Genomic DNA, 57251 nt, shown 5'->3' on the forward strand with positions numbered 1-57251 from the left:
TGGGCGAGTCCGGCTCCGGCAAGTCGGTGACCTCGCTCGGCATCCTCGGCCTGCACACCGCCGGCCAGTACGGCGCCCGCAAGGCGCGGATCTCCGGCGAGATCTGGCTGGACGGCAAGGAGCTGCTCGGCGCCCCCGCGGACGAGGTGCGCAAGCTGCGCGGGCGCGAGATGGCGATGATCTTCCAGGATCCGCTCTCCGCGCTGCACCCGTACTACTCCATCGGCAAGCAGATCACCGAGGCGTACCGGGTCCACAACGACGTCGACAAGAAGACCGCCCGCCGGCGCGCCATCGAGATGCTCGACCGCGTGGGCATCCCGCAGCCGGACAAGCGGGTGGACTCCTACCCGCACGAGTTCTCCGGCGGCATGCGCCAGCGCGCGATGATCGCCATGGCGCTGGTGAACAACCCCGAGCTGCTCATCGCGGACGAGCCGACCACCGCCCTGGACGTGACCGTCCAGGCGCAGATCCTCGACCTCATCCGGGATCTGCAGAAGGAGTTCGGCTCCGCCGTCATCATGATCACGCACGACCTGGGCGTCGTCGCCGAGATGGCCGACGAGCTCCTGGTCATGTACGGCGGCCGGTGCGTCGAGCGCGGCACCGCGGAGCGGGTCTTCTACGAGCCCCAGCACCCCTACACCTGGGGCCTGCTGGGCTCGATGCCGCGCATCGACCGCGAGGAGACCGAACGGCTCATCCCGGTCAAGGGCTCCCCGCCCAGCCTGATCAACCTGCCGAGCGGCTGCGCCTTCAACCCGCGCTGCCCCTACGCGGACATCCCCAAGGACCAGATCACCCGGCGCGAGCGTCCGGAGCTGCGGCTCGTGGCCGAGGGGCACTACTCGGCCTGCCACATGTCGCAGGACGAGCGCACCCGGATCTGGACCGAAGAGATTGCGCCGAAGCTGTGAACGATGACGTGAAGGGCCAGGAGATGACGATCCCGGCGCAGACGAAGAGCTCGCCCGAGCCGCTGCTCAAGGTCGACGGCCTGGTGAAGCACTTCCCCATCAAGAAGGGGCTGCTCCAGCGCCAGGTGGCGGCCGTGCAGGCGGTCGACGGGCTCTCCTTCGACGTACGCCCCGGTGAGACGCTCGGCGTGGTCGGCGAGTCCGGCTGCGGCAAGTCGACGATGGGCCGGCTGATCACCCGGCTGCTCGAACCGACCGGCGGCCGCGTGGAGTTCGAGGGCACGGACATCACGCATCTGAACACCGGGCGGATGCGTCCGCTGCGCCGCGACGTCCAGATGATCTTCCAGGACCCGTACTCGTCGCTGAACCCCCGGCACACCATCGGCACCATCGTCGGCGCGCCCTTCCAGCTCCAGGGCGTCAAGCCCGAGGGCGGCGTGAAGAAGACCGTGCAGGAGATGCTGGAGCGCGTCGGGCTCAACCCTGAGCACTACAACCGCTATCCGCACGAGTTCTCCGGCGGCCAGCGCCAGCGCATCGGCATCGCGCGGGCGCTCGCCCTGCGGCCCAAGCTGGTCGTGGCGGACGAGCCGGTCTCCGCGCTCGACGTGTCCATCCAGGCCCAGGTGGTCAACCTCCTGGACGACCTGCAGGACGAGCTCGGCCTCACGTACGTGATCATCGCGCACGACCTGTCGGTCATCCGGCACGTCTCGGACCGCATCGCGGTGATGTACCTCGGCAAGATCGTGGAGCTGGCGGACCGCAAGGACCTCTACTCCACGCCGATGCACCCGTACACCAAGGCGCTGCTCTCCGCGGTGCCGGTGCCCGACCCCAGGCGGCGCGGCGTCAAGAGCGACCGCATCCTGCTCCGCGGCGACGTCCCCTCGCCGATCGACCCGCCCACCGGCTGCCGTTTCCACACGCGGTGCTGGAAGGCGACGGAGATCTGCCGGACGAAGGAGCCGCCGCTGACCGCGCTCGCCACCGGGCACCAGGTGGCCTGCCACCACCCGGAGAACGCCGCGGACCAGGCGCCCGAGGACACCGAGTTGCTCTCGGCCGCCAAGGAGGCGATCGAGGTGGTGACGGTGGCGCCGAAGTCGGCGGAGGGGCCCGCGAAGGCGGAGTCCGCGAAGGCGGAGCCCGCGAAGGCGGAGCCCGCCGTCACGAAGACCGAGGCTCCCGGGGCCGACGCCGCGAAGGACGAGGGCCAGAAGTCGACTGAGTCATAGGGCAAGTTGACCCGGGCGAAGTACGCGCCCCAGGTCATGTACATGCCCCAGCGGGAGAGTGCAGAGTCTGCGTGTCCGTCGCCACGGCCACGGACACCCCATCGGAACGCGTTCGAAGGGAAGACTCATGGCACTCTCCCGTTCGGCACGTCTGGGCGCGCTCGCCACCGCGGCGCTCTCGTTCTGTCTGATCGCCGCCGCCCCCGCGCCCCACCCCGGCGCCGACGGCATCGGCGACCCGTACTTCCCGCAGCTCGGCAACGGCGGCTTCGACGTACGCCATTACGGTCTCGACGTCGCGTACGACCCCGGCACCGACCGCCTCGACGGCCGCACCACGATCACCGCGCGCGCCACCGAGGACCTGTCCTCCTTCGACCTGGACCTGCAGAAGCTGACGGTCACCCGGATCGAAGTGGACGGCAGACGCGCCCGGTTCAGCCGCGCGGGCGACGAGATCCGCATCACGCCGCGCGAGGCCCTGCGCAAGAACAGGACCTTCACGGTGACGGTCACCTACGGCGGCGTACCCGAACCGCTCACCGGCCCCATCGTCTTCGGCTCCGACTACGGCTGGATGAAGACGGCCGACGGCGTCTTCGTCGCCTGCGAGCCCAACGCCGCGTCCACCTGGTTCCCGTCCAGCGACCACCCCTCCGACAAGGCCGCCTTCGACATCCGCATCACGGCGCCCAAGGGCCTCACCTCGGTCTCCAACGGCCGCCTGGTGGGCACCTACGGCAAGGGCGGGCAGCGTGTCGCGCACTGGCGCTCGACCAAGCCGATGGCGACCTACCTCGCGACCGCCACCATCGGGAAGTTCGACGTGCGGACCGGGAAGACCCCGGGCGGCACGCCCATCTACGTGGCGACCGACCCGACACTGCCCGCCGGCGACGTCGACGTGTACGGCATCACGGCCGAGGTCACCGACCACTGGTCCGAGGTCTTCGGCCCGTACCCCTTCGAGGAGACCGGCGCGATCGTCGACGACATGCCGCAGGCGGGCTTCTCCCTGGAGACCCAGACCAAGCCGATCTACTCGGCGGTGCGCTCGGAGGGCACGATCGTGCACGAGCTCACCCACCAGTGGTTCGGCGACGCCGTCTCGCCCACCCGGTGGAAGGACATCTGGCTCAACGAGGGCTTCGCGACGTACGGGCCCTGGCTGTGGGGCGAGCACAAGGGGCGCGGCTCGGCGCACGACGCCTTCCGGGCCGCCTACGACTCCCGCCCCGCCGACTCCGCGTTCTGGCAGACCGTCGTGGGCGACCCGCAGCGCGACACGATGTTCGCCTCGGCCGTCTACCAGCGCGGCGCGATGACCCTGCAGGTCCTCAGGGAGCGCATCGGCGACAAGGACTTCTTCGGGCTCCTGCGCACCTGGGTCAAGGAGCACCGGTACGGCGACGCGAGCACCGCCGACTTCGTCCGCCTCGCCGAGAAGATCTCGGGCGAACAGCTCGACGGGCTCTTCCGCACCTGGCTGTTCACGAAGGGGAAGCCGGCGCTTCCCGCGCGGTGATCCGCCAGCCGCCGACCTCGCGGTAGCCCGAGTCGTACACGGCCTCGCCGGCGCCGGGCTCCAGCGCGTAGTGCCGCAGGTTGCCGCCCCAGTACCGCAGGATCCGGCCCAGCTCGTCGGCGGCCTTCCCCTCGAAGGCCGCCTCACCCAGGTCGACCTCCAGCACGAACTTCATCTCCCGCACTCCCTCCGCCGACGGTCCGGCCGCTCCGGAACCACCTCCTTCAACTTTCCCATTGAAGTCCTTGTTGGGACTTTTCCGCCCCCAGCTCCCGGCGTACGGGCCACTGGGACGGGAAAGTCTCAACTCCGGGTGACGGCGGCGCCGGTGCCGCGCCGCGGGCGGGTAAGAATGGCGCGTGCTCCAGGATCTGTTCACCCCCTCCGTCCAGCACTCGCTCGACATCGTGGGGATCTTCGTCTTCGCGATCTCCGGCGCGCTGCTCGCCGTGCGCAAGAACTTCGACGTCTTCGGCATCGCCGTGCTCGCCGAGGTCACCGCGCTGGGCGGGGGACTCTTCCGCGACCTGGTCATCGGGGCGGTGCCGCCGGCCGCCTTCACCGACCTCGGCTACTTCATCACCCCGCTGTTCGCGGCCGCGCTCGTCTTCTTCCTGCACCCGGAGGTGGAGCGCACCCAGCTCGCCGTGAACGTCTTCGACGCGGCCGGGCTCGGCCTGTTCTGCGTCTCGGGCACGACCAAGGCGTACGACTACGGCCTCGGCCTCACCGCGTCGGCCGCCCTCGGCCTGATGACCGCGGTGGGCGGCGGCGTGCTGCGCGACATCGTCGCCAACGAGGTGCCCTCGCTGGTCCGCTGGGATCGCGACCTGTACGCCGTGCCCGCCATCGTGGGCGCCACGATGGTCGCCCTGTGCATCGAGTTCGAGGCCCTCACGGCCTTCACCAGCGGCTTCGCCGCCGTGACCGCGTTCGTCCTGCGGCTGCTCGCGCTGCACTACCACTGGCGGGCCCCGCGCGCCTGGAACCGCCGGTCCACCGCGGTGGAGGCGGAGGCGGAGGAGACGCCATAGAAAAAGCTACCGCTCAGTAGTTTCCTGTTGTACGTTGCTGGCATGGCAACGGCAGCATCGGAGGCGGCGGTGTCCTCCCACCCGGCAACGGCGCACGCGACCATCGGCGACAGCGAGTTCGACCGTGACACCGCGCTCACCCGCCGGGAGCCGGGGGTCTACGACACCGAGCTCTCCGCGGGCTGGACCATCATCAACGCCGTCAACGGCGGCTATCTCCTCGCCGTGATCGGCCGCGCGCTCGCGGACGCCCTCCCGCACGCCGACCCCTTCACCGTCTCCGCGCACTACCTCACGGCGTCCGCCCCCGGCCCCGCCGTGGTCCGCACCGACGTGGTGCGCGCCGGCCGTTCCCTCTCCACCGGCCAGGCCTCGCTCCTCCAGTACGACGAGGAGGGCCGCGAGGTGGAGCGGATCCGCGTCCTCGCCTCGTACGGCGACCTCGACGCGCTGCCCGACGACGTCCGCACCACCGCGCAGCCGCCCGCCGTCCCGCCGCTCGACCAGTGCTTCGGCGCACAAGACGCTCCCGACCACCGCCCGGTGCCCGGCAGTTCGGCCATCGCCGACCGCCTCTTCCTCAAGCTCGACCCGGCCACGCTCGGCTGGGCGCTCGGGGCGCCGTCCGGCAAGGGCGAGATGCGGGGCTGGTTCGGCCTCGCGGACGGCCGCCCCGCGGACCCGCTGTCGCTGCTGCTCACCGTCGACGCGCTGCCGCCGACCGCCTTCGAGATGGGGCTCACCGGCTGGGTCCCGACCGTCGAGCTGACGGTCCACGTCCGCCACCGCCCGGCCCCCGGCCCGCTGCGCGTCGCCATCACCACCCGCAACCTCGCCGGCGGCTTCCTGGAGGAGGACGCCGAGGTCTGGGACAGTCAGGACCGTCTGGTGGCCCAGTCCCGCCAGCTGGCCCGGGTGCGGCTGGGCTAGGGACTCGTCCGGAGGAAGCGGGCCAGCTCGCCGGTGAGTTCGGCCGGGGCGTCCTCCTGTACGAGGTGTCCGGCGCCCTCGATCACCCGCAGCTCGGCGCCGGGGACCGCCGCGGCCAGCTCGTGGCCGCGCGCCACCGGGATCCAGGTGTCCTCGGCGCCCCAGCAGATCAGCACCGGCAGCTCCAACTCCCCGTACCGGCCCTGGATCTCGTCGGTGTACCGCTGGTCGTTCTGCTCGATCTGCCGGTAGAAGGCGGGCCTGCCCTCCTCGGTGCACCAGGGCGCCACCAGCCGGTCGAGCACCGCGGGAGCGAGCCCGCGGTGGCTCGCCGAGGACACGTACTCGCGCACCAGCGCCCGGTGCAGCGGCGGCGGCAGCTGCCCGAAGATCCCGGCGTGCGCGCCGAGCAGCCGGTACGTGGGCGAGCCCCAGGGGGCGAGCGCCACCGGGTCGACGAGCGCGAGGCGTGCGTAGCCCGCGCCGTGCAGCAGGTGCGCCCGCAGCGCGACGCAGCCGCCGAAGTCGTGGGCGACCACGGCCGGCCGGTCCAGGCCCCAGTGGCCGACGAGCTCGGCGAGCACCCGCGCCTGCGCCGCGAGCGTCACGTCCTGTCCGGCCCGCATCTCCGAGGCGCCGTATCCCGGCAGGTCCCAGACGTACACGCGGTGTTCGCGGGAGAGCGCGCGGGCCACCGCGCGCCACACGTACGACGAGAACGGTGTGCCGTGGACGAGGACGACGGGCGGGGCGTCGGCGGGGCCCAGGGCGGCCCAGCGGACGGTGCCGGAGGCGCTGGTGAAGGCGTGGTCGAGGGACCAGGGGTCGCACACTTGGGCAGCCGTCATGACCGTAAGGCTAATAGCTCCTTACGGGGGAGTCGAGGGGGGCGGCCGGTGTCAGGTCTCGTCGTGCCAGTGCAGGCGGCCGAGGCCCACCAGGCGGAGCTGTCGGCGGGCCACGTCGGCGACCCGGGCCTCCTCCGGGGTGCCGGGTCCCGCGTCCAGGAACGCCGACGCGGTCATCACCATGTGGTCCACGTACATTCCGGCCAGCATCAGCAGATCGTCCTCGGTCCACCGCGAGGTGGGCTGCTCGGCCGCGAACTGCTGCGCCACCTCCCGTGCGAACAGGTCGAGTTGGGCGCCGATCGCGTCCCGTACCGCCCGGACGCCGCCGTGCCGTTCACGGGCGATGAAGCGGACGTGGGCGGGGTGGGCGTGCACGTATCCGGCTATCAACTCGACCGTGCCCGCGATGCGTTGCTCGCTGTCGCCGGTCTCCGACGCCAGCATCGCGGTGAGGGTGCCGTGCAGGCTGCCGAGGGTGTCGTCGACCAGGGCCACGCCCAGGTCGGCGGTGTCGCGGAAGTGCCGGTAGAAGGCGGTGGGGGCGACGCCCACGGCGCGGGTGACCTCGCGCAGGCCCAGGCTGCTGAGGCTCTGCTCCTCCAGCAGCTGGAGCGCCGCTTCGAGGAGGGCCTGCCGGGTCTTCTGCTTCTGGGCCTGCCGGGTGCCGAGGGTGTGACTCATGCCATGCAGTTAACAACTGTTCTCCGAGTTTTGAAAGCCGGAGAGGGAGTACTCTCTAAGTCAGTGAACAACTGTAACCACAATCGTTCACCGAACCGAGAGAGGGATTTCCATGCTCTTCCTTGTCGCCGCCCTCCTGCTGCTGGGTGTCGCCATGGGTTCCGTGGCCCACGCCCCGCTCCCGGTCAGCCTCGTGGCCGCGGCCGTCATCGGCGTCTGGCTCATGGTCTTCGCCCTGCGCGAGCGGCACACGCGTCACCACCGCTGACCCCGCCCGCGCGCACCTCCCGCCCGCTCTCGTACGACACCTCCACCGCTCAGGAGTCGCACCATGGCACTCACCGCCGAACGCACGGACCGCACGGACCGCACGGACCGCACGGACCGCACGGACCACACGGACCACACGGAGGACGTAGACCGCCGGCGCGGCGCGCACGGCGCTACCGGCGCGGACGGCGCGGCCGGGCAGGCCCGGGTCCGCCCGACCGGCCGCCGGGACACCGACGGCATGGCCGTCGCCTCCTTCGTCCTCGGCCTGCTCGGACTGCTCGTCCTCAACGTCTTCCTCGGGCCCGTCGCGATCGTCCTCGCGGGCATCGCGCTGTGGCGCGGCACCGCCCGCCGGGGCCGCGCGCTGCTCGGTCTCGGGCTCGGTGTCGCCGACCTCGTCGTGCTCGCCGTCCTCGTCTCGATGGACAACACCGTGTCCTGGGGTCTCGCAGGCTGATACCGCCGGGGCACGGGGCACCGCACGGCTCGTAGAATCGTGCGCACCATGGCCTACCTCGACCACGCAGCGACCACTCCGATGCTCCCGGAGGCGATCGCGGCGTTGACCGCCCAGATCGCCGTCACCGGCAACGCCTCCTCGCTGCACGCGGCGGGGAGGCGGGCGCGACGCACCGTCGAGGAGGCCCGCGAGTCGCTCGCCGAGTCGCTCGGCGCGCGCCCCAGCGAGACCGTCTTCACCTCGGGGGGCACCGAGGCGGACAACCTCGCCGTGAAGGGCCTGTACTGGGCCCGGCGCGACGCCGACCCCGCCCGCACCCGCGTGCTCGCCAGCCCCGTCGAACACCACGCCGTCCTCGACGCCGTGCACTGGCTGGGCGAACACGAGGGCGCCACCGTCGAGTACCTGCCGGTCGACCGGCACGGCCGCGTGCACCCCGACGCGCTGCGCGAGGCCATCGAGCGCGCCCCCGACGACGTCGCCCTGGCCACCGTCATGTGGGCCAACAACGAGATCGGCACCATCATGCCGATCCGCGAACTCGCCGAGGTGGCACGGGAGTTCGGTGTCCCGCTGCACGCCGACGCCGTGCAGGCCTACGGCCAGATCCCCGTCGACTTCGGCGCCTCGGGGCTCGCCGCGATGACCGTTTCCGGCCACAAGATCGGCGGCCCGTACGGCATCGGCGCGCTGCTGCTCGGCCGTGAGTACAGCCCCGTACCGGTGCTGCACGGCGGCGGCCAGGAGCGGCAGGTGCGCTCCGGGACGCTGGACGTGCCCGCCATCGCCGCGTTCGCCGTCGCGGGCGAGCATGCCGTGGCGCACCGCGAGCGGTTCGCCGCCGAGGTCGGCGCGCTCCGTGACGACCTGGTGGCCGCGGTCCGCTCGGCGGTCCCCGAGGCGATCCTCGGCGGCGACCCGGCGCCCGGCGGCCGGCTCCCCGCCAACGCGCACTTCACCTTCCCCGGCTGCGAGGGCGACTCGCTCCTGCTGCTCCTGGACGCGCAGGGCATCGAGTGCTCCACCGGATCCGCGTGCACGGCGGGCATCGCCCAGCCCAGCCATGTCCTGCTCGCCACCGGCACCGACCCCGACCTGGCCCGCGGCACCCTGCGCTTCTCGCTCGGCCACACCTCGACCAAGACGGACGTCGACGCGGTGGCGGCGGCGATCGGCCCGGCGGTGGAGCGGGCGCGGTCGGCGGGGCTGAGCTAGGGCGTGGCGGGGCTCGGCTTCCTCGCGGGCCGGTCCAGCTTCTCCCGGGCCTCGCGCACCAGCCGCATGTACCGGTCCCAGTCCCAGTACGGCCCCGGGTCCGTGTGGTCCGTGCCCGGCACCTCCGCATGGCCGACGATGTGCTTCCGGTCCACCGGGAAGTCGTAGCGCTTGCATATCCCGGCGGTGAGCCGCGCCGACGCCTCGTACATCGTGTCGGTGAACGAGGACTTCTTGTCGACGAAGCCCTCGTGCTCGATGCCGATGCTGCGTTCGTTCCAGCTCTTGTTGCCCGCGTGGAAGGCCACGTCCAGCTCGCGGATCATCTGCGCTATGTGCCCGTCCTTGCGCACCACGTAGTGCGCGGCGGCGCCGTGCGAGGGGTCCTTGAAGACGCGCAGCGCCGTGGCGTACCCACCCTGGACGACGTGGATGACGACCCGGTCGATCGGGTAGTCGTCGGGGCGGTCCGCGCGCCGCCAGTTGTAGTCCGACGCCGCGACCCACTGCACGCCCGGGGCGTCCACCTCGCCCTCCTCGCGCCGCTTGACCACGCCGGGCAGCCGCCACCACAGCCGCCCCAGCTCGTCCCTGGCGAGGAGCGCCGAGCCCGCGGCCGCCGCCGCGCCGCCGATCAGCAGGGTGCGCCGGTCGATGCCGCGCCGCCCCGGCCCCTTGCCCGCACCCTCGGTTTCTTCCCCCATGTGATCGTCAACGCTTACTCGGGGGCGTCCGGTTCCCGTCGCCCCGTACCCTGTACGGGCTATGACTTTGACCGAGACCCCGCAGCGTGCCCAGCGCCCCCTCCGTGTCCTCGCCGCCATGTCCGGCGGCGTCGACTCCGCCGTCGCCGCCGCCCGCGCCGCCGAGGCCGGGCACGACGTGACGGGAGTGCACCTCGCGCTCTCGGCGAACCCGCAGTCGTTCCGCACCGGCGCGCGGGGCTGCTGCACCATCGAGGACTCGCGCGACGCCCGCCGCGCCGCGGACGTCATCGGCATCCCGTTCTACGTGTGGGACCTCGCCGAGCGGTTCCGTGAGGACGTGGTGGAGGACTTCGTCGCCGAGTACGAGGCGGGCCGCACGCCCAACCCGTGCCTGCGCTGCAACGAGAAGATCAAGTTCGCCGCGCTGCTCGACAAGGCCCTCGCCCTCGGCTTCGACGCGGTCGTCACCGGCCACTACGCCAAGGTCATCGTCCACGAGGACGGCTCGCGCGAGCTGCACCGCGCCTCCGACATGGCCAAGGACCAGAGCTACGTCCTCGGGGTCCTGGACGACCGCCAGCTCGCCCACGCGATGTTCCCCCTGGGCGACACGGTCACCACCAAGGAGGAGATCCGCGCGGAGGCCGAGCGCCGCGGGCTCGCCGTGGCCAAGAAGCCCGACAGCCACGACATCTGCTTCATCGCCGACGGTGACACCCAGGGCTTCCTCGCCGCCCGCCTCGGCAAGGCCGAGGGCGACATCGTGGACGAGTCCGGGGCGGTCCTCGGCACCCACGAGGGGGCGTACGGCTACACCATCGGCCAGCGCAAGGGCCTGCGCATCGGCACCCCCGCCCCGGACGGCAAGCCGCGCTACGTCCTGGACATCTCCCCGGTGGACAACACCGTGACGGTCGGCCCGGCCGCCGCCCTTGACGTGACCGGACTGACCGCGGTCAAGCCCCGCTGGTGCGGCCTCGCCCCCACCGGGCCGGGCACGTACACGGCGCAGCTGCGGGCGCACGGCGGCGAGACGGAGGTGACCGCCGAGCTCGTCGGAGGAGAGCTGCGGGTCTCCTTCGACGAGCCCGTGCGCGGTGTCGCCCCCGGCCAGGCGATCGTGCTGTACGACGGCACGCGCGTGGTGGGCTCGGCGACGATCGCGACGACGGAGCGGGTGACGGCGGGGGTGTAGGGCGGAGCGCGGCCCTCGGGGGCGTGCCTCAGGCTCCCGCTTCCGCGACCTGGAGGACGATCTTGCCCTGGGTGCGGCCCTGTTCACCGTGCGCGTGGGCCTTGGCCGCCTCTTCCAGGGGCAGCACCGTGTCGATCTCGACGCGCAGCCTGCCCTCGTCGACCAGGCGGGCGATCTCCAGGAGTCCCGCGCGGTCCGGCTCGACGATCGTCCACCCCGTGTGCACGCCGAGCTCCCGCGCGCGGGCCGCGTCCGGCAGGCCGCCGGGGTCCGGCAGCGTCACCAGGTGGCCGCCGGGGCGGATGACCTCCAGGGAACGGGCGCCGTACGCGCCGCCCACGCCGTCCAGGACGATGTCGACATCGCGTACCGCCTCGGTGAAGTCCACGCGCGTGTAGTCGATGACCTCGTCCGCGCCGAGCCCGCGCAGGAAGGCGTGCTTCTCCTCCCGCGCGGTGCCGATCACGTACGCGCCGTGCGCCTTGGCGATCTGCACGGCGAGGTGGCCCACGCCGCCGGCGGCTGCGTGGATCAGCACCCGCTGCCCGGCCCGGAGCCCGGCCGTCTCGACCAGGCCCTGCCAGGCGGTGAGGGCCGCGAGGGGCAGCGCGGCGGCCCGCACGTGGTCGATGCCCCGCGGCTTGGGGGCGAAGCGGCGCGCGGGCGCCGCGACGAACTCGGCGTACCCGCCCGTCTGTTCGGGGAAGCGGGGCATGCCGAACACCGCGTCACCGGGCCGGTACAGGGTCACGCCGGGGCCGACCTCCTCCACGACGCCCGAGACGTCGTACCCGAGGATCGGAGTGTCCCCCCAGGTGCCGAAGGTGCCCTCCGCGCGGGTCTTCCAGTCGACGGGGTTGACGCCCGCCGCGTGCACCCGGACCAGGATCTCGGTGAGGCCGGGCTCGGGACGGTCCACCTCCACGGGGACGAGGTTCTCGGGGGCGCCCCAGGCGCGGGGGCTGACGGCACGCATCTTCATGGTCCTGAGCTTTCTGTAGCGCTGAAAGGGCTGGTGGGACCAAGAGTGCGGCGGTGCGGGCCCCTGCGGTGCTGGCAGTTTGGCCATCATGTGACAGGATTCGGCCATGAATCTCAATGGTCTCGGCGACCGTGACGGCGCGCACCGGGTGGCCGTCATCGCCCTGGACGGCGCGTACGCCTTCGAGCTGGGCATCCCGTCCCGCGTCTTCGGCAACGCGCTGAACGACCGCGCGGAGCCGCTCTACGACGTCGTCGTCTGCACGGTGGACGGACGCCCGGTGCGTACGGACTCCGGGTTCACGGTGACGGCCGAGCACGGGCCCGAGGTCCTGGAGACGGCGGACACCGTGGTGATCACACCCACCCGCAGTTTCGACCGGGGCATGGCGGGCGGCGAGCTGCCGGCGGGCGTGACCGACGCCCTGGCGCGGATCAGGCCCGGCACCCGGATCGTGTCCTTCTGCAACGCCTCGTACGTGCTGGCCGCCACCGGCGCCCTCGACGGCCGCCCCGCGACGACCCACTGGCACGTCGCCGAGGACTTCCAGCGCTCCTTCCCGAGGATCAACGTCGACGCGGACGTCCTCTTCGTGGACGACGGCGACGTGCTGACCGCGGCGGGCGTCGCGGCCGGCATCGACCTCTGCCTGCACCTCGTGCGGCGCGACCACGGCGCGGCCGTCGCCAACCACGTGGCGCGCGTCTGCGTCGTACCGCCCTGGCGCGACGGCGGGCAGGCGCAGTACATCGAGCGGCCCGTCCCCGAGCCGACCCTCGCCACGACGGCCGCCACGCGCGCGTGGGCGCTGGAAAGGCTCCAGGAGCCGCTGTCCCTGGGCGAACTGGCCGCCCACGCGCGGATGAGCCTGCGGACCTTCACCCGGCGCTTCCAGGAGGAGGTCGGCATGTCCCCGGGACGGTGGCTGACCGCCCAGCGGATCGAGCTGGCTCGCCAGCTCCTGGAGTCCAGCGACCTGCCCGTGGACGTCGTCGCCCACCGGGCCGGCTTCGGCACCGGCAACTCCCTGCGCCAGCACATGCGCGCGGTGCTCGGCGTCTCGCCGGTCGCCTACCGGCGGACGTTCACGGCTGCTTCGTGACCTCCGCCGCGTAGAAGCAGAAGTGGTCCTTGATCGCGGCCACGGCCGCCTTCGGCTCCGGGTACGCCCATACGGCGTCGGGGGCGTCCGGCAGCGACCAGTAGGAGGCCGTTCCCTTGAACGGGCAGTACGTGGTGGTCTTCGACGGGGTCAGCAGGTCGGTGCGGACGTCCTCCGGAGGGAGGTAGTGACGCACCGGGTAGCCCGTCTCGCTCAGCAGCAGCGGCCGCCGGCTCTCGGCGACGACCTGCCCGTCGTGCTCCACGCGCACGTGGTCCGTGCCCCGCTCGACGGTGATCCGGTGTCCTTCGGCCATGACGTGCCCTCCTCGACGTGTGCTCTGCGAGTGCCCTCAGCACCGGAACGTACCGTGGCGGCATGAACATCTGCGTCTTCCTCTCCGCCGCCGACCTCGACGACCGCTACACCCGCCCGGCCCGTGAATTCGCCGAACTGCTCGGCAAGGGCGGCCACACCCTGGTGTGGGGCGGCTCCGAGAGCGGCCTGATGAAGGTCGTGGCCGACGGCGTCGACGCGGCGGGCGGCGGCCTCGTCGGGGTCTCCGTGGACTTCCTCGCCGCCAAGGCCAGGGCCGTCACCGCGCCCCACGAGATGGTGATCGCCCGCGACCTCGCCGAGCGCAAGGCGCTGCTCCTGGCGAAGGCCGACGCGATCGTGATCATGGTGGGCGGCACCGGCACGCTCGACGAGGCCACCGAGATCCTGGAGCTGAAGAAGCACGGCAAGCACACCAAGCCGGTGGTCCTGCTGAACTCGGAGGGCTTCTACGACGGCCTGAAGGAGCAGTTCCGCCGCATGGAGGACGAGGGTTTCCTGCCCCTTCCGCTGACCGACCTGGTCTTCTTCGCCGAGGAGCCCGTCGGCGCGCTGGCCTACCTGGAAGAATCCACCGGCACCCAGTGATGCGAGCATGGCCGGTATGGCAACACATGTGATCACCGGGGCGGGCTCCGGCATCGGCGCGGCGGTCGCCCGCCGCCTCCACGCACGCGGCGACGACCTCGTACTGCACGCGCGGGACGCGGGCCGCGCCAAGGAGCTCGCCGCCGAGTTCCCCGGCGCCGGCACCCTCGTCGGCGACCTCTCCGACCCCGACAAGCTCTCCTGGGCCTTCGGGCACCAGTCGCTGCCCGAGCGCGTGGACTCCCTGCTGCACATCGCGGGCGTCGTCGACCTCGGCCCGGTCGGCGAACTCACCCCCAAGACCTGGCGTCACCAGCTCAACGTCAACCTCATCGCCCCCGCCGAACTCACCCGCCACTTCCTGCCCCAACTCCGGCTCGCCCAGGGGCACGTGGTCTTCGTCAACTCCGGCGCGGGCCTGAACGCCGGCCCCGAGTGGTCGGCGTACGCGGCCTCCAAGCACGGCCTGAAGGCCCTCGCCGACTCGCTGCGCCACGAGGAGCACGGCAACGGCGTCCGGGTCACCTCCGTCTACCCCGGGCGCACGGCGAGCGCCATGCAGGTCAAGGTGCACCAGCAGGAGGGCAAGGAGTACGACGCGGCCCGCTGGATCGACCCCGAGTCGGTCGCCACGACGATCGTCATGGCCCTGGACCTGCCGCGCGACGCGGAGGTCAACGACCTGACGGTGCGGCCCGGACGATGAGCGACACCTGCACCCCGGTCCCGGCCACCGGGATCGGGTCGATGCCCGGCGGCGACGCCCGGGAGGCCGCGAAGACCGTGACCGGCAGCTTCGAGGGGCCCGAGCAGGGCATGCCGTACCTCCCGGAGCTGCCCGCGCGCGGGCCCGGCGCCGACATGATCGGCCGCACCGCGGGCCTGCTCGTCGACCTGTACGCGCGCGTGGAGCCCAGCGGCTGGCGGATCGGCGACCGGCCGGGGCGGGACACCCGGCGGGCCAGAGCCTGGCTCGGCGAAGACCTCGACGCCCTGGAGGAGTTCACCCAGGGGTACCAGGGACCGCTCAAGATCCAGGCCGTCGGCCCGTGGACGCTGGCCGCCGCCCTGGAGCTCAGGAACGGCGAGGCCGCGCTCTCCGACCCCGGCGCCTGCCGCGACCTCGCCGGATCCCTCACCGAGGGGCTGCGCGCCCACCTCGCGGACGTGCGCCGCAGGGTGCCCGGCGCCCAGGTGGTGCTCCAGCTCGACGAGCCCTCGCTCGTCGCCGTACTGCGCGGACAGATCAAGACCGCCAGCGAGTACCGCACGCACCGCGCCGTGGACCGCCAGCTCGTCGAGAGCACCCTGCGCGACGTCCTGGACGTGCGCGGCGAGGGGCCCGCGGTCGTCCACTCCTGCGCGCCGGACGTGCCCTTCGCGCTGCTGCGCCGGGCCGGCGCCGACGCGGTCTCGTTCGACTTCGCGCTCCTCACCGAGCGTGACGACGAAGTGATCGGCGAGGCGGTCGAGGGGGGCACGCGGCTCTTCGCCGGTGTCGTGCCGGGCGTGGACGGCGGATTGTCAGACCCTGCCGGTAGCGTCATGGGTGTCAGGACGTTGTGGCGCAGGCTGGGGCTGAATCCGGGATCACTCGCGGAGTCGGTCACGCTCACCCCGTCGTGCGGTCTCGCGGGCGCTTCTCCCGCGTACGCACGCGCGGCGCTCGCCCACTGCGTCAAGGCGGCGAGATCGCTCGCAGACAACCCTGAGTAATTGGGTATGACGTAACGGGAGGACGAAACGGTGGCTGTCGAACAGCAAGGCTCTGTGCCCGCCGAGGCACGGGACCGGCATGCCCAGCTGGCCGAACAGATCGAGGAGCACCGCTTCCGGTACTACGTGAAGGACCAACCGGTCGTCAGCGACGCCGAGTTCGACGAACTCCTGCGTTCCCTCGAAGCGCTGGAGGAGAAGCACCCGGAGCTGCGCACCCCGGACTCGCCCACCCAGAAGGTCTCCGGTTCCTACGAGACGGAGTTCACGGCGGTCGAGCACCGGGAGCGCATGCTCTCGCTGGACAACGCCTTCGACGACGCGGAGCTGGCCGCCTGGGCCGACCGCGTCGCCAAGGAGGTCGGCTCGCCGGACTTCCACCTGCTGTGCGAGCTGAAGGTCGACGGCCTCGCGGTCAACCTCACGTACGAGGACGGCAAACTGACCCGCGCCGCCACCCGCGGCGACGGCCGCACCGGCGAGGACATCACGCCGAACGTCCGCACCATCGCCGACATCCCCCAGCGCCTCGAGGGCGACCGCGTCCCGGCCCTCGTCGAGATCCGCGGCGAGGTCTTCTTCCCCATGGAGAAGTTCGAGGAGCTCAACGCCCGCCTGGTCGAGGCGGGCGACAAGCCCTTCGCCAACCCGCGCAACGCCGCGGCCGGTTCACTGCGCCAGAAGGACCCGCGCGTCACCGCGACCCGCCCGCTGCACATGGTGGTGCACGGCATCGGCGCCCGCGAGGGCTTCGACATCGACTGCCTCAGCCATGCCTACGAGCTGCTGCACGAGTGGGGCCTGCCCACCGCCAAGCACAACAAGGTCGTCGACGGCCTCGACGGCGTGCGGGACTTCATCGCGTACTTCGGCGAGAACCGCCACTCCGTGGAGCACGAGATCGACGGTGTCGTCGTCAAGCTCGACGAGATCCCGCTCCAGGGCCGGCTCGGCTCGACCTCGCGCGCCCCGCGCTGGGCCATCGCCTGGAAGTACGCGCCGGAGGAGGTCAACACCAAGCTCATCAACATCCGCGTCGGCGTCGGCCGCACCGGCCGCGTCACGCCGTACGCGCAGGTCGAGCCGGTCACCGTGGCCGGCTCCGAGGTCGAGTTCGCGACCCTGCACAACCAGGACGTGGTGAAGAAGAAGGGCGTCTTCATCGGCGACACGGTCGTGCTGCGCAAGGCCGGCGACGTCATCCCGGAGATCCTCGGCCCGGTCGTGGACCTGCGGGACGGCACCGAGCGCGCGTTCGTGATGCCCGCCGAGTGCCCCGAGTGCGGCACGGCGCTGCGGCCCATGAAGGAGGCCGACATCGACCTCCGCTGCCCCAACGCCCAGACGTGCCCCGCCCAGTTGCGCGAGCGCCTCTTCTACCTCGCGGGCCGCAAGTCCCTGGACATCGAGAACTTCGGATACGTCGCTGCGGCCGCCCTGACCCGCCCCCTGGAGCCCGCCGAGCCGCCGATCCGCGACGAGGGCGACATCTTCGACCTCAAGGTCGAGGAGCTGCTCCCCATCAAGTCGTACGTCCTCGACCAGGACTCCGGTCTGCCCAAGCGCGACCCCAAGACCGGCGAGGAGAAGGTCGTCACCTTCTTCGCCAACCAGAAGGGCGAGGCGAAGAAGAACACCCTCGCCATGCTGGAGAACATCGCGGCGGCCAAGGACCGGCCGCTCGCCCGGATCCTCACGGGCCTCTCGATCCGGCACGTCGGCCCGGTGGCCGCCGAGGCGCTGGCCCGCGAGTTCCGTTCCATCGACCGCATCGAACAGGCCACCGAGGAGGAGCTGGCCGTGGTGGAGGGCGTCGGCCCGACCATCGCGGCCTCACTCAAACAGTGGTTCGCCGAGGAGTGGCACCGGGAGATCCTGCGCAAGTGGCGGGCTGCCGGAGTGCGCACGGAAGAGGAGTCGAGCGGCGAGGACGAGGGTCCGCGTCCGCTCGAAGGCCTCACGGTGGTCGTCACCGGAACCCTCGAGCACTACACACGGGATGGCGCGAAAGAGGCGCTGCAGTCCCGTGGCGCAAAGGTGACTGGTTCCGTTTCCAAGAAGACCTCGTTCGTGGTCGTCGGTGACAACCCCGGATCCAAATACGACAAGGCCATGCAGGTGAAGGTTCCGGTTCTCGACGAGGACGGTTTCGTCGTCCTGCTCGAACAAGGACCGGACGCGGCAACGGAAGTCGCGCTTCCGACCGAGGAGTAGCGGTTGAAGGCCACCCGTTCAGCGCATACCAGATGCATACGGGTGGCCGGGTCGCATTCGGGCAACCGTAGTCGACCGCTGCCCGTGGAAGCCTTCTGCGGCCTACTGTTGAGGTGTGCGCCTGCCGTGCCCCGCTGCGAACGGGGTATCTCCTGCTCATCAAGAGCGAGGAAGGGGGCATCCCCGCTCGGCGCGAGTTCGGGAGCAGCGCGTCTCCTTGCTCGCGAGGAACCGGGGAAGTACGAGGGGACGCGGCCGACTCCGGGCCGGGTCCGCGTGGCGTGGGCACCGCCGGCTGTGAGAGGGACGGGAATGGAACCGACCGAGAGCGCCGCCCCGGACTCACGGCTGCGCGCGCGCCTGTGGCGCGCGCCGGGCGCCTGGTTGCGCGGCCGCCGGACAGCACCGGCCACCGGCCCGCACCCCGCGTCGACAGCCGTCGGCGGCTGTGGGTCCGGCACGCTGAGCACCGCCGTCGAACCCCGTGAGCGGGCCTGGATCTCCGGCGCGCGCGCCCCCGCGGACAACCCCGCGACCACCCCGGGCGGACTCGGCCCCGCCGCCCAGGACGTCCGCGAGCCCTGGCCGCTGCTGCCCGTCGCGATCATCACGGCCGCCGCGGTGCTGCTCGGCACCGGCTTCTTCCAGGCCTTCACGGGCCGCCACGCGCTGTTCCCCACCGGCTCAGCGGGCTGGTCCCTCGCCATCCTCACCGGCTTCATCGTCGGCCACCTGGTCGCCCTCGGCCGCGACCGCTGGTGGGGCGGCACCGGCTCCGGCGGCGCGCTCACCGTCGCCGTCCTGCTGCTCTACGGCTGGGTGCCCGCCGGCATGGTCAGCCTCACCGTCGTCGTCCTGGTCGGCGTCGCCCGCCGGCACCGCCGCCGCCAGGGCGTGCTGCACGGCGCGGTCGACATCCTCGGCATCGGCGCGGGAGCGCTCGCCCTGGCCGCCTTCGGCACGTCACCGAGCGCCGAGTCCCCCTGGCTGCCCGACACCTGGGACCTCTACACCGCCCCCCAAGTGGCCCTGGTCGCCGTCGCCTACCTCGCCGTCACCCGCGTCCTGCTCTGGTACGTCCACGCGCCCCGCACCGGCGCCCTGCCGACCGTCACCCGCACCGCGCTGGTCCGCCAGGGGCTCCTCGGCATCGCGCTGCTCGGCATCGCCCCGCTGATCTGCGTCGTGGCGATCTCCCTGCCGATCCTGCTGCCCCTCTTCGCCATCCCGCTGGTCGCGCTCGACTCCACCCTCTGGATCGCCCGCGCGCGGGCCGAGGAGCAGCTGCGGGACCCGCTCACCGGACTGCCCAACCGCCAGTGGCTCCTGGAGCGCACCTGGACGGCCCTGGACGACGCCGAGCGGATCGGGGCGCGGGCCGCCCTCCTGCTGATCGACATGGACCGCTTCCGGTCGGTGAACGACACCCTCGGCCACCTCGCGGGGGACCGGCTGCTGCTGCAGATAGCGGACCGGCTGCGGGTCGCGCTGCCCCGCGGCGCGGAGGCCGCCCGCCTCGGCGGCGACGAGTTCGCCGTCTTACTCCCGGTCGCCGACTCCACCACGTCGGCCACCCGCGTGGCGCGCCGCCTGGTCGCCGCGCTCGGCTCCCCGCTCGACCTGGACGGCCTGACCCTCGTCCTGGAGGCCAGCGCGGGCCTCGCGGTCTTCCCCGACCACGCGCTCGACGCGGAGGGGCTGCTCCGGCGGGCGGACGTCGCGATGTACCAGGCGAAGCGGGACCGCACCGGCGTCGAGGTGTACGAGTCCAAGCGGGACTCCAACACCCCCGACCGGCTCGGTCTCCTGGGCGACCTGCGCCGCGCCCTGGACGCCGGCGACGTCGAGCTGCACTACCAGCCCAAGGTCCGCTTCGACGGCAAGGTGGCCGGCCTGGAGGCGCTGGTGCGCTGGGTGCACCCCGAGCGCGGCAAGGTGCCGCCCGACGAGTTCATCGCCATCGCCGAGTCCTCCGGCCTCATGCCGCACCTGACGGAGTACGTCCTGGAGACCGCGCTCGGCCAGGTCGCCAAGTGGCAGGCGCAGGGGCTGAAGGTGCCCGTCGCCGTCAATGTCTCGCCGCGCGACGTGCACACCCCCGGCTTCGCCGGAGCGGTCGCGGCCCGGCTGGCCCGGCACGGGGTCCCCGCGGGCGCGCTGCAGCTGGAGATAACCGAACACGTGCTCCTGGAGGACCCGCAGCGGGCCGCGGACACGCTGGCCGGGCTCACCGGGCACGGGGTCAAGATGTCCCTCGACGACTTCGGCACGGGGTACTCCTCGCTGGTCCATCTGCGTCGGCTCCCGGTCAGCGAGCTGAAGATCGACCGGTCCTTCGTGGCCCGCCTCGCCGTCGACAACGAAGACGCCGAGATCGTGCGCTGCACCGTGGACCTCGCCCACTCGCTCGGACTGCTCGTCGTCGCCGAGGGCGTGGAGGACGACGAGACGTGGGAGCGGCTGCGGGACCTCGGCTGTGACGCGGTGCAGGGCTGGCTGGTCGCGGCGGCGATGCCCGCGGAGGAGGCGACGGCGTGGCTGCGGGCGCGCGGTTCGCGCGGCTGGCGCCGCCCGGCCGACGTCGCGGCGGAGGCGGCGGCGGCCTCCGCGGAGGGCTCGGACGTGGGCCAGTCCTCGGGTCACGTGGTGCAGTAGGCCCCCTCGGGAAGCGGCGGGGAGGAAACCGTTTAACGGGCACCCCGCGCCGCCCCATAGGATTGGGGCCATAACCCACACACTCACCACCCCTGAGGATCGCCGCATGCCTGGCATCACGCGCGAGGAGGTCGCCCACCTCGCCCGCCTTGCACGTCTGGAGCTGAAGGCCGAGGAGCTCGACCACTTCGCCGGACAGCTCGACGACATCATCGGCGCGGTCGCCCGCGTCTCGGAGGTCGCCGACCAAGACGTACCGCCGACCTCGCACCCGCTGCCGCTGACGAACGTCATGCGCGCGGACGAGGTCCGTCCGTCGCTCACCCCCGAGCAGGCGCTCTCGGGCGCCCCGGCCCAGGAGCAGCAGCGTTTCAAGGTGCCGCAGATCCTGGGGGAGGACTAAGAACATGACGGACATCATCAAGCTCACTGCCGCCGACATCGCGTCGAGGATCGCCTCCGGCGAGCTCACGGCCGTCGAGGTCACCGAGGCCCACCTGGCCCGTATCGAGGCCGTCGACGAGAAGGTGCACGCCTTCCTGCACGTCGACCGCGAGGGCGCCCTCGCGCAGGCCCGCGCCGTCGACGACAAGCGCGCCAGGGGCGAGAAGCTCGGCCCGCTGGCCGGCGTCCCGCTCGCGCTCAAGGACATCTTCACCACCGAGGGCGTGCCGACCACCGTCGGCTCGAAGATCCTCGAGGGCTGGATCCCGCCGTACGACGCGACCGTCACCAAGCGCCTGAAGGCCGCCGACGTCGTCATCCTCGGCAAGACCAACATGGACGAGTTCGCCATGGGGTCCTCCACCGAGAACAGCGCGTACGGCCCCACCGGCAACCCCTGGGACCTCACCCGCATCCCCGGCGGCTCCGGCGGTGGCTCCTCCGCCGCCCTCGCCGCGTACGAGAGCCCGCTGGCCATCGGCACCGACACCGGCGGCTCCATCCGCCAGCCCGCGGCCGTCACCGGCACGGTCGGCGTCAAGCCCACCTACGGCGGCGTCTCCCGCTACGGCATGGTGGCCTTCTCCAGCTCGCTCGACCAGGGCGGGCCCTGCGCCCGTACGGTCCTGGACGCCGCGCTGCTGCACGAGGTCATCGCCGGCCACGACGAGCTCGACTCGACCTCCATCGACGCCCCGGTCCCGCCGGTCGTCGAGGCCGCGCGCAACGGCTCCGTGGCGGGCATGCGCGTCGGCGTCGTCAAGCAGTTCCGCGGCGAGGGCTACCAGGCCGGCGTCGTCCAGCGGTTCGACGAGTCGGTCGAACTGCTCAAGGAGCTCGGCGCCGAGATCGTCGAGCTGGACTGCCCGACGTTCGACCTGGCGCTCTCCGCGTACTACCTGATCGCGCCGTCGGAGTGCTCCTCCAACCTGGCCCGCTTCGACGCCATGCGCTACGGCCTGCGCGTCGGCGACGACGGCACCCGCTCCGCCGAGGACGTCACCGCGCTGACCCGCGAGGCCGGCTTCGGCGACGAGGTCAAGCGCCGCGTCATCCTGGGCACGTACGCCCTGAGCTCCGGCTACTACGACGCGTACTACGGAAGCGCCCAGAAGGTCCGCACGCTCATCACCCGCGAGTTCGAGGCCGCCTTCGAGCAGGTCGACGTGATCGTCTCGCCGACGACGCCGACCACCGCCTTCCCGATCGGCGAGCGCGCCGACGACCCGATGGCGATGTACCTCGCGGACCTGTGCACCATCCCGACCAACCTGGCGGGCAACTCCGCCATGTCGCTGCCCTGCGGCCTCGCGCCGGAGGACGGCCTGCCCGTCGGACTGCAGATCATCGCCCCCGCCATGAAGGACGACCGGCTGTACAAGGTCGGTGCTGCCGTCGAGGCCGCCTTCGTGGAAAAGTGGGGTCACCCGCTGCTTGAGGAGGCACCGTCACTATGAGCCCCATGACTGCCAAGGCCAAGGGTTTCAAGAAGTCAAAGCCCGGCGCGTACCTGTCGATGGGCACGACCGCCTTCGGCGCGATCTCCGTGGTCAAGCAGGCCCGGATGGCCCGCAAGGAACACGACACGCTCCGACTCATCGACGCCGCTGTCTCCGCCGCCGCCATCGTCACCGGCCTCGCTCTGCTCTACCGCGAGCTGAAGAAGCTGGGCGACGACGACGTCCTGCTGGGCTGAGAGGGAAAGTTTCACCGTGACTGTCACTTCTGACCTGGTGTCGTACGAGGATGCCCTCGCGACGTACGACCCCGTCATGGGCCTCGAGGTCCATGTCGAGCTCGGCACCAAGACCAAGATGTTCTGCGGCTGCTCGACCACGCTCAAGCAGGACGCGAACAGCCAGACCTGCCCGACCTGTCTCGGCCTGCCCGGCGCGCTGCCGGTCGTCAACGAGATCGGCGTGGAGTCCGCGATCAAGATCGGCCTCGCGCTGAACTGCGAGATCGCCGAGTGGTGCCGGTTCGCCCGGAAGAACTACTTCTATCCGGACATGCCGAAGAACTTCCAGACCTCGCAGTACGACGAGCCGATCGCCTTCAACGGCTATCTGGACGTCCAGCTGGAGGACGGCGAGATCTTCCGCGTGGAGATCGAGCGCGCCCACATGGAGGAGGACACCGGCAAGTCGACGCACGTCGGTGGCGCGACGGGCCGCATCCACGGCGCCTCGCACTCCCTGCTCGACTACAACCGCGCCGGCATCCCGCTCATCGAGATCGTCACCAAGCCGATCGAGGGCGCGGGCGAGCGGGCCCCCGAGGTCGCCAAGGCCTACGTCGCCGAGCTGCGCGAGCTCATCAAGGCGCTCGGCGTCTCCGAGGCCCGGATGGACAAGGGCCAGATGCGCTGCGACGTGAACCTGTCGCTGCGCCCCAAGGGGCAGAAGGAGTTCGGCACCCGCAGCGAGACGAAGAACGTCAACTCGCTGCGGTCCGTGGAGCGCGCGGCGCGCTTCGAGATCCAGCGCCACGCGGCGGTCCTGGGCTCCGGCGGCACCATCGTGCAGGAGACCCGGCACTTCCACGAGGAGGACGGCTCCACCACCCCCGGCCGCATCAAGGACAACGCCGAGGACTACCGGTACTTCCCGGAGCCCGACCTCGTCCCCGTCGCCCCGGCCCGCGCGTGGGTCGAGAAGCTGCGGGCCGGCCTGCCCGAGATGCCGCGCGTGCGCCGCAACCGCCTCCGTGAGGAGTGGGGGATCAGCGAGCACGACATGCAGTCGATCCTCAACGCGGGCGCGGTCGAGCCGATCGTCGCCACCATCGAGGCGGGCGCCGACGCGGCGTCGGCCCGCAAGTGGTGGATGGGCGAACTGTCCCGCCACGCCAACGAGTCGGGCGCGGCGCTCGACGAGCTCGCCATCACCCCGGCGCACGTCGCCCGGGTGACCGAGCTCGTCTCCTCGGGCGACCTCAACGACAAGCTGGCCCGCCAGGTCATCGAGGGTGTCCTGAAGGGCGAGGGCACGCCGGACGAGGTCGTCGACAAGCGCGGCCTGAAGGTCGTCTCGGACGAGGGCGCGCTGACGGCCGCCGTCGACGAGGCCATCGCCGGCAACCCGGGCGTCGCGGACAAGATCCGCGGCGGCAAGGTCGCGGCCGCCGGCGCCCTGGTCGGCGCGGTCATGAAGGCCACCCGCGGCCAGGCCGACGCGGCCCGCGTGAAGGAACTGATCCTGGAGAAGCTGGGCGTCAGCGAGGGCTGACGGTCTCTTCCCCGGGACGAAGGGGGCGGCGCATCCGACGGGTGCGCCGCCCCCTTTCGCGTACTCCCAACGTCCCCCGGGCCGAGACCTTTTGGACGTTCACCCCGACTTCGTCCCGCGGTCTTCACAGGGAAACCGGGCGTCACTAGCGTCCCCGCCGTACAGGTCAATGGATCAGCAGAGAACCATTGGATGTCGGCCAGGACAACTGGGAGGTCCCACGTGACTCCGGAGATTTCGCGCAGACGCCTGATGGCGATCGGGGGCGGCGCGCTCGGCGTCGCCGCCGCCGGCTCCTTCCTGCCGCCGTCGCTGCAGGAGGCGCTCGCGCACGAGCCGCCGCGCGGGGGCGGCCTCGACAAGATCGAGCACGTGGTGATCCTGATGCAGGAGAACCGGTCCTTCGACCACTACTTCGGCTCGCTGCGCGGCGTACGCGGTTTCGGCGACCGCAACGCCGTCCGGCTCCCGGGCGGCAAGCCGGTGTTCGAGCAGCCCGGCGCCCTGCGCGCCATCCTGCCCTTCCCCGTCCGGCAGGCCGCCGAGACGCAGAAGAAGGACCTCCAGTACATCGGCGCGCTCGACCACTCCTGGGGCGGCGGCGCCAAGGCCTGGCACGACGGCTGGATGGACGGCTGGGTCAGCGCCAAGACGGCGGCCACCATGGCGTACTACACGCGCGAGGACATCCCGCTGCACTACGAACTCGCCGACACCTTCACCGTCTGCGACGCCTACCACTCCTCCATCCACAGCTCCACCAGCCCCAACCGCAACCACCTCTGGAGCGGCAGGACGGGGTACGAGGCGAACGGCAGGCGGGCCGTCGGCAACGACGCGTACGACGAGGGCACCCACCCCGGCTACGGCTGGGGCACGTACGCCGAGCGCCTGGAGAAGGCGGGCGTGAGCTGGCGCACGTACACCGAGTGGGAGAACTTCACCGACAACCAGATCGAGTTCTTCACCACCTTCAAGGCCATCGCCCGCAAGGTCCTGGCCAAGACGGGCCTCACCTACATGGAGGCCTTCTACGCCAAGGTGCGCGACGCCGAGAACGAGACCGCGCGCGCCGCGCTCCTCGCCACCCTGGAGGAGGGCGTCGGCACGCTCGACCGGCACGAGCGCTCCCTCTTCGAACGCGGGCTGCGGCGCGTGCCCACCGGCGAGCTCGCCGAGAAGTTCGCCGCGGACGTGGCCGGCGGCAGACTCGCGAAGGTCACCTATCTGGTGCCCTCCGCCCAGGACTCCGAGCACCCGAGCGTCTCCTCGCCCGTTCACAGCGCGACCATCGTCTACAAGGTGCTCGACGCCCTCGCCTCCCACCCGGAGGTCTGGCGGCGCACCGCCGTCTTCATCAACTACGACGAGAACGACGGCTTCTTCGACCACGTCCCGCCGCCCGTGCCCGGCGGCGACAGCCCCGAGGAGCGGGAGGAGCGCTGGGAGGGCAGGCCGACCGGGCTCGGCGTGCGGGTGCCGATGCTCGTCGTCTCGCCGTGGACCGTCGGCGGCTACGTCTGCTCCGAGGTCTTCGACCACACCTCCGTGGTGCGCTTCCTGGAGAAGTGGACCGGCGTGCGGGAGCCCAACATCAGCGCCTGGCGCCGCAAGGTCACCGGCGACCTCACCGGCGCCTTCGACTTCCGGCGCGGCCACCGCCGCCCCGACCTCGAACAGCCGGGCGCCATTCCGGAGTTCAGCGGCCGCTGGGCCCCGCAGCCGCCGCTGCAGCAGTCCATGCCGGTCCAGGAGCCCGGCACCCGCCGCGCGCGTCCGCTGCCCTACCAGCCCGACGCGGACGCCCGGCCCGGCGAGGACGGCACGCTCACCGTGCGGCTGCGCAACGGCGGCAGTTCCAGCGCCCACTTCGCGCTCTACCCGTACGCGGGTGAGTTCCCCCTGCCGCAGCACCAGGACGTCGTGCGCAAGGGCGCCTGGACCGTGCCGGTGCCCGGCGACAGTTACGCCTTCACCGTCACCGGGCCGAACGGCTTCCGGCGCGAGTTCGCCGGCGTCAAGGAGGCGGCGGGCGGCAAGGGAGTGGCCGGTGGCAAGGGCGGGGGAGCGCGGCTCAGTTCCGCGATCACCCACCGCGAGATCCACCTCACCCTCGCCAACCGCGGCCGGCACACCCTCGTCTTCACGGTCGAGCCGCTCGGCTACGTGGACGGGGCGGACGTCCGGTCGCGGACGCGGACCGTGCGGGTCAGGGCGGGCAGCAGCCGCACCGTGGCCTGGCACACCGCCGACGAGCACGGCTGGTACGACGTCGAGGTGACCGCGGACGGCGACCCGGCGTTCCGGCGGCGCCTCATGGGCCACATCGAGAACGGACGCGCGAGCGTCTCGGGCTGAGTCCCGCGCGGCACGCGGGGTGCGCGGAGCCGGGCCGTCCGGCTCCGTCCGCCTCGCGCGGCTGGAGTGCCCTTCCTGGGCCCCTGGGTGTCTTGTGCGCTTGTGAGTATGGCCACGAAAGCGACAAATGATCTTCTAGCGCTGTCAAAGTGACTCCGGCGCACATGTCGCCACTCATGCGTTCTTTTGCGGGCCCCAGTTGGTCGACGGCTGCTCCCGGTGAAGATCCACACGTTACCCAGGGAGTCCGTCCGTGGCAGCACTCGCCCGGTGGTGCGTCAGGCGCCGCCTCGTCGTCGTCCTGCTGTGGCTCCTCGCCCTGGGCGCCACCGCCTCGGCCGCGGCGGTCGCCGGGTCGGCGTACTCCAACGACTACGAGGTGCCGGGCACCGAGTCGGGCCGCGCCGCCCAGCTCCTGAACGACAACTTCCACGGCATCGGCGGCGACAGCGACACCGTCGTCTGGCACACCGGGCCCGGCACCTCCGTCCGCGCCGCCGACGTCGAACAGACGATGACGGACGCGCTGCGGGAGATCTCCGGCCTGCCCGCCGTGGCCTCGGTGACCGGCCCCTACGCGGACGGGGCCGCCGGGCGGATCAGCGCGGACGGCCGCACCGCGTACGCCACCGTCACCTTCCGCGAACAGGCCGACGACATCACCGAGGCCGACGCCCGGGCCGTCGTCGACACCGCCGAGGCGGCCGCATCCGACCACCTCCAGGTCGAACTCGGCGGCACCGCCGTCGGGCTCACCGAGACCAGGAGCGCCCAGCTCGCCGAGGTCGTCGGGGTGGCCGTCGCCGCCGTCGTCCTCTTCCTCGCCTTCGGCTCGCTCGCCGCGGCCGCGCTGCCCATCGCCACCGCGCTGGTCTCCGTCGGCACCGCGTACGCGGGCATCGTGCTGCTCGGCCATCTGATGACCGTCGCGGACTTCGCCCCGATGCTCGGCACCCTGATCGGGCTCGGCGTCGGCATCGACTACGCCCTGTTCATCGTGACCCGGCACCGCAAGGGCCTCAAACGCGGCCTGCCCGTGGCCGTCGCCGCCGAGCGTGCCGTCGCCACCACCGGCCGCGCGGTCGTCTTCGCGGGCGCCACCGTCTGCATCGCCCTGCTCGGCATGCTCATCCTGCGGCTCGGCTTCCTGAACGGCGTCGCCATCGCCGCCTCGCTGACCGTCGTCCTCACCGTCGCCGCCTCCGTGACCCTGCTGCCCGCGCTGCTCTCCTGGATCGGACCGCGCGCCCTCAGCCGGCGCGAGCGCCGCAGACTGGCCGCGCACGGGCCCGAACCGGAGCTGCCGACCGGGTTCGCCGCCCGCTGGGCCGCCTTCGTGGAGCGCCGGCCCCGCCTCCTCGGCGGCCTCGCCGTCCTCGTCATGGCCGTGCTCGCGCTGCCCGCCCTCGCCCTCCACCTGGGCACGTCCGACCAGGGCAACAATCCGGCCAAGGCCACCACCCGGCAGGCGTACGACCTCATCGCCGACGGATTCGGGCCCGGCGTGAACGGGCCGCTGACCCTGGTCGGCGAGGTCTACGGAGCCGGCGACCGGGTCGCCGTCGACGACCTCGTGACGACGCTGAGGTCCACGCCCGGCGTCGCCTCCGTCAGCCCGGTGACGTACGACGACGCCGGCCGCACGGCCCTGCTCACCGTGGTCCCCGACTCGGCCCCGCAGTCCGAGGCGACCAGCCGACTCGTCGACCGGCTGCGCGAGGACGTGCTGCCCCGGGCCGAGGCGGGCAGCTCCCTCGACCTGCACGTCGGCGGGGTCACCGCGAGCTACGACGACTTCGCGGAGATCATCGTCGGCAAGCTGCCGCTCTTCGTGGGCGTGGTCATCGGACTCGGCTGCGTACTGCTCCTGCTCGCCTTCCGGTCCCTCGGCATCCCGCTCAAGGCCGCCGTGATGAACGTCGCCGCGGTCGCCTCCGCGTTCGGCGTCGTCGTCGCGATCTTCCAGTGGGGCTGGGGGAGCGAGCTGCTCGGCCTCGGCAGGGCGGGCCCCATCGAGCCCTTCCTCCCCGTGATCATGGTGTCCGTCCTCTTCGGGCTCTCCATGGACTACCAGGTCTTCCTGGTCGGCCGGATGTACGAGGAGTGGCTGGAGACCGGCGACAACCGCCGCGCCGTGCGCGTCGGGCTCGCCGAGACCGGCCGGGTCATCAACTCCGCCGCCGTCATCATGATGTCGGTCTTCCTCGCCTTCGTGCTCAGCGGCGACCGGGTCATCGCGATGTTCGGCATCGCGCTCGCCGCGGCCGTCGCGCTCGACGCCTTCGTCCTGCGCACCCTGCTGGTGCCCGCGCTGATGCATCTGCTCGGCGGCGCCAACTGGTGGCTGCCGCGCCGCCTCGACCGCCTCCTGCCGCGCATCAGCATCGAGCCGCCCGAATGCCGTTCGAACCCGCGCGGCGCCCGTGCGAGGATCCCCGGACAGTGTGCCGTGGCCGACGGCACGCACGGGGAGAGGGAGCACGATGTTCGCGATATCGCTGGGCGAGGGCGCTGAGCTGCGGCCGATCGAGCCGTGGCAGGCACAGGAGTTCCTCGAACACGTCGAGCGGGCGCGGGAGTACGCGGGGCCGTGGGTGCCCTTCACCACCACCGTGCGGGACCTCGAATCGGCGCGGACCTTCCTGCAGTCGCGCGCCGACCGGCAGGCCGCCGACACCGGCCGCTTCCACGGCATCTGGCTGGACGGCACGCTCGTCGGCGGCGTCTTCTTCCGGGTCTTCGACCCGAGCGTGGACGGCTGTGAGGTCGGCGTCTGGCTGGAGCCGTCGGCCGCCGGCCGTGGACTGGTCAACAAGGCCTCGAAGATCCTCATCGACTGGGCCGTGGACGAGCGCGGCATGCACCGCGTGGAGTGGCTGGTCTCCTCGCGCAACGAACGCAGCAAGGCCGCCGCCGCACGCCTCGGCTTCACCCTGGACGGCGTGCTGCGCGAGAGCTTCCCCTGGCAGGGGATACGGCACGACATGGAGGTCTGGTCCGTCCTCGCCCCGGAGTGGCGGGCGGCACGGGACGGCTCGGGGCCCGCGGCCGGCGCTCGTTAAGAGAGCTCTCAGACTCCGTCCGTACGGTGCGCAGCATGGGTACCAAGACAGACGACGCGACCGGGATCAAGGCCGCCACCGGAGCCGAGGACGCCGACCAGACCGAGGAAGTGACCGGTACCGACACGTCGGAACCGAAGACCGAGGCGCCGAAGGCGGACGTCACGAAGTCCGGCGAGCCGGCCGACGCCGCCCCCCACGCCGACGGCGAGGTGGACGAGGACGCCGCGGAGGCCGACGACGCGTACAGGACGACCGTCCCGGCCGCCCGGTCCACCGGAGTCGGGCAGGGCGCCGCGGCCGTCGTCTCCGCCGCGCTCGGCGTGATCGGCCTCTCCGGCGGCTGGCTCGGCACCATCGCCGGGGCCCGCTCGAACATCATGGGCCAGCTGGAGACCAAGCAGTCCGCGAGCGTCTCCGACCAGCTCCAGGCCATGTACGGCGACTCCTGGCAGGCCACCGCGCTGATCGCCGGCATCTTCGCGGTCTCCGCGCTGATCGTCGGATTCGTGGTCCTGGTCAGGCCCGCCTTCGGCGCCCCCGGCAAGGGGCAGGCGCCGTGGATCAAGTCCGTGGCGTGGGCGGGTGTCGCGCTCGGCGTGATCGGGCTGATCCTCGCCGTCGCCAAGTACAGCGACCTGCTGCTCGGACTGCCGTCCGCACCTTCCTGAGCCGTCCGCGCCCGCGCCTAAGGCAGGGGCGGGGCAGGGGCTAAGGCCCCCGCCCCGCCCCTCGTCGCGTCTAAGGACCCCGGCGGTCCGGAGATGCGGCAGCCGCCCGATGTGGCGGACCCCCCTGGGAAACGAAAGTGGAGACATCGCAGAGAACGACACCGGCGATACCGACCACGACCCAAGGGGTACGAGATGTTCGAGTACGAGATGCACCAGATGCGCGCCGCCGAGCTGGCCCGGGTGGCCGACCGGCAGCGCCAGGTAGGCGAGGCCCGCAAGGTCCGCGCCGCCGAGCGCCGATCGGCCCGCCACGAGGCGGAGGGGCGGGTGAGCACGACGCTCCGGTTCCGCAAGGTCCGCTTCACGCGGGCCGCCTGACATGACGGGACCGGTCGCCCCGGTGTCCGCTCCTCGGATATCGGGTGCCGCACGGTCGGCACGCTGTGCGATGCTCGCCGCTGTGGAGACCAGGTCTGTCAGCCCCGTGTTCGTCGGCCGCGCCGATGAACTGGGCGTACTGAACGAAGCGCTCGCCCGCGCCACGGGCACCCCGCTCGAAGGAGCCGGGGGCTCCGGCCCGGGCGAGCCGCAGGCGCTGCTGCTCGGCGGGGAGGCGGGCGTCGGCAAGACCCGCCTCGTCGAGGAGTTCACCGCCGCCGCCGAGCGGCAGGGCGCCGTCGTCGCGCTCGGCGGCTGCGTCGAGATCGGCGCCGACGGCCTGCCCTTCGCACCCTTCTCCACCGCGCTGCGCGCGCTGCGCCGCCGGCTCCCCGGCGAACTGGCCGCCGCCGCCGAGGGCCAGGAGGAAGAGCTCGCCAGGCTGCTGCCCGAACTGGCCGCGCCCGCCCCGCACATCCAGGGCCACGCCTCCGGCGGCGGATCCGACGAACAGGGCATGGCCCGGCTCTTCGAACTCACCGCCCGCCTCCTGGAACGCCTCTCCCAGGACCGCACCGTCGTCGTGGTCCTGGAGGACCTGCACTGGGCCGACGCCTCGACCCGCCACCTCCTCGCCTACCTCTTCCGCACCCTGCGCGGCGGACGCCTGGTCCTGCTCGCCACCTACCGCGCCGACGACATCCACCGCCGCCACCCGCTGCGCCCCCTGCTCGCCGAACTCGACCGGCTGCGCACCGTGCGCCGCGTCGAACTGGGCCGCTTCAGCAGGGACGAGGTCGCCCGCCAGATGGCCGGGATACTCGAGGCCGAACCCGAACCCGGCCTGGTCGACGACATATTCGCCCGCTCCGACGGCAACGCCTTCTTCGTCGAGGAGCTCGCCGTCGCCTCCCACGGCAGCAGCTGCGCGAGCCTGACGGACTCCCTGCGCGACCTCCTCCTGGTCCGGGTCGAGGAACTGCCCGAGGACACCCAGCGGGTGGCGCGCATCGTCGCCGAGGGCGGCTCCACCGTCGAGTACGCCCTGCTCGCCGAGGTCGCCGGGCTCGGCGAGGACGACCTCATCGAGGCGCTGCGGGCCGCCGTCGGCGCCAACATCCTGCACGCCTCGCCGGACGGCGACGGCTATCGCTTCCGGCACTCCCTGGTCCGCGAGGCCGTCAGCGACGACCTGCTGCCCGGCGAACGCTCCCGCATCAACCGCCGCTTCGCCCAAGCCCTGGAGGCCGAGCCGGCCCTGGTCTCCGCCGACCAGCGCGCCGCCCGCCTCGCCGCCTACTGGTACCACGCCCACGACGCCGCCAAGGCGCTGCCCGCCGTGCTCGTCGCCTCCGTCGAGGCCCGCCACCGGCACGCCTACGCCGAACAACTGGGCCTGCTCGAACGGGCGATGGAGCTGTGGGACGACGCCCCCGAAGCCGTCCGCGACGCCCTGCGCCCCGCCGACTTCGTCGAGGGCTACCCGGCCTGCGGCTGCGACCCGGCCACCCCGCTGCAGTACCTGGACCTGATGGCCGAGGCCACCGTCGCCGGCCGCCTCTGCGGCGAACGCGAGCGCGCCCTGAAGATCACCAAGCGCGCCCTGCGCCTCCTGGAGGAGGAGAAGGACCCCCTGCGCTCCGCCTGGTTCTGGGTGTCCCGCTCCCGCCTCGTCTCCACCCTCGGCCGCGGCGACGGCTGGACGGAGATCGCCAAGGCCCAGGAGCTGATGCGCGGCCTGCCGCCCTCCGAGGTGCACGCGGACGTGCTCGTCCACCGCGCCTCCTGGGGCATGCTCCACGACCCGGGCCCGGAGACCCTGGCCGCCGCCGAACGGGCCGTGGAGTACGCCCGCATGGTCAAGGCCGACTCCATCGAACTCAACGCCCGCCTCACCCGCGGCAACCTCCTCATCGAAGCCGGCGACCCCGAGGCCGGCCTCGCCGAGATGTACGAGGTCAGAGAGCGCGTCATCGCGGACGCCCTGGTCACCGACCTGAGCCGGGCCCACATCAACCTGCCCTCCGCCCTGGAGGGCGTCGGCCGCTCCGCCGAGGCCGTCCGCGTCGCCATGGAGGGCATCGAGTTCTGCCGGAAGTACGGCCTGGTGGACACCGAGGGCTGGGTCTGGGCCAACGCCGCCGAGTCGCTGCTCTCCGTCGGCCGCTGGGACGAGTGCGCCGAAGCCGCCGCCCGGACCCAGCGCCGCGCACAGAGCGCCAAGCCCCGCGGCACCGCCGAGATGTGCTCCGCCCGCCTGGCGCTCTTCCGCGGCGACTACGCCGCCGCCACCCGCCACATCCAGTCGGCCCACCACCACTACGGCAGCCACGACCCGCAGCCCCAGTACATCCTCCCGCTCATCCGCATCGCCGTCGGCATCGCCGCCGGCGAGGGCCGCATCCTGGACGGCCGCGCCGAGGTCGAACGCGCCCTCGCCACCGGCTTCCCGGTGGGCACCCAGCGATACGGCTGGCCCCTGCTCCTCGCCGCCGCCGCCATGGAAGCCGACACCCGTGGCCTGCCCGCCGCCGAGGCAGGCCGTCCCGCCGCCGTGAGACGCATCCGCGCCGCCGCCAAGACCCTCGCCACCCCCATCCCGCTCTGGCGGGTCTACGACGAGTGGACCCGCGCCGAACTGCTGCGTGCCGAAGGCCGTGACGGCCCCGACGACTGGTGCGCCGTCGTCGCCGCCCTCACCCCCCTCGACCGCCCCCACGACCTCGCCCTCGCCCGCCTGCGCCTGGCCGAGTCCCTCCTCGCCCCGGACACCACCGACCGCGAACGGGCCGCCCACCTGCTCCGCCTCGCCGGAGAGGTGGCCGACCGGCTCGGCGCCCGGCCGCTCTCCGACTCCGTCACCGGCCTCGCCCAGCGCGCCCGCCTCACCCTCAACCCCGCCGAGGCCACGCGTGCGCCCGCCACTCCCGCCGACCCGGCCGAGGCGCTGGGTCTGACCAGCCGGGAGCGGGACGTGCTGCGCCTGGTGGCGGTGGGCCGCAGCAACCGCCAGATCGCCGAGGAGCTCTTCATCTCCCCGAAGACGGCGAGCGTCCACGTCTCCAACATCCTGGCCAAGCTGTCCGTCACCGGCCGCGGCGAGGCCGCCGCACTCGCCCACCGGCTCCGGCTCTTCCCGACGGCCGGGGAGCCCGCCCCGCACTGACGCGCGCCCCTCCCTCGGCCGCCCGTCCCCTCGGGCGGCCGTGGCCGCCGCTGACCTGCGCCTTCCCGGCCCCGGCCGGTTGCGGGCCGACTCGCTTACGCTGGACGGCAGAGACCCGGCTCCTGGGAGGCGCAGTGTTCAACGCGATCGAGGCCCTGTTCGCGCCGGGGCGCAAGCACACGGACGACGAGCAGAAGCGGTTTGAGCTGACCCGCGTCGACCTCGCCGACGGCGACCCGGGGCGCGGGCCGATAGACCTGACCTCGGGCAAGGTGGTCGTACGCCCGCCCGTCCCGTCCCCGCGGCCCGACGACCCCTCGGCCACCGACGAGCCCTCGGCCACCGACAAGCGCTCGCCCAGCGGCCGGTCCGACGACCCCGACAGCTGACCGACCGCTACTTCACCTCCACCTCCAGGATCTTGTCGTCCCCCTTCTCCGGCGTCCCCCGCGAGTCGGTCTCGTTGGTGACCACCCAGAGCTTGTCGCCGCCCGCGGCCACCGCCGCGCGCAGCCGCCCGTGCTCGCCCTTCAGGAAGTCCTGCGGCTCCGGCTCCCCCCGCACGCCCCGTACCGGGACGCGCCACAGCCGTTCGCCGCGCAGACCCGCCAGCCAGACGGAACCCTCCGCGTAGGCGATGCCGCTCGGTGAGGCCTCCGAGGTCTTCCACTGGGCCACCGGATCGCGGAAGCCCTTCTCGCCCGCCTTGCCCTCGGCCTCGGGCCAGCCGTAGTTGCCGCCGGCCTTGATCTCGTTCAGCTCGTCCCAGGTGTCCTGGCCGAACTCCGAGGCCCACAGCCGCTTCTGCTCGTCCCAGGCCAGGCCCTGCACATTGCGGTGTCCGTACGAATAGACGGGGGAGTCGCCGAAGGGATTGCCGGGGGCCGGGTCGCCGTCCGGGGTGAGGCGGAGGATCTTCCCGCCCAGCGACTTCTTGTCCTGTGCGAGGCCGGTCTCGCCGGTCTCACCCGCGCCCGCGTACAGCATCTTGTCCGGGCCGAACGCGATCCGGCCGCCGTTGTGGATCATGCCCTTGGGGATGCCCTTGAAGACCGTGTCGGGCGCGCCGAGCTGCTCGCCGGAGGGCTTCTTCTCGTCGTACAGCATGCGGGCGATGCGGTTGTCGGACTCCGTCGTGAAGTACGCGTACACCAGGTGGTCCGACGCGTAGGCCGGGGAGAGCGCGAGGCCCAGCAGGCCGCCCTCGCCGCCGGGGGCGACGCCGGGCACCGAGCCGACCTTCTTCTTCTCGCCCGTCTTCCCGTCGATCCGGGTGATCGTCCCCTCGTCCCGCGAGGACACCAGCAGGTCGCCGCCGGGCAGCGGCGCGAGGCCCCAGGGGGACTTGAGGTCCGTGGTGAGGGTGCGGGTGACCTTCGCGGAGCCCTTCTCCGGCGGGGCGTCGGCGCCCGCCCTGCCGGTGGGGGGCGGACTGGATCCCTCCCGCCCGGGCGGGCTCCCGCGGTGGTCCGGCTCGTCGTCACCCGACGAACACCCGGCCGCGAACACGAGGGCGGCGGCCAGCACGGCCGTAACAGCAGATCGATGCACGATCAGGATCCCTTCGACGCAGCGCTTCTCCTGTTCATACACCGCTCGCGCCCCGCGGGTTCCCGTTCTCCCGCCACGACATCGGGCCACCACGGCGGGACGCTCGGTGACTCGGCGGCTCAGTCCCACGACCCCAGCGCCGCCGGCAGCGCGGCGATCTCCGCCAGGTCCGCCTCCGTCAGCCGCACCGCCGCCGCGGCCGCGTTCTCCACCGCCCAGCGCTCCCGCTTGGCCCCGGGTATCGGCACCACGTGCGGGCCCTGCGCGAGGACCCAGGCCAGCGCGACCTGCGCCGGTGTCGCCCCGTGCCGCTCCGCCACCCGGCGCAGCCCCACCACCAGCGGCTGGTTGGCCGCCATCATCTCGGCGGTGAAGCGGGGGTGACGGGCCCGCAGGTCGTCCGGTTCGAACCCCTGGCCCGGCGTCAGCGTCCCGGTGAGGAAACCGTTCCCCAGCGGCATCGCCGCGAGCACCCCGACCCCGCGCGCCGCGCACCACGGCAGCAGTGTCTCCAACGCCTCCGGCGACCACACCGACAGTTCCGCCTCCACCGCGCTGACCGGGAAGACCTGCTGGATCCGCTCCAACTGCCGGACCGTTCCGTCGTGCAGGCCGGGACCCGGCCGGCCCGGCGCCGCACGCCGGTGCGAACGCGCCCCCATCGCGCACAGGCCGAGCGCCCGCACCTTCCCCGCGGCGACCAGCTCGGCCATCGCGCCCCAGGTCTCCTCTATCGGCACCTCGGGATCCGGGCGGTGCAGCTGGTACAGGTCGATGCTGTCGGTCTGCAACCGCCGCAGCGACGCGTCGCAGGCCCGTTTCACGTAGCCGGGGCGGCCGTTGGCGACGATGTGCTGCTCGCCGACGAGCAGCCCGCACTTCGTCGACACGAACGCCTCCGCGCGCCGCTCCTTGAGCACCCGGCCGAGCAGCAGCTCGTTGGTGAAGGGCCCGTACATGTCCGCCGTGTCGAGCAGCGTCACCCCGCGCCCCGCGGTGCCCGCCGCGTCCAGGGCCGCGTGCACGGTGCGCAGCGACGCGTCGCCCCGCTGCCGCGAGCCGGTGTACGCCCAGCTCATCGGCATGCAGCCGAGTCCGACGGCGCCCACTTCGAGCGCCCCCGCGCCGATCGTCCTGCGCTCCACCTGGCCGTACCCTCCCACTCCTCGTCCGGAGATCATCAAAACTAACCGCTGCCGCCCCGGCCCCGGGCGCTGCCTCCCCGCGGGCGGTGCGCGAGCGGCGCGCATTAGCCTCCAGCCATGACGACAGACGTATGGCTTCCGTACGAAGCGCACGAGATCCCGGGGCTGCCCGAGGCCTCCGGAGCCGGCTTCACCTACCGATTCTGGGAAGGCGGTCCGGAGTTCCCCGCGGACCCGGCCGACTGCGCCTTCTACGTGGTGCCCTATATGAAGACCTCGGAGACCGCCGTACGCCCGCTGTCCGCGATGACGTCGGTACGCGTCGTACAGACCCTCACCGCGGGCATCGACCACGTACAGCCCGGGATCCCGCTCCTCGCCCCCGGTGTGCGCTTGTGCAACGCCCGCGGTGTGCACGAGGCGAGCACCGCCGAGCTCGCGCTCACCCTGATCCTCGCCTCCCTGCGGGGCGTCCCGCGCTTCGTCGAGGGGCAGCGGCAGGAGGAGTGGCGGTCGGGGTTCTATCCGGCGCTCGCCGACCGGTCGGTGCTCATCGTGGGCCACGGATCGATCGGCGCCGCCATCGAGGACCGGCTCGCCCCCTTCGAGTGCGCGCGGGTGGCGCGCGTCGCGCGCTCCGCCCGCACCACGGAGCGCGGCCCCGTGCACCCGCTCACCGAACTGCCGTCGCTGCTGCCCGACGCGGACGTCGTCATCCTCTCGACCCCCCTCACCGAGGCCACGCGCGGGCTGGTGGGAGCCGACTTCCTGGCCCGCATGAAGGACGGCGCCCTGCTCGTGAACGTCGCCCGCGGACCCGTGGTCGACACCAAAGCGCTCATGACCGAACTGGAGTCGGGGCGGATCACGGCCGCCCTCGACGTGACCGACCCGGAACCGCTGCCCGCCGGTCATCCCTTGTGGCACGTTCCGGGAGTGCTCATCAGCCCGCACGTCGGAGGCTCCACCTCCGCCTTCGAGCCGCGCGCCAAGCGGCTGCTGGCCGCGCAGCTGAGTGCGTACGCGGCCGGGAAGCCGCTCGACAACATCGTGCTGACCACGGGCAGTTGATCACCCGAGAGCGATTCGCGCACGCTCCGCACCTGTCCGCGTGCACCGCGTGTCCGCTTCTTCGCCAGCAGTCACGGAGCGTAGAGCAGCTATGTCCCTGAGTGACGAGTCTGGTGTATCGTCCCGATTGGGGATGCGCCGTGAACCGTTCGGCGCGGGGACGAGACGTCAGAACTGCGAGGGGGGCGACGGGCGATGCACGGCCTATGGGCGAAAGATCCGACGCGGCGGGAGCGCAGCCGACGCCTCTGGCGCGCACCGGCCCGCCGACGCAGGCGAGTCGGGAGCCGCGCGAGCGGCCGACGCCGTACCCACCAGCGCCCGTGCCGGCCCGGCCGGCGCACGGGCCGGACGGACACGGGAGCGGCACGGACCAAGGCGGCCCGGTGAGCGGCCGGGTGGCCTCCACCGCCGTCCTCGACGCAGGCGTGGCGGCCCTGTCGCGGCGGCCGCCGTCGGCCCGGCGCGCGCTGCCCGGCGGCCGCGGCCCGGCCTCCCAGCTGGCGCTCCTGCTGATCTGCGGTGCGTACGCCACGGGCTCCGCGCTCGGCTGGGGCTCGCACCAACTGGCACGGATCATGGGCGACTTCGGGCTGAGTGTGGCCGCCGGGGCCGCCGCGATCTCCTGCTTCCGGTACGCCCGCACCCGGCACAGCCGCTTTCGTCCCGCGTGGCTGCTCTTCGCGCTCTCCTCCGCGATGGCGGCGTGCGGCAACGCGGTCTGGGGGTGGTACGAGGTCGTGCTCGACGCGGAGGTGCCGGCGCTCAGCCTCGCCGACGTGTTCTTCGTCTGCTTCGCCCCGCCCGCCATCATCGGCCTGCTCGTGCTCGCCAAGCGCCCGGTGACCAGGGCGGGTTGGATCTGCCTCGGTCTCGACGCCTGGCTCATCGGGGGCTCGCTCCTCACCCTCTCCTGGAGCCTGGCCCTCGCCCGTGCCGCGAGGTTCGAGGGCCAGGGCGTCCTGCAGGGCGCGCTCGCCCTCGCCTACCCCCTCCTCGACATCGCACTGGTCAGCGTGGTGCTCGCGCTGCACTTCAGGCGCTCGGCCGCCCAGCGCGCCCCGGTGAACACCGCGATCGGCGCGCTCGCCCTGACGGTGATGTGCGACGCGCTCTTCAGCACCCCGCTGCTGAAGGACACCTACCAGTCCGGCCGGATCCTGGACGCCGGCTGGTTCGCGGGCTCGCTGCTCCTCGCGTACGCCCCCTGGGCCGCACCCTGGCACGCGCGCGGGGCGCACGGTTCGGACTCGGCGCACGTGCCGTACGACAGCGAGCCGGAGGAACCGCGGCCCGCGGCGCCCCGCCCGATCGCGGGCTCCCTCGCCGCCCTCACCCCGTATCTGGCCGCCGCCGTCTGCACGTTGGGAATCCTCTACAACGCGCTCAGTGGCCAGAGCGTCGACCGCGTGGTGCTCTTCACCGGCGGCGCCGTGGTGCTCGCCCTCGTCGTGCGCCAGGGCATCATGCTCATGGACAACATCACGCTGACCCAGGAACTGGCCCAGAAGGAGAACCACTTCAGGTCCCTGGTCCAGGGCTCCAGCGACGTCATCATGATCGCCGCGCCGAACGGCATCCTGCGGTACGTGAGCCCGGCCGCCGAGGGGGTCTACGGCCGCGAGGCGGACGACCTCGTCGGCTCCGAACTGGCCACGCTCATGCACCCCGAGGACATCGGCCGGGTCGTCCACGAGATCCGCAGGTTCCTCGCCGCCGACCCCGCGGAGGAGTCCACCACCCGCATCGAGTGCCGCTTCAAGTCCGGCGACGGCGAGTGGCTGAACGTGGAGTCCACCGTCAACCGCCACCACGGCGGTCTCATCTTCAACAGCAGGGACGTCACCGAACGGGTCAGACTCCAGGCGCAGTTGCAGCACAACGCCGAGCACGACCCACTCACCGACCTGCCCAACCGCGCCCTGTTCACCCGGCGCGTCGGCCAGGCCCTGACCGGCCGCAGAGTGACCGACCGCGGCACGGCCGTGCTCTTCATCGACCTCGACGGCTTCAAGGCCGTCAACGACACCATCGGGCACCAGGCCGGTGACGAGCTCCTCATCCAGGCGGCGCGCAGACTTCAGGAGGCGGTGCGTTCGGGCGACACCGCCTCCCGGCTCGGCGGCGATGAGTTCGCGGCCCTCATCGTCGGCGACGGGACCAGGGACCAGGCCGCCAGGGAGCAGCACATCTACGAGCTGGCCGACCGGCTGAGAATCACCCTCTCCCAGCCCTACGTCATCGACGGCAACGACGTGCGCGTGGCGGCCTCCATCGGTGTCGCGTTCGCCGAACCGGGCATCGGAGCGGGGGAGTTGCTGCGCAACGCCGACCTGGCGATGTACCGCGCGAAGGCCGCGGGCAAGGGCCGTGTCGAGCTGTACGCACCGCAGATGCAGGCCGACGTCGTCCGCAAGGCGGAGCTCGCCACCCGGCTGCGCGCCGCGCTGCACGACGGCGAGTTCGCGCTGCTCCACCAGCCCGTGGTCGGCCTCGACGACGGCCGGATCACGGCGGTCGCGGCGCAGGCCCGCTGGCGCTCGGCGCAGGGCATCCTCTTCACGCCCGCCGAGTTCCTCCGGGTCTCGGAGACCCGGGACGGCAGGGAGGGCAAGGAGAGCGCCGCCCGCGCGGCCGAGCTCGGCCGCTGGATGTTCGAGGAGGCAGTGGAGCAGGCCGCCGAGCGCGGCAGGGCCGGCCACGCGGTGCCCGTCGCCGTCCGGATGAGCGCCCGCAGGCTCGTCGACCGCTCGCTGCCGATGGGCTCCATCGAGGCGCTTCTGACCCGGCACGGCCTGCCCTCCGGCGCGCTCATCATCGAGCTCACCGGCAGCGACCCCCGGGTCTCCCTGGACGAGCTGGAGCGGCGTCTCGCGGCCCTGCGCAGGCTCGGTGTGCGCATCGCGCTCGACGGCTTCGGCAGCGGCTACGCGGCGATCACCGCGCTGCGCCGGCTCCCCGTCGACATCCTGAAGCTGGACCGGGGTCTGGTCGAGGGCGTCGTCGAGTCCGCCAGGCTGCACAAGATCACTTCCGGGCTGCTGCGCATCGCGGGGGACCTGGGGCTGATCTCCGTGGCCGACGGCGTCGACGAGCCGGAGCAGGTGGCCGCGCTCCGCGCGATGGGGTGCACGCACGGCCAGGGGGCGGCGTTCGCCGGCCCGCTCGACGAGTACCGGCTGCGCCGCGCGCTCCGTCTAGGGGAGTACCCGGTGCCGCGCGGTCCGGCCGAGCCGGTCCTCGCGGGCGGGCTCACGGGACCGTACGCGGGCAGCGCCTCCGGTGTCTTTACGGGCGCCCCCGCGGCGACGTACGGCGGTCCGCAGGCGGTGTACACGGGCGGTGCCGCGGCCTACGCCCGTTCACATGATGAGACCCCCGTCCCACCTACTTGACAGGCACTGCGTGCCGGGGGGAGGGTCAATGCCATGCGCACCCGAATTCTCGTACTTGGAAAGCGCGTCGGCTGAAGCTGGGACTGACCGGTCCGAACACCGGAGTCCCCGCGACCGCACCCGGCGCGCTCCCCTCGCTTGCCTCACGGCACGAGGGGTTTTTTGTTGCACTGGCACCTGCCAAACCCCCGCAAAACCCCCGCAAAAACCCTCAGCTTCGAGAAGAGAATGCCGATGACCGAGCAGGCCACCGGGGCCCACCATCCGCAGCCGCGGCCCCGAACCTCAGGACAGCAGCCCGCCCCCGTCGAGCACGTCACGGGTGCGCAGTCCCTGATTCGTTCTCTCGAGGAAGTCGGGGCCGACACGGTGTTCGGCATTCCCGGCGGAGCCATCCTCCCGGCGTACGACCCGATGATGGACTCCACCCGGGTGCGCCACGTCCTGGTCCGCCACGAGCAGGGTGCGGGGCACGCGGCCACCGGGTACGCGCAGGCCACCGGCAAGGTCGGCGTCTGCATGGCGACGAGCGGCCCCGGCGCCACCAACCTGGTCACGCCGATCGCCGACGCCCACATGGACTCCGTCCCGATGGTCGCGATCACCGGCCAGGTGGCCTCCAAGGCCATCGGTACGGACGCCTTCCAGGAGGCGGACATCGTCGGCATCACGATGCCGATCACCAAGCACAACTTCCTGGTCACCAAGGCCGAGGACATCCCGCGCACCATCGCCGAGGCCTTCCACATCGCCTCGACGGGACGCCCGGGCCCGGTCCTCGTGGACATCGCCAAGGACGCGCTCCAGGCGCGGACGACCTTCTCCTGGCCGCCGCAGCAGGACCTGCCCGGCTACCGTCCGGTGACTAAGCCGCACGCCAAGCAGATCCGCGAGGCCGCCAAGCTCATCACGGCGGCCAGGCGCCCGGTCCTGTACGTCGGAGGCGGCGTCATCAAGGCACAGGCCACCGCCGAGCTGAAGGTCCTGGCAGAGCTCACCGGAGCGCCCGTCACCACCACCCTGATGGCGCTCGGCGCATTCCCCGACAGCCACCCGCTGCACGTGGGAATGCCGGGCATGCACGGTGCGGTCACCGCCGTCACCGCGCTGCAGAAGGCCGACCTGATCGTCGCCCTCGGAGCCCGTTTCGACGACCGCGTCACCGGCAAGCTGGACAGCTTCGCCCCGTACGCGAAGATCGTCCACGCCGACATCGACCCGGCCGAGATCGGCAAGAACCGCGCCGCCGACGTGCCGATCGTCGGTGACGCCCGCGAGGTCATCGCCGACCTCGTGCAGGCCGTCCAGGCCGAGCACACCGAGGGCCACACCGGCGACTACACCGCCTGGTGGTCCGACCTCAACCGCTGGCGCGAGACCTACCCGCTGGGGTACACGCAGCCCGACGACGGCTCGCTCTCCCCGCAGCACGTCATCGAGCGGATCGGTCAACTCGCCCCCGAGGGCACGATCTTCGCGGCGGGCGTCGGCCAGCACCAGATGTGGGCCGCGCACTTCATCCAGTACGAGAAGCCCGCCACCTGGCTCAACTCCGGCGGCGCCGGGACGATGGGCTACGCGGTCCCCGCCGCGATGGGCGCCAAGGCCGGTATGCCCGACCGCGCGGTGTGGGCGGTCGACGGCGACGGCTGCTTCCAGATGACCAACCAGGAGCTCACCACCTGCGCCCTGAACAACATCCCGATCAAGGTCGCCATCATCAACAACGGCGCCCTCGGGATGGTCCGCCAGTGGCAGACGCTCTTCTACAACCAGCGCTACTCCAACACCGTCCTGCACAGCGGTCCCGAGGCCGTCGGCCCCAACAAGGGCACCCGCGTCCCGGACTTCGTGAAGCTGTCGGAGGCCATGGGGTGTGTGGCGCTGCGGTGCGAGCGCCCCGAGGACCTCGACAAGGTCATCGCCGAGGCCAACGCCATCAACGACCGGCCCGTCGTGGTCGACTTCATCGTCCACGAGGACGCCCAGGTGTGGCCGATGGTCGCCGCCGGCACCTCGAACGACGAGGTCATGGCCGCCCGGGGCGTCCGCCCCGACTTCGGCGACAACGAAGACGACTGAGACCGAGAGCGAAAGAGAGACCACGAGTCATGTCCACCAAGCACACGCTCTCCGTCCTGGTCGAGAACACCCCCGGCATCCTCGCCCGGATCGCCGCCCTGTTCTCGCGCCGCGGCTTCAACATCGACTCCCTCGCCGTGGGCGTCACCGAGCACCCCGACATCTCCCGCATCACCATCGTGGTGAACGTCGAGGACCTGCCGCTCGAACAGGTCACGAAGCAGCTCAACAAGCTCGTCAACGTCCTGAAGATCGTCGAACTGGAGCCGGGCGCGGCCGTCGCCCGCGAGCTCGTCCTCGCGAAGGTCCGCGCCGACAACGAGACGCGCTCCCAGATCGTCGAGATCGTCCAGCTCTTCCGCGCCAAGACCGTGGACGTCTCCCCTGAGGCCGTCACCATCGAGGCCACCGGCAGCAGCGACAAGCTGGAGGCCATGCTCAAGATGCTGGAGCCCTTCGGCATCAAGGAGCTCGTCCAGTCCGGCACCATCGCGATCGGCCGCGGCTCCCGCTCCATCACCGACCGCAGCCTGCGGGCGCTCGACCGCTCGGCCTGACCGGCCGGAACGGGCCACCGCGCCCGCCCGCATGGCGAGACCTGAAACCTTCCCTTCCCCCGCCCGCCGTACGGTGGGACGCAACACCAGCACACATAGGAGATTCCCAGTGGCCGAGCTGTTCTACGACGCCGACGCCGACCTGTCCATCATCCAGGGCCGCAAGGTCGCGGTCATCGGTTACGGCAGCCAGGGCCACGCCCACGCGCTGTCGCTCCGTGACTCGGGTGTCGACGTCCGCGTCGGTCTGCACGAGGGCTCCAAGTCCAAGGCCAAGGCCGAGGAGCAGGGCCTGCGCGTGGTCACCCCCTCCGAGGCGGCGGCCGAGGCCGACGTCATCATGATCCTGGTGCCGGACCCGATCCAGGCCCAGGTCTACGAGGAGTCCATCAAGGACAACCTCAAGGACGGCGACGCGCTGTTCTTCGGCCACGGCCTGAACATCCGCTTCGGCTTCATCAAGGCCCCCGAGGGCGTCGACGTCTGCATGGTCGCCCCGAAGGGCCCGGGCCACCTGGTCCGCCGCCAGTACGAGGAGGGCCGCGGCGTTCCGTGTATCGCGGCCGTCGAGCAGGACGCCACGGGCAACGGCTTCCAGCTGGCGCTCTCGTACGCCAAGGGCATCGGCGGCACGCGTGCGGGCGTCATCAAGACGACCTTCACCGAGGAGACCGAGACCGACCTGTTCGGCGAGCAGGCCGTGCTCTGCGGCGGCACCGCCGCGCTGGTCAAGGCGGGCTTCGAGACGCTGACCGAGGCGGGCTACCAGCCGGAGATCGCGTACTTCGAGTGCCTCCACGAGCTGAAGCTGATCGTGGACCTCATGTACGAGGGCGGCCTGGAGAAGATGCGCTGGTCCGTCTCCGAGACCGCGGAGTGGGGCGACTACATCACCGGCCCGCGGATCATCACGGACGCCACCAAGGCCGAGATGAAGAAGGTCCTCGCCGAGATCCAGGACGGCACGTTCGCCAAGCAGTGGATGGACGAGTACCACGGCGGTCTGAAGAAGTACAACGAGTACAAGACCCAGGACGAGAACCACCTCCTGGAGACCACGGGCAAGGAGCTGCGCAAGCTCATGTCCTGGGTCAACGACGAGGACTGAGTGCTGCCCGGGTCCGGGGCCGACGCCACGGGGCGCCGCCCCGGACCCCGCTCCTCAAACGCCGGAGGGGCTGAGGCCGGCTGGGCTGATCCTTTGTCCAGGGTGTCCAGCCACGGACGGGTGATCCTTCCGCCGAGGCGTAAGAAGATCTGCTTCCCGCCACTACACTTCTGTTCAACATTCGCGTCGGGCCCACAGCGTCGTGCGTCTTCCACGCGGCTAGCACCCTCCACCGCCTGCGGCCGTCGGGACGGCCGTCCGCAATGGACTTGTGAGGACTCACGTGAGCACTGCTGCCACCGGCAAACCCGTCGTACTCATCGCTGAAGAGCTGTCGCCCGCCACCGTCGACGCCCTGGGCCCGGACTTCGAGATCCGCCAGTGCAACGGCGCGGACCGCGCCGAGCTGCTGCCCGCGATCGCCGGCGTCGACGCGATCCTGGTCCGCTCCGCGACCAAGGTCGACGCCGAGGCCATCGCCGCCGCCAAGAAGCTGAAGGTCGTCGCCCGCGCGGGCGTGGGCCTGGACAACGTCGACGTGTCCGCCGCCACCAAGGCCGGCGTGATGGTCGTCAACGCCCCGACGTCGAACATCGTCACCGCCGCCGAGCTGGCCTGCGGCCTGCTCCTGGCCACCGCGCGCAACATCCCGCAGGCCAACACCGCCCTGAAGAACGGCGAGTGGAAGCGCTCCAAGTACACCGGTGTCGAGCTCGCCGAGAAGACCCTCGGCGTCGTCGGCCTCGGCCGCATCGGCGCCCTCGTCGCCCAGCGCATGAGCGCCTTCGGCATGAAGGTCGTGGCCTACGACCCGTACGTGCAGCCCGCGCGCGCCGCCCAGATGGGCGTGAAGGTGCTCTCCCTCGACGAGCTGCTCGAGGTCTCGGACTTCATCACGGTCCACCTGCCCAAGACCCCCGAGACCCTCGGCCTTATCGGCGACGACGCGCTGCACAAGGTCAAGCCGACCGTCCGCATCGTCAACGCCGCGCGCGGCGGCATCGTCGACGAGGAGGCGCTGCACTCCGCCCTCAAGGAAGGCCGCGTCGCCGGCGCCGGTCTGGACGTGTACGCGAAGGAGCCCTGCACGGACTCCCCGCTCTTCCAGTTCGACCAGGTCGTCTGCACCCCCCACCTCGGCGCCTCCACCGACGAGGCGCAGGAGAAGGCCGGCATCGCCGTCGCCAAGTCGGTGCGCCTCGCCCTCGCCGGTGAGCTCGTGCCGGACGCGGTCAACGTGCAGGGCGGCGTCATCGCCGAGGACGTCCGTCCCGGCCTGCCGCTCGCCGAGAAGCTCGGCCGCATCTTCACCGCCCTCGCGGGCGAGGTCGCGGCCCGCCTCGACGTCGAGGTGTACGGCGAGATCACCCAGCACGACGTGAAGGTGCTCGAACTCTCCGCGCTGAAGGGCGTGTTCGAGGACGTCGTCGACGAGACCGTGAGCTATGTGAACGCCCCGCTGTTCGCGCAGGAGCGCGGCGTCGAGGTCCGCCTCACCACCAGCTCCGAGTCGCCGGACCACCGCAACGTGGTCACCGTGCGCGGCACGCTCTCCGACGGCGAGGAGATCGCGGTCTCCGGCACGCTGGCCGGACCCAAGCACCTCCAGAAGATCGTCTCCATCGGCGAGTACGACGTGGACCTGGCGCTCGCCGACCACATGGTCGTCCTGCGCTACGCCGACCGTCCGGGCGTCGTCGGCACCGTCGGCCGCGTCCTCGGCGAGGCGGGCATCAACATCGCCGGCATGCAGGTCGCCCGCGCCGACGTGGGCGGCGAGGCGCTGGCCGTCCTGACCGTCGACGACACGGTGCCGCAGCCGGTCCTGAACGAACTGGCCGAGGAGATCGGCGCGGAGTCCGCGCGCGCGGTGAACCTCACGGACTAGGGCTCGGGAGCCTTGGGCGGGGTCGGTCACCGGCTCCGCCGAGGTCGTCCTCGAACGCCGGACGGGCTTGCATACCTGAGCGCCGGACGGGCGTGAAATACCCGAGCGCCGGGCGGGCTGGATATCCAGCCCGCCCGGCGCTTGTGCGTGCGGGTACTTACGCCGGTACCTGCTCGGCCTCGGCCATCTCGGTCACCTCGGGGCTCTCCACCCTGACCCGCACCCCCCGCAGCGTCACCGCCGCCAGGGCCGCCGCCGCGAGCAGCACCACCATGCCCGTCAGCGCCGCGACGTGCAGGCCGTCGGTGAAGGCGGTGCGGGACGCGGTCAGCAGGGCGTCCGCCGCGTGGGCCGGCAGCCGCTGTGCGACCGCCACCGCGCCGCCGAGCGTCTCGTGGGCCTCGGCGGGGACCGTGTCGGGGAGCCGGTTCCGGTAGACCGCGTTGCCGATGGAGCCGAGCAGCGCCATGCCCATCGCCCCGCCGAACTCCTGGCCGGTCTCCAGGAGTGAGGAGGCCGTGCCCGCCTTCTCCGCGGGGGCCGCGCCGAGCGCCAGGTCGGTCAGCTGGGATCCGATGATCACCGCACCGCAGGCGAGGACTCCCGCGCCGGCCAGGACCAGCCACAGGGAGTCGGTGCCGGTGAGGGTGAGCAGGCCGAAGCCGGCGGCGGAGAGGACGAAGCCGGTGGCGACGACGTGGGCGCGGTTCACGCCGCGCTGGACGAGTGCCGTGGCGACGGGTGCGGCGGCACCGATGAGGACCGACGGGAGCAGCGCCCACAGGGCGGCCTCCATGGCGCTGTTGCCGAGCACCGACTGCAGGTACTGCGTGGTGAAGTAGGCCGAACCCATCATCGCCAGCGAGGAGATGAGGTTCAGGGAGACGGCGGAGCCGAAGGCACGGCCGTGGCCGCGGAAGAGGTCCGGCGGGATCATCGGCGAGCGGGCGGTGCGCTGGCGGTGGACGAAGAGGGCGGCGAAGACGAGCCCGACGGCCACGGACGCGACGTACGGAACCTCGACGCCCTCGACCGGCATCTCCTTGAGCCCCCACACCACCGGCAGCACGGCGGCCATCGAGAGCGGCACGCTCAGCAGGTCGAACCGGCCGGGCTCGGGGTCCCTGGACTCCGGGATGAGGACGGGCGCGAGGACCAGGAGCAGGACCATCGCGGGCAGGTTGACCAGGAAGACCGAGCCCCACCAGAAGTGGGCGACGAGCACACCGCACAGCACCGAGCCGAGCGCGATGCCGGCGACCATCACGCCCTGCCACATGCCGATCGCCTTCGCGCGCTGAGCGGGGTCGCGGAACAGGGTGCGCACCAGGGCGAGCGTGGACGGCATCAGGGTGGCGCCGCCGATGCCGAGGACCGCGCGGGCGGCGATCAGGGTCTCGGCGCTGTCGGCGTAGGCGGCGACGAGCGAGGCGGTCCCGAAGGCCGCGGCGCCGAACATGAGGAGCTTGCGGCGGCCGATGCGGTCGCCGAGCGAGCCCATCGTCATCAGCAGTCCGGCGAGGACGAACGCGTAGATGTCGAAGATCCACAGCTGCTGGGTGCCGCTGGGCCGCAGGTCGGCATTGATCTGCGGGACGGCGAAGTAGAGGACGGAGACGTCCATCGAGACCAGGAGCAGCGGAAGCATCAGGACGGCGAGTGCGGTCCATTCCTTGTGGGTGGCGCGGGAGTTCGTCTGCATGACAGGGACTGTACGGACGTCTTAAACGCCTGTCTAGTACGAGCGTATAAATCAGTCGTGTAAGACGGCGGTACTAGGGTGGGTGGCATGGGACACCGCGAAGATCTGCTCGAAGGCGCGAAGCGCTGCCTGCTGGAGAAGGGGTTCGTGCGCACCACGGCCCGCGACATCGTGAAGGAGTCCGGGACGAACCTCGGCTCCATCGGTTACCACTACGGGTCGAAGGACGCGCTGCTCGCGCAGGCGTTCATCGCGCTGGTCGAGCCGATGGGCGACGACTACGAGAAGGCGCGGGCCGAGCGGGAGGCGGCGGGGGCGGGCGCGGAGGCAGGCGCGGAGGAGGTGGGCGGCCTGGAGCGCTTCCGGGACGTCTGGGCCGGCATCATCCGCTCGGTCCCCGAGTCCCGCCCCATCTGGATGATGACGCTGGAGGTCGTCACCCAGGGCGAACGCCTGGCAGGCATCCGCAAGTTGCTGATCGAGGCGCAGGAGGAGGGCCGGAGCGGGCTCACGGCCATGTTCACCGGTATCGAGGAGAGCAGGCTCCCCGCGGACGTGGTGGACACGGAGGGCCGGCTCTACACGACGCTGCTCAACGGCCTGATGGTCCAGTGGCTCTTCGACCCGGACTCGGCGACCACGGCGGAGCAGTTGACCGAGGGGCTGCGGCGGGTGATGGAGCGGGACGGATCGCGCCCGGCGGCGGACGGGCGGTAGGGGCCCGCCTTCGGTGCGACCGCGCGGGTCGCCGCACTCCCGGCCTCACTCATCCGGAGACGGCCCCGGCGAACGGGACCGTCGAGCAGGCGGCGACCGGAGGTGTTACGACCAGTTGGTGCAGGTGACGGGGACGTAGCCCTTCTTGTTGCTGTCGTAGGGCGCCGCGTACACCCACTTGTTGCTCGTCTTGCCGCACTTCTTGTACGTCTGGCCCGTGAACTTGTGGCCGTCGTGGCAGAGGAAGCCCTTCTTGCCCTTGTTCCACTGGCCGACCGCGGTGGCGTTCGTCTTCGGGCTGGTGCGCAGCTTCACCGCTTCCTTGGCGACGACATTGGACATGCCGCGGCTGCAGTCCGGCTTCGTCGCGGCGACGGCGCTGCCGCCGAAGGTGAGGGTGGAGCCGACGAGCGCGAGGGCGGAGACGGCGACCGCGGGGGCCAACTTCCGGAGTTTCATGAGGTGTTGTTCTCCCGTGTGTGGGGGGACGAGTGTTCGGACGGGAGAGACGGTACCCGCTGGTGATCATGGAAGCGGCCGCGGTTACGCAGGTGTGACCGTCCGGGCGGGTGTTCGCGACGTCAGGCGCCGTCGCGGATGAAGTCGGCCAGGGCCGCGGCGACCGCTTCGGGCTGTTCGTCGGGGAGGAAGTGGCCGGCGTCCGGCACGACGACTCCCGTGGTGCGGTCGGCCCACGGGTCGAGGGAGGCCGCCATGTCCGGGATGGAGCCGTGGCTGCCGGAGATCCCGAGGACGGGCACGGTCAGGTGCCGCCGCCCCAGCGCCTCGTGGTTCCCGCGCGCCGACTCGGCGGCCGCACGGTAGTAGGCGAGGGAGGCGCGGAGGCCGCCGTCGGCCGCGAGGGCCGCCGCGTAATAGTCGATCTCGGCGTCCTCGAAGGTGTCGGGGGAGAGGGACTTCATCCGCAGGAGCCAGGCCACGTACTCCCGTTCGCGGCCGGCGAGCAGCGTCTCGGGCAGGTCGGGCACCAGGTGGAACGCGAAGTGCCAGGTCTTCCACGCCCGGTCGGGGTCGGTGGGGATCGCCTCGGGGAGGGTGATGCCGGGGATCCCGGCGTCGAGCAGGGCGACCCCGCGCAGGCCGGGCTCGCGCGGTCGGTCCTCGTGGGTCAGGGCGAGCGAGAACGCCACCCAGGCGCCGACGTCGTGGGCGGCCAGCCAGTAGGCCGACACCTCCAGGGCTCGCAGGGCGGCGCGGACGTGCGCGGCGACCGTGTGCGTGTCGTAGCCGCGCTCCGGGCGCTCGGAGTGGCCCTGGCCCGGCAGGTCGAGGGCGATGACGCGGAACCGGCCGGCGAGGGCGGGCATGACCTTGCGCCAGGCCCACCAGGTCTGCGGGAATCCGGCGAGCAGGACGACGGCGGGGCCGGTCGTCCTGCCGCCCTCGACGGCGTGCAGGCGGACGCCGTCGGCGTCGACCCAGCGGTGCGCGAACCCTGCCACGTGGTGCAGGGGCAGTTCGGGGGTGGGGTTGGTCACGAGGACCTCCAGCGGTGGTGGGGGCTCGGGGCTCGGACGCTAACACATCTTGAACTGATCGGTTCAAGATAGGATGGCGGGGCGCCGCGCGGACTGCGTGGGCACGACACGGACACCGACACACCGGCAAGGAAGTGCCACGTGGCAGGCAAGAAGCAGTTCGACATGGACACCGCGCTGGACGCCGCGATGGTCCAGTTCTGGCGGGCGGGCTACGCCGACACCTCGCTGGACGACCTGTCCCGGGCGACCGGTCTGAACCGCAGCTCCATCTACTCCTCGCTCGGCGGCAAGGACGCGCTCTTCCTGCGCTGCCTGGATCGCTACGCCGCGCGCTACGGCGAGAAGTACGACGCCGCCCTGTCGGGTGCGGCCCCGGACCCTTCGGCGGCCGTCCGCGCGTTCTTCGACGTCACCCTCGCCCGTATCGCCGACTCCGCACTGCCGGACGGCTGCCTGATCGCCCAGTCGGTCATGGCCGTCCCGGTGCTGAGCGAACGCGTCGCTGCCCGCGCCAAGGAGGCGCTGGGCTTCCAGCGCGCGCGGCTGCGCGCCGCCCTGAAGGCGGGCCGGCTGGCCGACCGCGACGCCGACGCCTTCGCCGAGCATGTGGCCGCCGTGAACCAGTCCCTCGCCGTCATGAGCAGGGCAGGGGCGAGCCCGGCGCGGCTCCGGGCCGTCGTGGGCGTGACCCTCGACGCGCTGTCACATGCGGTGACGTCCGCGCCCGGGTAGCGCCGGCGCCGTCGGTCCGCCTTCGTGTGCAGCCTGAACGGCCTTACAGTCGCGACGACTTCAGCACCATGTGCAGGAGCAGCCGGTCCTCGCCGTCGTCCAGGTCCAGGCCGGTGAGCTGTTCCACGCGCGAGAGGCGGTAGTAGAGGGTCTGGCGGTGGATGCCCAGCTCCGCCGCCGCGCGGCCCGCCTGACCCGCGCAGTCGAGGAACACCTCGGCGGTGCGCGCCAGTTCACGGTGGGCCGGGCCCAGGAGCTGCCGGGCCACCGGGTCGTGCGCCGCCTCCGGGGGCAGCGCGGTCAGCAGGCGGTAGGGGCCCACGTCCGACCACTGCGCCACCGGCGCGAACCGCCGCTCCGCCAGCGCCGCGCGCGCCGCCCCCGACGCCTCCCACCACGCCGCCCCCAGGTCCTCCAGACCCTGCCGGGCCCCCGCGATGCCCGCCGCGGCGCCCGGCGCCGCGTCGAGGAGGCGGGTCGCCGCCGTGTGCGCGGGGGAGAGCGCGTCGGCCGAGCGCAGCCGGACCAGGGCCGCGAGCGACTGCGCGGTCGTGCCCCACGGCACCGTGCAGACCGCCGCCGCGCCCGGCACCGTACGGGCAGCGGGGGCGTCGTCCGGGTCCGCCGAGCGCCACGGCGCCACGCACACCACCGCGTGCAGGCCGTCGCCCCGCGCGCCGAGCGCCGTGCGCAGGGCGGCCACCGCCATGTCCCGCTGCCAGCCCCGCTCGGCCGTCAGGACCGCCCGGAACTCCCGGGTCAGGTCGGCGCCCGCCTGCGCCTCGTCGGCCAGCAGCGCGCCGATCCGGGTGGCCACCTCCATGGCGGCGGCCAGCTGGTGCTCGCTCGGGCCCGGGTCGTCGTCGAGCAGCCACACGTATCCGAGGGCGAACCCCCGATGGCGTACGGGGAGGCAGACGCGCCCCCGGTAGACGCCCGCCTCCGGGGTGGGCGGGATGCGGACGGGCGTCGTCGCGCGGGTGATGCCGAAGCTCTCGAACCAGGAGCGGACCTCGGCCGTGGACCGGCGGGTCAGGATCGAACGGGTCCGCACCGGGTCCAGGACGGACGCGTCGAAGCCGCTGTCGCCGTCGCCGCCGCCGTCGTGCGCGCCGAACGCGATCAGCTCGAAATCGCGGTTCTCCAGGGTCGCCGGGGCGCCGAGCAGCGCCGAGATCTCGTCGACCAGTTCTTGGTAGTCACCCTTCACCACCCCATTCTCCCGCAGCCCCCGGTTTTCTTCAGACATCTGTCTGAGATCCAGGGCACGGATGCGTGACAGGTGTCGATGGCTCGCGGCGGGCGTGATCCCTAGATTTCACGGTGGTTCTCCGTGCCGTACCGGCGCATTCTCCCTATACAGGGCTATGCCGGTAAGGCATCCGTTTTCGTACACCCGTGGAGGTGCCCCGTGCTGGGTCCCGTGATTCTCGCCGCGTCACGCAGCGACAAGATGCGCCGTTTCGTCTCGGCGGCTCCCGGCACCAAGCAGGTCGTGGCCCGGTTCATCGCCGGTGAGAGCGTCGACCAGGTGGTCCCGATCATCGCGGACGCCGCCGACAAGGGCCTGGAGGTCACCCTCGACGTCGTGGGTGAGGACATCACCACCGTCGAGCAGTCGCACGACGCCCGCGACGCCTACCTGGCGCTCATCGACCGCCTGAAGGACCTCGGCCTCGGCACCAAGGCCGAGATGTCGGTGAAGCTGTCGATGTTCGGCCAGGCGCTGGAGGGCGGCCACGAGCTGGCCCTCGCCAACGTGCGCCCCGTCGTCGAGGCCGCCGCCGCCATCGGCACCACGGTCACCCTGGACGCCGAGGACCACACCACCCTCGACTCGATGTTCGCCATCCACGACGAGCTGCGGAAGGACTTCCCGCAGACCGGCTGCGTCATCCAGGCCTACCTGTTCCGCACCGAGGCCGACGCCCGCCGCCTTGCCGGCAACGGCAGCCGCGTGCGTATCGTGAAGGGGGCCTACAAAGAGCCCGCCGAGGTCGCGTACCAGGACAAGGCCGAGATCGACAAGGCGTACGTCCGTATCCTGCGCATCCTGATGGAGGGCGAGGGATACCCGATGATCGGGTCCCACGACCCGCGCCTCATCGCCATCGCCCAGGAGCTCGCGCGCCGCGCCGGGCGCAAACTGGACGAGTACGAATTCCAGATGCTGTACGGCATCCGCGGCGACGAGCACCTGAGGCTCGCCGCCGAAGGCCACCGGATGCGCGTGTACACCGCCTACGGCACCGACTGGTACGGCTACTTCATGCGCCGTCTCGCGGAGAAGCCGGCGAACCTGCTCTTCTTCGGCCGCTCCATCCTCACCAAGGGCTGAGCTCCCTTCCCCCGACCCCCCTTAAGGAGATACGGAACTCATGGACGCTGTGACCCAGGTCCCCGCGCCGGTCAACGAGCCGGTGCACGGCTACGCGCCCGGCTCCCCGGAGCGCGCCCGCCTCGAGACCAAGCTCAAGGAGCTGGCCGAGAACCCGATCGAGCTGCCGATGACCATCGGCGGCGTGAAGCGTCTCGGGGGCGGCGAGCCCTTCCAGGTCGTGCAGCCGCACAACCACAAGTCCGTCATCGGCACCGGCCGCGGCGCCACTCAGCAGGACGCCCAGGACGCGATCGACGCCGCCCTGGCCGCCGCCCCGGCGTGGCGCGCCATGTCGTTCGACGACCGCGCCGCGATCATCCTGCGCGCCGCCGAGCTGCTCTCCACCACCTGGCGCGAGACCCTGGCCGCCTCCACGATGCTCGGCCAGTCCAAGACCGCCCAGCAGGCCGAGATCGACACCCCGTGCGAGCTCGTCGACTTCTGGCGCTTCAACGTCAAGTACGCCCGTGACCTGCTCGCCGAGCAGCCCCCGGCCAACGCGACCGGCGTCTGGAACCGTCTGGACCACCGCCCGCTCGAGGGCTTCGTCTACGCGATCACGCCGTTCAACTTCACCGCCATCGCGGGCAACCTCCCCACCGCCCCGGCCCTGATGGGCAACGTGGTCGTGTGGAAGCCGTCCCCGACGCAGACCCACGCCGCCGTGCTGCTCATGCAGCTCCTGGAGGAGGCCGGGCTGCCCAAGGGCGTCATCAACCTCGTCACCGGTGACGGCATCGCCGTCTCCGAGGTCGCCCTGAACCACCGCGACCTGGCCGGCATCCACTTCACCGGCTCCACCCCGACCTTCCAGCACCTGTGGAAGACGGTCGGCGAGAACATCACGAAGTACCGCACCTACCCCCGCCTCGTCGGCGAGACGGGCGGCAAGGACTTCGTCGTCGCGCACCCGAGCGCCGACCGCGCGATCCTGAAGACCGCGCTGACCCGCGGCTCCTTCGAGTTCCAGGGCCAGAAGTGCTCGGCCACCTCGCGCGCCTACGTCCCGGCGTCCATCTGGAACGACGGGTTCAAGGAGGAGTTCGCGGCCGAGGTCGACGGCATCAAGATGGGTGACGTCACCGACCTGTCGAACTTCATCGGCGCCGTCATCGACGAGCGCGCGTTCGCCAAGAACAAGGCGGCCATCGACCGCGCCAAGTCCGACGACACCTGCACGATCGTCGCCGGCGGCACGTACGACGACTCGGTCGGCTACTTCGTGCGCCCGACCGTCGTCGAGTGCACCGACCCGGCCAACGAGGTCTTCACCACCGAGTACTTCGGCCCGTTCCTCGCCGTGCACGTCTACGAGGACGACAAGTACGACGAGATGCTGGCCCAGATGGAGTCGGTCTCCGACTACGCGCTCACCGGCTCGGTCATCGCGGGCGACCGCGCGGCCGCCGCGGCCACGATGGAGAAGCTCCGCTACGCCGCGGGCAACTTCTACATCAACGACAAGTCGACCGGCGCCGTCGTCGGCCAGCAGCCCTTCGGCGGTGGCCGCGGCTCCGGCACCAACGACAAGGCCGGCGCCCCGCAGAACCTCCAGCGCTGGACGCTGACCCGCGCCATCAAGGAGACGCTGGTCCCGCCGACCGAGTACGGCTACCCGCACATGGGCTGACGCCCGCCCCGGGCCCCTGCGGCCCGCTCCTGAACCCCGCCTCCGACCTGGGCCCCACCCCGGTCGGAGGCGGTGTCGTCTCCGGGGTCAGATGAGTGCGTCCACGACGGTCCGGGTGATGTCCTCGGCGATCCGGTCCTCGCCCGGGGTGTCCGGGTCGAGGCGGGTCGTGTAGACGGAGATCACCAGGGGCGCGCCCTTGGGCGGCCAGGCCACCGCGACGTCGTTGACGCCGCCGTACGCGGGCGAGCCGGTCTTGTCGCCGGCCCGCCAGCCCTTCGGCAGGCCCGCGCGGATCCGCTTGTCGCCGGTGGTGTTCTCCACGAGCCACCGGGTCAACTGGCCGCGGTCGAGCGGGTGGAGGGCGTCGCCGACGACGAGCTTGTGCAGGTTCGCTGTCATCGCGGCGGGCGTCGTCGTGTCCCGGCGGTCGCCGGGGATGTTGGTGTTCAGGTCGGTCTCCCACCGGTCGAGGCGGGTGCGGGAGTCGCCGAGGGAGCGCGCGAACCCGGTGATGCCGGACGGGCCGCCGATCCGCCGCAGCACCAGGTTGGCGGCGCTGTTGTCGCTGTAGGTGATGGCCGCGTCGCACAGCTCCCGTACGGTCATGCCGGTCGCGAGGTGCATTTCGGCGCGCGGCGAGTACTCGACGAGGTCGTCGGGTCCGTAGCGGACCAGGACGTCGAGCAGGCCCGGCTCCTGCTCGCGCGCCCTGCGCAGGACGGCCGCACCGGCCAGCACCTTGAACGTCGAGGCGAGGGCGAAGAGTTCATGAGCGCGGTAGCCGACAGTGGCGCCGGTGCCGGTGTGCAGCGCGTGGACGCCGATACGGCCGGGGTAGCCCTTTTCGAGGTCGCGCAGGCGGCGGTGCACATCGGGGGAGGTGGCGCCGGGGCCGGCGGCCGGTGCGCCCGCCGCGCGGGCGGCGCCGGAGACCGAGAGGAGCGCGGGGGCCGCGGCGGCGGCTCCCAGGAGCGTTCTGCGGGAGGGAGTCGAGGTCATGATCCCGACCGTACCGGGGGCGCCTCCCGGGACGGGAGGGCCGGCCGCGGGCTCGGGCCGGGGGCCCGTCTGTTCGGGCGGACGGCTTGCCCGTCCCGGCGGAAGACGTGCCCGTACGGGCGACAGGGCTTGCCCGCACGGGCACGTGGTCCAGTCCGGCCGGGCGGGAAGTCCGTCTTCGCCCTCGGGAGTTCACCGGCTGTCGGCCGACGCCGCGGTGATCACCTCGTCCAGCACGTCCCTGGCCCGCAGCAGGTCCGCCACCTGGCGGTCGATCCTCGCGCGCTCCTCGGTCAGCTCGTCGACCAGCCACGGCGTCGCCTTCTCGGACGGACCTCCGTCCTTGTCCCGCATGCACGGGAGCAGTTGGACGATCTTGCTGCTGCACAGGCCCGCCGCGAACAGCTCCTGGATGTGCACGACCCGGTCGACCGCGGCCTCCGGGTAGTCGCGGTGGCCGCCCGGCGTCCGGTCCGCGTACAGCAGGCCCTGCTGCTCGTAGTAGCGCAGGGACCGCTCGCTCACAGCGGTACGCTTCGCCAGCTCGCCGATCCTCATGCCCGCGACCTCCGCGCTTGAAATTCACACCGGTGTCAGGTTCTACCTTTCCGGCATGACGAACACAACGCTTCTCGCCCCGTATTCCGCAGGCCCCCTCGGCCTCCTCGCCAACCGCGTCGTCATGGCCCCCATGACCCGCGCCCGCGCCGCCGAGGACGGCACCCCGCTGCCCGTCGTCGCCGACCACTACGCCCAGCGCGCGAGCGCGGGCCTCATCGTCACCGAGGGCATCTGGCCCAGCAGCCGGGGCCAGAGCGGCTGGCGCTACCCGGGGCTCCAGACGATCGCGCACAT

The 57251-nt window shown here is 72.0% G+C and carries 51 protein-coding genes (2 of these 51 cut by a window edge); 37 read left to right on the forward strand and 14 right to left on the reverse strand.

Annotation, left to right across the window (positions count from 1 at the left end; all coding sequences use genetic code 11):
- The 3 genes from ACZ6B8_RS33295 to ACZ6B8_RS33305 all read left to right on the forward strand — a co-directional run.
- A protein-coding gene (locus ACZ6B8_RS33295) for an ABC transporter ATP-binding protein (RefSeq protein ID WP_471086186.1) crosses the window boundary here: on the forward strand, positions 1-920 show its 3' portion. 178 nt of this gene lie to the left of the window's left edge; only the last 920 of its 1098 coding nucleotides appear in the window; its start codon lies off the left edge, out of view; its stop codon occupies positions 918-920.
- Positions 921-943: 23 nt separating this feature from the next.
- Positions 944-2161 carry a dipeptide ABC transporter ATP-binding protein gene (locus ACZ6B8_RS33300; RefSeq protein ID WP_471086806.1) on the forward strand — a complete coding sequence of 406 codons (1218 nt, stop codon included), beginning with the start codon at positions 944-946 and terminating at the stop codon, positions 2159-2161.
- A 127-nt stretch (positions 2162-2288) separates the two neighbouring features.
- Positions 2289-3686 (forward strand): M1 family metallopeptidase, encoded by a 1398-nt coding sequence (locus tag ACZ6B8_RS33305; RefSeq protein WP_471609608.1) that lies wholly within the window; start codon positions 2289-2291, stop codon positions 3684-3686.
- Here the strand turns inward: ACZ6B8_RS33305 and ACZ6B8_RS33310 are convergent.
- The gene (locus ACZ6B8_RS33310) at positions 3652-3861 is read right to left on the reverse strand and encodes a hypothetical protein (protein WP_471609609.1); all 210 of its coding nucleotides are present in this window, start codon (positions 3859-3861) and stop codon (positions 3652-3654) included. The genes ACZ6B8_RS33305 and ACZ6B8_RS33310 overlap by 35 nt on opposite strands.
- A 184-nt stretch (positions 3862-4045) precedes the next feature.
- Between ACZ6B8_RS33310 and ACZ6B8_RS33315 the strand changes: the two genes are divergently transcribed.
- Together ACZ6B8_RS33315 and ACZ6B8_RS33320 are read left to right on the forward strand one after the other, a co-directional pair.
- A complete protein-coding gene (locus ACZ6B8_RS33315; RefSeq protein ID WP_471086195.1) occupies positions 4046-4720 on the forward strand; it encodes a trimeric intracellular cation channel family protein in 675 nt (224 codons plus the stop codon).
- 42 nt (positions 4721-4762) lie between these two features.
- Positions 4763-5650, forward strand: a complete 888-nt coding sequence (locus ACZ6B8_RS33320; RefSeq protein WP_471086198.1) for a thioesterase family protein — start codon at positions 4763-4765, stop codon at positions 5648-5650.
- Here the strand turns inward: ACZ6B8_RS33320 and ACZ6B8_RS33325 are convergent.
- Together ACZ6B8_RS33325 and ACZ6B8_RS33330 are read right to left on the reverse strand one after the other, a co-directional pair.
- Complete coding sequence (locus tag ACZ6B8_RS33325; RefSeq protein ID WP_471609610.1) at positions 5647-6498, reverse strand: alpha/beta fold hydrolase; 852 nt, start codon at positions 6496-6498, stop codon at positions 5647-5649. The two genes, ACZ6B8_RS33320 and ACZ6B8_RS33325, sit on opposite strands and share 4 nt — an antisense overlap.
- A 51-nt stretch (positions 6499-6549) precedes the next feature.
- Complete coding sequence (locus tag ACZ6B8_RS33330) at positions 6550-7182, reverse strand: TetR family transcriptional regulator (protein ID WP_471086204.1); 633 nt, start codon at positions 7180-7182, stop codon at positions 6550-6552.
- A 112-nt stretch (positions 7183-7294) separates the two neighbouring features.
- Between ACZ6B8_RS33330 and ACZ6B8_RS33335 the strand changes: the two genes are divergently transcribed.
- From ACZ6B8_RS33335 to ACZ6B8_RS33345, 3 genes are all read left to right on the forward strand, one after another.
- Entirely contained in the window at positions 7295-7450 is a 156-nt protein-coding gene (locus ACZ6B8_RS33335; protein WP_471609611.1) for a hypothetical protein, read from the forward strand.
- Positions 7451-7693: 243 nt separating this feature from the next.
- Complete coding sequence (locus ACZ6B8_RS33340) at positions 7694-7912, forward strand: DUF4190 domain-containing protein (protein WP_471609715.1); 219 nt, start codon at positions 7694-7696, stop codon at positions 7910-7912.
- A gap of 48 nt (positions 7913-7960) precedes the next feature.
- Complete coding sequence (locus ACZ6B8_RS33345; protein WP_471609612.1) at positions 7961-9130, forward strand: cysteine desulfurase family protein; 1170 nt, start codon at positions 7961-7963, stop codon at positions 9128-9130.
- Here ACZ6B8_RS33345 and ACZ6B8_RS33350 read toward each other — a convergent pair.
- Entirely contained in the window at positions 9127-9834 is a 708-nt protein-coding gene (locus ACZ6B8_RS33350; RefSeq protein WP_471609613.1) for an N-acetylmuramoyl-L-alanine amidase, read from the reverse strand. The genes ACZ6B8_RS33345 and ACZ6B8_RS33350 overlap by 4 nt on opposite strands.
- Positions 9835-9901: 67 nt before the next feature.
- Between ACZ6B8_RS33350 and mnmA the strand changes: the two genes are divergently transcribed.
- Complete coding sequence (gene mnmA / locus ACZ6B8_RS33355; RefSeq protein WP_471609716.1) at positions 9902-11032, forward strand: tRNA 2-thiouridine(34) synthase MnmA; 1131 nt, start codon at positions 9902-9904, stop codon at positions 11030-11032.
- 28 nt (positions 11033-11060) lie between these two features.
- Here the strand turns inward: mnmA and ACZ6B8_RS33360 are convergent, their stop codons facing one another.
- The gene (locus ACZ6B8_RS33360) at positions 11061-12014 is read right to left on the reverse strand and encodes an NADP-dependent oxidoreductase (RefSeq protein WP_471609614.1); all 954 of its coding nucleotides are present in this window, start codon (positions 12012-12014) and stop codon (positions 11061-11063) included.
- Between the two features lie 106 nt (positions 12015-12120).
- Here ACZ6B8_RS33360 and ACZ6B8_RS33365 point away from each other — a divergent pair, with 106 nt between their 5' ends.
- Positions 12121-13116 (forward strand): GlxA family transcriptional regulator, encoded by a 996-nt coding sequence (locus ACZ6B8_RS33365; protein WP_471086217.1) that lies wholly within the window; start codon positions 12121-12123, stop codon positions 13114-13116.
- Here ACZ6B8_RS33365 and ACZ6B8_RS33370 read toward each other — a convergent pair.
- On the reverse strand, positions 13100-13432 hold the full coding sequence (locus ACZ6B8_RS33370; RefSeq protein WP_471086220.1) for a DUF427 domain-containing protein: 333 nt from the start codon (positions 13430-13432) through the stop codon (positions 13100-13102). The genes ACZ6B8_RS33365 and ACZ6B8_RS33370 overlap by 17 nt on opposite strands.
- 62 nt (positions 13433-13494) lie before the next feature.
- Here ACZ6B8_RS33370 and ACZ6B8_RS33375 point away from each other — a divergent pair, with 62 nt between their 5' ends.
- The 16 genes from ACZ6B8_RS33375 (at position 13495) to ACZ6B8_RS33450 (ending at position 34323) form a co-directional block, all read left to right on the forward strand.
- The gene (locus ACZ6B8_RS33375; RefSeq protein ID WP_471086223.1) at positions 13495-14040 is read left to right on the forward strand and encodes an LOG family protein; all 546 of its coding nucleotides are present in this window, start codon (positions 13495-13497) and stop codon (positions 14038-14040) included.
- 16 nt (positions 14041-14056) lie between these two features.
- Positions 14057-14746, forward strand: a complete 690-nt coding sequence (locus ACZ6B8_RS33380; protein WP_471086226.1) for an SDR family oxidoreductase — start codon at positions 14057-14059, stop codon at positions 14744-14746.
- Positions 14743-15756, forward strand: a complete 1014-nt coding sequence (locus tag ACZ6B8_RS33385) for a methionine synthase (RefSeq protein WP_471086229.1) — start codon at positions 14743-14745, stop codon at positions 15754-15756. The genes ACZ6B8_RS33380 and ACZ6B8_RS33385 overlap by 4 nt, the downstream gene beginning before the upstream one ends.
- Positions 15757-15786: 30 nt before the next feature.
- Positions 15787-17970 carry an NAD-dependent DNA ligase LigA gene (gene ligA / locus ACZ6B8_RS33390; protein ID WP_471609615.1) on the forward strand — a complete coding sequence of 728 codons (2184 nt, stop codon included), beginning with the start codon at positions 15787-15789 and terminating at the stop codon, positions 17968-17970.
- A 312-nt stretch (positions 17971-18282) separates the two neighbouring features.
- Positions 18283-20625: a putative bifunctional diguanylate cyclase/phosphodiesterase gene (locus ACZ6B8_RS33395; RefSeq protein WP_471086235.1), complete on the forward strand. Its 2343-nt coding sequence runs from the start codon at positions 18283-18285 to the stop codon at positions 20623-20625.
- A 106-nt stretch (positions 20626-20731) separates the two neighbouring features.
- Positions 20732-21028 carry an Asp-tRNA(Asn)/Glu-tRNA(Gln) amidotransferase subunit GatC gene (gene gatC / locus ACZ6B8_RS33400; protein ID WP_010984178.1) on the forward strand — a complete coding sequence of 99 codons (297 nt, stop codon included), beginning with the start codon at positions 20732-20734 and terminating at the stop codon, positions 21026-21028.
- 4 nt (positions 21029-21032) lie between these two features.
- A complete protein-coding gene (gene gatA / locus ACZ6B8_RS33405; RefSeq protein WP_471086238.1) occupies positions 21033-22526 on the forward strand; it encodes an Asp-tRNA(Asn)/Glu-tRNA(Gln) amidotransferase subunit GatA in 1494 nt (497 codons plus the stop codon).
- On the forward strand, positions 22523-22765 hold the full coding sequence (locus ACZ6B8_RS33410; RefSeq protein ID WP_355811454.1) for a hypothetical protein: 243 nt from the start codon (positions 22523-22525) through the stop codon (positions 22763-22765). The genes gatA and ACZ6B8_RS33410 overlap by 4 nt, the downstream gene beginning before the upstream one ends.
- Positions 22766-22781: 16 nt before the next feature.
- Positions 22782-24296 carry an Asp-tRNA(Asn)/Glu-tRNA(Gln) amidotransferase subunit GatB gene (gene gatB / locus ACZ6B8_RS33415; RefSeq protein ID WP_471609616.1) on the forward strand — a complete coding sequence of 505 codons (1515 nt, stop codon included), beginning with the start codon at positions 22782-22784 and terminating at the stop codon, positions 24294-24296.
- Positions 24297-24518: 222 nt separating this feature from the next.
- Entirely contained in the window at positions 24519-26654 is a 2136-nt protein-coding gene (locus ACZ6B8_RS33420; protein WP_471609617.1) for a phosphocholine-specific phospholipase C, read from the forward strand.
- Positions 26655-26907: 253 nt separating this feature from the next.
- Positions 26908-29169, forward strand: a complete 2262-nt coding sequence (locus ACZ6B8_RS33425) for an MMPL family transporter (protein WP_471609618.1) — start codon at positions 26908-26910, stop codon at positions 29167-29169.
- A complete protein-coding gene (locus ACZ6B8_RS33430; protein WP_471086250.1) occupies positions 29138-29716 on the forward strand; it encodes a GNAT family N-acetyltransferase in 579 nt (192 codons plus the stop codon). The genes ACZ6B8_RS33425 and ACZ6B8_RS33430 overlap by 32 nt, the downstream gene beginning before the upstream one ends.
- Positions 29717-29751: 35 nt before the next feature.
- Positions 29752-30387 (forward strand): hypothetical protein, encoded by a 636-nt coding sequence (locus tag ACZ6B8_RS33435; protein ID WP_471609619.1) that lies wholly within the window; start codon positions 29752-29754, stop codon positions 30385-30387.
- Between the two features lie 195 nt (positions 30388-30582).
- Positions 30583-30768, forward strand: coding sequence for a hypothetical protein (locus ACZ6B8_RS33440; RefSeq protein ID WP_471609620.1), 186 nt, complete (start codon positions 30583-30585; stop codon positions 30766-30768).
- 70 nt (positions 30769-30838) lie between these two features.
- Complete coding sequence (locus ACZ6B8_RS33445) at positions 30839-33934, forward strand: helix-turn-helix transcriptional regulator (protein WP_471609621.1); 3096 nt, start codon at positions 30839-30841, stop codon at positions 33932-33934.
- A gap of 134 nt (positions 33935-34068) precedes the next feature.
- The gene (locus ACZ6B8_RS33450) at positions 34069-34323 is read left to right on the forward strand and encodes a DUF6191 domain-containing protein (RefSeq protein WP_471609622.1); all 255 of its coding nucleotides are present in this window, start codon (positions 34069-34071) and stop codon (positions 34321-34323) included.
- A 7-nt stretch (positions 34324-34330) separates the two neighbouring features.
- Here ACZ6B8_RS33450 and ACZ6B8_RS33455 read toward each other — a convergent pair whose 3' ends face one another.
- Positions 34331-35485 carry a PQQ-dependent sugar dehydrogenase gene (locus ACZ6B8_RS33455; protein ID WP_471609717.1) on the reverse strand — a complete coding sequence of 385 codons (1155 nt, stop codon included), beginning with the start codon at positions 35483-35485 and terminating at the stop codon, positions 34331-34333.
- 119 nt (positions 35486-35604) lie between these two features.
- Positions 35605-36630 (reverse strand): aldo/keto reductase, encoded by a 1026-nt coding sequence (locus tag ACZ6B8_RS33460; RefSeq protein ID WP_471086267.1) that lies wholly within the window; start codon positions 36628-36630, stop codon positions 35605-35607.
- A 117-nt stretch (positions 36631-36747) separates the two neighbouring features.
- Between ACZ6B8_RS33460 and ACZ6B8_RS33465 the strand changes: the two genes are divergently transcribed.
- The 6 genes from ACZ6B8_RS33465 to serA all read left to right on the forward strand — a co-directional run bounded on the left by ACZ6B8_RS33465 (position 36748) and on the right by serA (position 46731).
- Positions 36748-37701 carry a 2-hydroxyacid dehydrogenase gene (locus ACZ6B8_RS33465; protein ID WP_471609623.1) on the forward strand — a complete coding sequence of 318 codons (954 nt, stop codon included), beginning with the start codon at positions 36748-36750 and terminating at the stop codon, positions 37699-37701.
- Positions 37702-38087: 386 nt separating this feature from the next.
- Complete coding sequence (locus tag ACZ6B8_RS33470; protein ID WP_471609624.1) at positions 38088-41096, forward strand: putative bifunctional diguanylate cyclase/phosphodiesterase; 3009 nt, start codon at positions 38088-38090, stop codon at positions 41094-41096.
- 234 nt (positions 41097-41330) lie between these two features.
- Positions 41331-43178, forward strand: coding sequence for an acetolactate synthase large subunit (locus ACZ6B8_RS33475; RefSeq protein WP_471609625.1), 1848 nt, complete (start codon positions 41331-41333; stop codon positions 43176-43178).
- A gap of 29 nt (positions 43179-43207) precedes the next feature.
- Positions 43208-43735, forward strand: coding sequence for an acetolactate synthase small subunit (ilvN, locus tag ACZ6B8_RS33480; RefSeq protein WP_055568881.1), 528 nt, complete (start codon positions 43208-43210; stop codon positions 43733-43735).
- Between the two features lie 109 nt (positions 43736-43844).
- Positions 43845-44843 (forward strand): ketol-acid reductoisomerase, encoded by a 999-nt coding sequence (gene ilvC, locus ACZ6B8_RS33485; protein WP_471086279.1) that lies wholly within the window; start codon positions 43845-43847, stop codon positions 44841-44843.
- A 283-nt stretch (positions 44844-45126) separates the two neighbouring features.
- A complete protein-coding gene (serA, locus tag ACZ6B8_RS33490) occupies positions 45127-46731 on the forward strand; it encodes a phosphoglycerate dehydrogenase (RefSeq protein WP_471086282.1) in 1605 nt (534 codons plus the stop codon).
- A 157-nt stretch (positions 46732-46888) separates the two neighbouring features.
- Here the strand turns inward: serA and ACZ6B8_RS33495 are convergent, their stop codons facing one another.
- Positions 46889-48433 (reverse strand): MFS transporter, encoded by a 1545-nt coding sequence (locus ACZ6B8_RS33495; RefSeq protein WP_471609626.1) that lies wholly within the window; start codon positions 48431-48433, stop codon positions 46889-46891.
- An 87-nt stretch (positions 48434-48520) separates the two neighbouring features.
- Between ACZ6B8_RS33495 and ACZ6B8_RS33500 the strand changes: the two genes are divergently transcribed.
- A complete protein-coding gene (locus tag ACZ6B8_RS33500; protein WP_471086288.1) occupies positions 48521-49150 on the forward strand; it encodes a TetR/AcrR family transcriptional regulator in 630 nt (209 codons plus the stop codon).
- Positions 49151-49255: 105 nt separating this feature from the next.
- Here the strand turns inward: ACZ6B8_RS33500 and ACZ6B8_RS33505 are convergent, their stop codons facing one another.
- Together ACZ6B8_RS33505 and ACZ6B8_RS33510 are read right to left on the reverse strand one after the other, a co-directional pair.
- Positions 49256-49609 carry a hypothetical protein gene (locus ACZ6B8_RS33505; protein WP_471086291.1) on the reverse strand — a complete coding sequence of 118 codons (354 nt, stop codon included), beginning with the start codon at positions 49607-49609 and terminating at the stop codon, positions 49256-49258.
- 122 nt (positions 49610-49731) lie between these two features.
- Complete coding sequence (locus ACZ6B8_RS33510; RefSeq protein WP_471609627.1) at positions 49732-50649, reverse strand: alpha/beta fold hydrolase; 918 nt, start codon at positions 50647-50649, stop codon at positions 49732-49734.
- 141 nt (positions 50650-50790) lie between these two features.
- Between ACZ6B8_RS33510 and ACZ6B8_RS33515 the strand changes: the two genes are divergently transcribed.
- Positions 50791-51384, forward strand: coding sequence for a TetR/AcrR family transcriptional regulator (locus tag ACZ6B8_RS33515; protein ID WP_471609628.1), 594 nt, complete (start codon positions 50791-50793; stop codon positions 51382-51384).
- 43 nt (positions 51385-51427) lie between these two features.
- On the opposite strand, the gene ACZ6B8_RS33520 is transcribed toward ACZ6B8_RS33515, so the two are convergent.
- Complete coding sequence (locus ACZ6B8_RS33520) at positions 51428-52633, reverse strand: PucR family transcriptional regulator (RefSeq protein ID WP_471609629.1); 1206 nt, start codon at positions 52631-52633, stop codon at positions 51428-51430.
- 162 nt (positions 52634-52795) lie between these two features.
- Between ACZ6B8_RS33520 and ACZ6B8_RS33525 the strand changes: the two genes are divergently transcribed.
- Positions 52796-53722, forward strand: coding sequence for a proline dehydrogenase family protein (locus ACZ6B8_RS33525; RefSeq protein ID WP_471086303.1), 927 nt, complete (start codon positions 52796-52798; stop codon positions 53720-53722).
- A gap of 40 nt (positions 53723-53762) precedes the next feature.
- Positions 53763-55394, forward strand: coding sequence for an L-glutamate gamma-semialdehyde dehydrogenase (gene pruA, locus ACZ6B8_RS33530; RefSeq protein WP_471609630.1), 1632 nt, complete (start codon positions 53763-53765; stop codon positions 55392-55394).
- 87 nt (positions 55395-55481) lie between these two features.
- Here pruA and bla read toward each other — a convergent pair whose 3' ends face one another.
- The gene (gene bla / locus ACZ6B8_RS33535) at positions 55482-56396 is read right to left on the reverse strand and encodes a class A beta-lactamase (RefSeq protein WP_471086309.1); all 915 of its coding nucleotides are present in this window, start codon (positions 56394-56396) and stop codon (positions 55482-55484) included.
- Positions 56397-56588: 192 nt separating this feature from the next.
- Positions 56589-56954: a MerR family transcriptional regulator gene (locus tag ACZ6B8_RS33540; RefSeq protein ID WP_471086312.1), complete on the reverse strand. Its 366-nt coding sequence runs from the start codon at positions 56952-56954 to the stop codon at positions 56589-56591.
- A gap of 55 nt (positions 56955-57009) precedes the next feature.
- On the opposite strand from ACZ6B8_RS33540, the gene ACZ6B8_RS33545 reads away from it, so the two are divergent.
- Positions 57010-57251, forward strand: the 5' end (the start) of a protein-coding gene (locus ACZ6B8_RS33545; protein WP_471086315.1) for an alkene reductase. Its footprint extends 877 nt past the window's final position; the window shows 242 of its 1119 coding nt (coding positions 1-242); it begins with the start codon at positions 57010-57012; its stop codon lies beyond the right edge, outside the window.

The organism is Streptomyces sp. NPDC041122 (genome assembly GCF_055592445.1).

Coding starts and splice junctions, on each gene's coding strand:
- ACZ6B8_RS33325 (WP_471609610.1), bottom strand. CDS start 6,498: ATGACGGCTGCCCAAGTGTGCGACCCCTGGTCCCTCGACCACGCCTTC.
- ACZ6B8_RS33495 (WP_471609626.1), bottom strand. CDS start 48,433: ATGCAGACGAACTCCCGCGCCACCCACAAGGAATGGACCGCACTCGCC.
- gatC (WP_010984178.1), top strand. CDS start 20,732: ATGCCTGGCATCACGCGCGAGGAGGTCGCCCACCTCGCCCGCCTTGCA.
- ACZ6B8_RS33365 (WP_471086217.1), top strand. CDS start 12,121: ATGAATCTCAATGGTCTCGGCGACCGTGACGGCGCGCACCGGGTGGCC.
- ACZ6B8_RS33345 (WP_471609612.1), top strand. CDS start 7,961: ATGGCCTACCTCGACCACGCAGCGACCACTCCGATGCTCCCGGAGGCG.
- ACZ6B8_RS33350 (WP_471609613.1), bottom strand. CDS start 9,834: ATGGGGGAAGAAACCGAGGGTGCGGGCAAGGGGCCGGGGCGGCGCGGC.
- ACZ6B8_RS33440 (WP_471609620.1), top strand. CDS start 30,583: ATGTTCGAGTACGAGATGCACCAGATGCGCGCCGCCGAGCTGGCCCGG.
- bla (WP_471086309.1), bottom strand. CDS start 56,396: ATGACCTCGACTCCCTCCCGCAGAACGCTCCTGGGAGCCGCCGCCGCG.
- ACZ6B8_RS33370 (WP_471086220.1), bottom strand. CDS start 13,432: ATGGCCGAAGGACACCGGATCACCGTCGAGCGGGGCACGGACCACGTG.
- ACZ6B8_RS33395 (WP_471086235.1), top strand. CDS start 18,283: ATGGAACCGACCGAGAGCGCCGCCCCGGACTCACGGCTGCGCGCGCGC.
- ACZ6B8_RS33430 (WP_471086250.1), top strand. CDS start 29,138: ATGTTCGCGATATCGCTGGGCGAGGGCGCTGAGCTGCGGCCGATCGAG.
- ACZ6B8_RS33335 (WP_471609611.1), top strand. CDS start 7,295: ATGCTCTTCCTTGTCGCCGCCCTCCTGCTGCTGGGTGTCGCCATGGGT.
- ACZ6B8_RS33340 (WP_471609715.1), top strand. CDS start 7,694: ATGGCCGTCGCCTCCTTCGTCCTCGGCCTGCTCGGACTGCTCGTCCTC.
- ACZ6B8_RS33385 (WP_471086229.1), top strand. CDS start 14,743: ATGAGCGACACCTGCACCCCGGTCCCGGCCACCGGGATCGGGTCGATG.
- ACZ6B8_RS33435 (WP_471609619.1), top strand. CDS start 29,752: ATGGGTACCAAGACAGACGACGCGACCGGGATCAAGGCCGCCACCGGA.
- ACZ6B8_RS33445 (WP_471609621.1), top strand. CDS start 30,839: ATGCTCGCCGCTGTGGAGACCAGGTCTGTCAGCCCCGTGTTCGTCGGC.
- ACZ6B8_RS33310 (WP_471609609.1), bottom strand. CDS start 3,861: ATGAAGTTCGTGCTGGAGGTCGACCTGGGTGAGGCGGCCTTCGAGGGG.
- ACZ6B8_RS33330 (WP_471086204.1), bottom strand. CDS start 7,182: ATGAGTCACACCCTCGGCACCCGGCAGGCCCAGAAGCAGAAGACCCGG.
- ACZ6B8_RS33360 (WP_471609614.1), bottom strand. CDS start 12,014: ATGAAGATGCGTGCCGTCAGCCCCCGCGCCTGGGGCGCCCCCGAGAAC.
- ACZ6B8_RS33540 (WP_471086312.1), bottom strand. CDS start 56,954: ATGAGGATCGGCGAGCTGGCGAAGCGTACCGCTGTGAGCGAGCGGTCC.
- ACZ6B8_RS33505 (WP_471086291.1), bottom strand. CDS start 49,609: ATGAAACTCCGGAAGTTGGCCCCCGCGGTCGCCGTCTCCGCCCTCGCG.
- ACZ6B8_RS33300 (WP_471086806.1), top strand. CDS start 944: ATGACGATCCCGGCGCAGACGAAGAGCTCGCCCGAGCCGCTGCTCAAG.
- ACZ6B8_RS33375 (WP_471086223.1), top strand. CDS start 13,495: ATGAACATCTGCGTCTTCCTCTCCGCCGCCGACCTCGACGACCGCTAC.
- ACZ6B8_RS33410 (WP_355811454.1), top strand. CDS start 22,523: ATGAGCCCCATGACTGCCAAGGCCAAGGGTTTCAAGAAGTCAAAGCCC.
- ACZ6B8_RS33465 (WP_471609623.1), top strand. CDS start 36,748: ATGACGACAGACGTATGGCTTCCGTACGAAGCGCACGAGATCCCGGGG.
- ACZ6B8_RS33500 (WP_471086288.1), top strand. CDS start 48,521: ATGGGACACCGCGAAGATCTGCTCGAAGGCGCGAAGCGCTGCCTGCTG.
- ACZ6B8_RS33520 (WP_471609629.1), bottom strand. CDS start 52,633: ATGTCTGAAGAAAACCGGGGGCTGCGGGAGAATGGGGTGGTGAAGGGT.
- ACZ6B8_RS33320 (WP_471086198.1), top strand. CDS start 4,763: ATGGCAACGGCAGCATCGGAGGCGGCGGTGTCCTCCCACCCGGCAACG.
- ACZ6B8_RS33305 (WP_471609608.1), top strand. CDS start 2,289: ATGGCACTCTCCCGTTCGGCACGTCTGGGCGCGCTCGCCACCGCGGCG.
- ACZ6B8_RS33380 (WP_471086226.1), top strand. CDS start 14,057: ATGGCAACACATGTGATCACCGGGGCGGGCTCCGGCATCGGCGCGGCG.
- gatA (WP_471086238.1), top strand. CDS start 21,033: ATGACGGACATCATCAAGCTCACTGCCGCCGACATCGCGTCGAGGATC.
- ilvN (WP_055568881.1), top strand. CDS start 43,208: ATGTCCACCAAGCACACGCTCTCCGTCCTGGTCGAGAACACCCCCGGC.
- pruA (WP_471609630.1), top strand. CDS start 53,763: ATGGACGCTGTGACCCAGGTCCCCGCGCCGGTCAACGAGCCGGTGCAC.
- ACZ6B8_RS33475 (WP_471609625.1), top strand. CDS start 41,331: ATGACCGAGCAGGCCACCGGGGCCCACCATCCGCAGCCGCGGCCCCGA.